This is a genomic window from Staphylococcus agnetis (assembly GCF_002901865.1).
GTDB classification, from domain to species: domain Bacteria; phylum Bacillota; class Bacilli; order Staphylococcales; family Staphylococcaceae; genus Staphylococcus; species Staphylococcus agnetis.
The window spans coordinates 1-57,671 of record NZ_PPQF01000042.1 but is presented as its reverse complement, the minus strand read 5'-3'; the positions used below and the strand labels follow the sequence as shown (position 1 = coordinate 57,671).

The window sequence follows — 57,671 nt, the reverse complement described above, 5'->3', positions numbered from 1 at the left end:
CATCGGTTTAGACCAAATTTTAGGGGTATTTATGTATCCATTCGCACTACTGTTAGGTCTACCTTTTAATGAAGCGTGGGATGTGGCACAACAAATGGCTAAAAAAATCGTGACGAATGAGTTTGTTGTTATGGGTGAAATCATGGGCGATGTGCAACATTACGATCCACATCGTCGTGCAATTATTACAACATTCTTAATTTCATTTGCAAACTTCTCTACAGTAGGGATGATTATCGGTACCCTTAAAGGAATAGTTAATGAAAAAACGTCGGATTTTGTATCAAAATATGTACCGATGATGTTATTGTCAGGTGTTTTAGTTTCATTATTAACTGCAGGATTTGTAGGTTTATTTGCTTGGTAAACAAAATTTTAGGCGATAGATATTACCATTGAGAGCTTTGATGATAAAACCTCCAACATTTACAGATGAATGTTGGAGGTTATTTAATAGCTTTAAAAATCAAATGAAAAAATAAGACAGCTCAGCTATTGCCGAACTGCCTTGACGGGAAATGAATAATTGGGTTGATACTCGAGCAAAATATCAACCTACGAGCAAAAATCTCTCTTACTATAAACAACACAAAGGAGATGGCCTCTTGTTGACTTGCAACAAATAAGGTAATTCTTATTATACATAAAGATAGACCTAAAGTAAACGAAATATTCAGAAATTTGTAAAATTATTTATAGCAATACGCTACTATCTTTGATATGACAAGGATGAGAGGCGTTTGATTTTTTTGAAAATGAATTTTGATTCAAAATTATGTATGGCAATACAATATTTCTCATGGGGTACGATTAGTGACCAAATTGTGATAATATGGCTAGTGTTAAGAGTGTAGAAAAATGAATAAGGGGGATGATGGTGTGAAAAGAACAGTGAGAGATTTAATATTAGTCATCATCGGTAGTTTTATTTTTGCGGCTGGGGTCAATGCATTTATCATAGCGGGTGACCTCGGTGAGGGTGGCGTAACAGGTTTGGCAATTATTTTATACTATGCGTTTCATATTTCACCTGCATGGACCAATTTTATCGTGAATGCGGTACTGATTGCAGTCGGATACAAGTATTTAAGTAAACGTAGTATGTATTTAACGGTGTTTGCGACAGTGCTTATATCTGTTTTTTTAAGTTTAACAGAATCATGGTCTGTTAAAACGGATGATATTCTTGTCAATGCCGTTTTCGGTGGTTTGACGGTAGGGTTAGGTATAGGCGTCATCATACTTGCAGGAGGCACGACAGCCGGAACTACGATTTTAGCGCGTATTGCCAATAAATATTTAGACGTGAGTACACCGTATGCATTACTATTTTTTGATTTTATTGTGGTGATGATTTCATTAACTGTTATTCCATTAGACCGTGTATTAATCACATTAATCAGTCTATATATTGGCACAAAAGTGATAGACTTCGTAATCGAAGGTTTAAACCCTAAAAAAGCAGTGACTATTATTTCTAAAGAACCTGATCGTGTTGCGAAGATGATAGATGAAGATATTGGACGTGGTGTAACAATCTTAAATGGGCGCGGATATTTTTCTAAACAAGAAACAGATGTATTATATGCTGTGATTAGTAAAACGCAATTATCAAGAACGAAGCGCATGATTCGAAAAATTGATCAAAATGCATTTGTCGTAGTCCATGATGTGCGCGATGTTTATGGAAATGGTTTTTTAGTTGAAGATTAATATGAATTAAGACAGGAATCGTTAATACGCACGATTCTTGTCTTTTTTTGTACGTTACATTTTATGATTTTCAAATAGAAAAGCGTTTTAAAAAATGATATAATGAACGGACATGAAAATGATTCTCAATTAGAGATGCATATTCGCATATTTTATAAATGAACGCTATAAAATGGTAAGCGTAGAAAGAAGGATAATGATGAGTAGATTAACAGGAAAAGAAGTGACAATTGGATATGGTGATCGTATCATCGTGAATAACTTAGATGTTGCAGTTCCTGATCGGAAAATCACATCTATCATCGGACCTAATGGTTGTGGGAAATCTACATTGTTAAAGGCTTTATCACGATTATTGAGTACGAAGAGTGGAGAGGTTTATTTAGACGGGAAAAATATTCAGTCACAGTCAACGAAAGAAATTGCGAAAAAGATTGCGATATTACCGCAGTCTCCTGACGTAGCTGATGGGCTTACTGCAGGTGAGTTAGTCTCCTATGGTCGTTTTCCTCATCAAAAAGGCTTTGGTCGTTTATCAGATGAAGATAAAAAAGAAATCGAATGGGCCATGCGTGTCACAGGCACTCATGATTTTAAACACCGTGCTGTCAATGACTTAAGTGGTGGTCAGCGCCAACGTGTATGGATTGCTATGGCGCTTGCGCAAAAGACAGATATTATTTTCTTGGATGAACCAACTACGTATTTAGATATTTCACACCAACTTGAAATTTTAGAATTAGTTCAAACATTAAATCAAGAACATGGGACAACGATTGTAATGGTTTTACATGATATTAACCAAGCCATTCGTTTTTCAGATTACTTAGTGACAATGAAAAATGGTGATATCGTTAAACAAGGCGAAACAGAAGATGTTTTAACAAATGAAATTCTCGAAGAAGTGTTTAATATTGACGCTGAATTAAGCACGGACCCAAGAACAGGTAAACCGATGTTAGTAACGTACAATTTACTGTGTAAACACTATGAAAAAGTAAATTAATAAAATGAAAGAGGACTTCGAATGAAAAGCACAGTGACTGCTCAATTAAAATTCAGTGTATATATGCTCGTGGCAATATGTGTGACAGTGATTGCTTTTATCGCATCGATGATGTTAGGACAAGCACACGTTAGCCTACACACGATATGGACTGCAATATTTCAATATGATGCCTCTAATCAAGCACATAATATTATAGTAGAAATTAGATTACCGCGTGACATAGGGGCCTTGATTGTTGGCATGGCACTGGCGGTATCTGGTGCTGTAATTCAAGGTGTTACAAAGAATGGACTCGCAGACCCAAGTTTAATTGGTTTAAACGCTGGGGCTGCGTTTGCTTTAGCGGCTACTTTTGTGTTTTATCCAGAAGCGCCGTTTTTTGTAGTCATCCTATTCAGTTTTATGGGTGCAATTTTAGGTGGGGTATTTGTATTATCAGTGGGTGCATCTAAACGTGGTGGTTATCAACCGATGCGGCTTATTTTAGCTGGTGCAGCGATTAGTGCATTGCTCACTGCACTAAGTCAAGGATTGGCATTAACGTATCGCTTAAATCAATCGATTAATTTTTGGAACGCTGGAGGGATATCGAGCACAACATGGCAGCATTTATCTATCAGTGTGCCACTTGTTGTGACAGTAACAATTATACTTATGCTGATGCGACGCCAACTGACTATATTGAGTTTAGGCGACGCGATTGCTAAAGGATTAGGACAAAACACGACACGTATAAGCATCATTGCATTATTATTAACGATGCTTTTAGCAGGAATTTCAGTGGCAATGGTAGGACAAATTGCTTTTGTAGGGCTGATCATACCACATTTAGTGCGATTTCTAGTAGGTACAGATTATGAGAAAATCTTGCCACTCTCAGCTTTATTTGGTGGTGCACTTGTCTTAATTGCAGATATTATTGCAAGATTACTAGGAGAAGCACCTATGAGTGCCATTATCGCATTTATTGGTGTGCCTTTTTTCTTGTACTTAATTAAGAAGGGAGGTCGTCTCGTGTGATTGCTCGAAACATCAAACAAAAGCGACGCCTTTCATTAATTTTAACGGGTATTTTATGTATCCTTTCTATAATATTGAGTTTAACGACGGGAGCGTTTCCGATGACTTTGGGAGAGTTGGTCAGCGCACTCATTGGTCAAGGTAATGGGGCGACACAGCTTATCCTATTTGAATTTCGTTTACCGCGTTTAATTGTCACGCTATGTGCTGGGATAGCACTCAGCTTAAGTGGTGCCATATTACAAAGCATAACAAGAAATGGTCTTGCTGAGCCTGGCATACTTGGTATCAATGCTGGAAGCGGTTTTGCGATTGCGTTATTTATCGCGATAGGACAAATCAAAGCTGACGACTTTGTTTATATGTTACCAATTGTCAGCTTATGTGGTGGATTGATTGTTACACTTTTTATTTTTTATTTTAGTTATGAAGGTGAAAAGGGTTTATCACCGGCAAGTATGGTTTTAGTGGGTGTTGGGTTATCCGCGGCGCTTTCAGGTGGCGCATTAACGTTAATTTCTTCGTTTGATCGCAGTCAGTCAGAATTTATTTCAACTTGGTTTGCAGGAAATATTTGGGGAGATACGTGGCCATTTGTATGGACTTTTGTGCCATGGCTTCTCATCATCATTCCTGTTGTGTTATATAAAGCTGAAATACTTAATATTTTAAATACGAGCGATGCGATTGCATTAGGCTTAGGTATCTCTCTTAAACGTCAACGTCTCATATTAGTATTTCTTGCCGTATTATTATCTTCAGTAGCAGTATCCATTGTAGGTGCGATTGGATTTATAGGTTTGATGGCACCCCATATAGCACGTACAATCATTGGTCCAAGACATCAAAGTTTTTTACCGTTAGCGATGATGATAGGCGGGATACTCCTAGTCATTTCAGACACTATAGGTCAAAACTTAGTACAACCCAATGGATTGCCAGCAGGAATTATCGTTGCGATCATTGGAGCACCTTATTTTTTATATTTAATGTATAAAGTTAAAGGTACATAAATATGTGTAGTGATGTGAGCGTACATCGTGAATTTATGTGTTTCTAAACAAAATTTAATGATGCATCAGTAAGCATTTCCTTAAAAATTATGTTAAAATAAATGTAATTATTATGAGATGCAAATTCAGGAGGACAAGCGATGCAAGATTTAATTCAAAAACACGTATTGAACGGCGAATTTTCAGCTGTTAAAAGCTTAATGTCCGCGACTGATTTCTTAGCTTTTGAAGAAGCGTATATTTCTAGTGCTCATGAGGATGAAAGTGTGATGTATTATACGTGTCTTCTCGATATGATTAAACAAGAAGAAACGTCAGAAATTCATGACCTTGCGTTTTTGCTCCTCGTATATCCTCTAAGTGATGTACCTGGTGCACTCGATGCAGCATACTATCATGCCAAGTCATCCATTACTTTGACTGAAGGAAAAGAAGTTAAAAGCTTACTTCAAATGTTATTACTTCATGCGATTCCTGAACCAGTCATTTCGGATAAAAAAGCTTTTGATATTGCCAAGCAGATATTAAAAATTGACCCTGAAAACAAAGTAGCGCGTAATGTATTAAAAGAAACAGCGAAGCGAATGGATCAAGTCGTTGTAGATATTGGTGATTTAAATCATTTCAAAGATGCAAAGTAAAATTGTTACTATATAAGAGAGGTGGGACCTATGTACCATCTCTTTTTTTATATTAATTTATAGTGTTGCAAGTGAGTTCTAATTATAAAGTAGTTTTAACATGTTTAATGTCATAAGATTGCAGTGTACAATTGACAACAAATTTTCATCGCGTCGTTTGTAAATGGTTTATTTTTGCATAAATATACAAAATCAAAATGAATACGTTTCAAATTATACTTGTTTGTGTATAATTACAATGGCATAATAAGTTTTATTTTGTGTTTAAATCCCGTCATTACAATGGTTATAGCAATTGATAAGCGGGTTATAAATTTGAAATAAAGCGTATAATGTGGTTTAATGTTTAACGTGTTTTGCAAATGAGGAGGTCAAAACAGATGCACAAATATTCTGAAGCAATTAAAATTGCTTTTGCTTATGTTGGCGTTGTCGTAGGTGCAGGTTTTTCGACAGGTCAAGAAGTAAAACAATTCTTTAGTATGTACGGGATTTATTCTTATATTGGGGTGGTTATCTCAGGTCTTATCCTTACATTCATTGGGCGTCAAGTAGCCAAAATCGGAACGGCATTTGATGCGAATAATCACGAATCCACTCTAGAATATCTATTCGGCAGAAAGTTAGGATTGATTATTGATTATATTTTAATTTTATCGCTGTATGCAGTAACCATTACAATGATTGCTGGTGCAGGATCCACGTTTTTTGAAAGTTATGGTGTGCCAGTATGGTTAGGCGCGTTAATTATGTGTATTCTTGTATTTCTGACATTGTTGATGGACTTCAATAAAATTGTCGGGGCGTTAGGCGTTGTAACACCTATTCTAATTATTTTAGTTGTCATTATAGCAGCAACATACTTATTTAAAGGATCTATCGGCTTTTCGGAAGTCAATAGTGTTGTTGAAAAACCAAGTCTCATTCAAGGTATATGGAATGGTTTTAACTATGGTGGTTTAGCTTTTGCTGTTGGCTTTAGTACATTAGTTGCGATAGGTGGCGATGCGTCTAAACGTAAAGTATCAGGTCTGGGTGGCCTTGTTGGTGGTGTAGTATATCTCGTTTTACTTGGATTAATTAACTTTGCGTTACAGTCTGAATATCCAAGTATTAAAGATTCAGCGATTCCAACACTTGTGTTAGCAGGGCAGATTTCACCAATTTTAACGTTTGTATTTTCAATCGTAATGCTTGCGGTAATGTACAATACGATTTTAGGTTTATCGTATTCATTTGCGGCACGTTTTACAAAACCATATACTAAAAAATATTACGTCATGATTAGTATCATTATGCCAGTGGCATATGCCTTAAGTTTTGTAGGTTTTGAAGGGCTTATCGCATTTGTTTACCCGATGATGGGTGTGATTGGTTTATTTATCGTCATTGCTGTAATGGTTAAATATTTTTATAGAAAATCTCAGGATAAGAAATACATTGCTTAATTCATAAGATATGATAAAATTTTTCCGAAAGGGAAGATTGTTATGAAAAAACGTAAAAAGAGTTGGCTTGTGATTGCATGTATTGTCTTTATAGTCATAGCCGGCCTTGTCGTCGGCTATTTTTTTGGAACTAAAAAGTCACAAGAAGCATCACATAAAAAGAAAGTTGCTATTCAAAATAATAATGTCACGGCACTTACGGACATCACATATATGAAAAGTTTGCCTAATAGTCAACTGGATATTTTGATGCCTAAAAATATTAGTGCAAATGAAAAATTACCTGTCATCTTTTGGGCGCATGGTGGTGGATTTATTGCGGGAGACAAACAATATAAAAACCCCTTGCTCGCTAATGTTGTTGAACGTGGCTATGTTGTAGTCAACGTCAACTATGCGTTAGCGCCTGAATATCAATATCCAACGCCATTAATTCAAATGGATAAAGCAGTAGCTTTTATCAAAGCCAATCAAAATAAATTACCTGTAGATATGAATCAAGTTGTTTTTGGTGGTGATTCTGCTGGCGCTCAAATTAACAGTCAATTTACTGCGATACAAACCAATGCCGAACTAAGAGAAGCGATGGGATTTAAACAACAAGTGACGCCAAACAATATTAAAGCCGCTATTTTTTTCGGGGGTTTTTATAATATGCATACAGTACGTGAAACTGAATTCCCCCGTATTGATTTGTTTATGCGTAGTTATACAGGGGCCAGAGATTGGGAAAGCCATTTTAAAACTATTAACCAAATGTCTACAGAACGTCAAATTACATCGAAATTTCCATCAACGTATCTATCTGTAGGCGATGCTGACCCATTCCGTTCTCAAAATGATTCATTTTCACATGCTCTAAAATCGCAACAAATCCCGGTTGATACGTTGTTTTATAATGGGTCACATCATTTAAAACATCAATATCAATTTCATCTTGAAAAACCAGAATCTCGTGAAAACATACGTCGCGTTTTGAGTTTTTTAAGTAGAAATACCACACAACAAAATTTGAAATCTGACATTGATGGAGCACCACAAACAGATATTAACCTAAATCCGTATGAAGAAATGCCTTAAACAGATGTATAGCCAAATGGATGAGATTATAAAGCAACAACGTCTATAAAATAGCCCTCAAACATGTTGTCGTCAAAATGTTTGAGGGTTATTTCTATACTTGTATTGATTTTTATTTACTGTATTGCATGGTAACATCATACTAAAAGGTAGGTATTTCAAGTGTCCAATGATAGAATAAAGACGATTTAATGAACGATGTATGCCATCATATATTCATTGAAATATTGGTCGTCAATCTTAAGGGTATGTTGCATTTCGCCTTCCACTTTAAAGCCTGCGCGTTTGTATAAACGATATGCACTCGTATTATCGGTTACAACGGTTAACTCAATACGGGTCATTTGATGATCACGACACCAATTTTTACATGCATCTAAAAGTGCTTGGCCGATACCGAATCCCTGCTCTTGATTTAAGACACCCATTGCTATTCTTGCTTTATGTTCAATTCGATGGAGTTTCTTTGAAACAATGGTAATGTAACCTACCAGCATGTCGCTTTTTTCAGCTACTAAAATAGCTAAGTGAGGAGATGTAATGACTTCTTCAAGATTAGAAATGGCATATTCTAATGAAGGTACGTACTCGCCAGGTGCATAAAGCATGTATTCTGACTCATCATAAACCTTTTGCATTAAAGTGGTAAAAGCTTCTACGTCGTTAATACTTATTTCTCTAATGTTTAAAGACATGCTTTCAACTCCATTTTTATAAATTAACGTCCCTTAAAAGGGGAATAAGATACCATCATTTATTGTATCGCACTTTACCATGTATAGGAAGTTATTAGAAAGGGGCATCATTATGCGACTCAAAATATTATTAGCAGGTGGAACGGGGACAATCGGTAAATCCTTAATTGAATCTTTAACACCCGAATTTGATATTTATACTATGTCTAAATATCCTAAAAAGCACGCACATCCTCACGTGACGTGGATAAAAGGGGATATTTATAATTACTACGATGTGAAAAAAGCAATGGAAGGCATCGATATAGCGGTATTTTTTATTGATCCAACGAAACATTCGGCGAAAATGACACGTGCACTTGCGAAAGAGCTCAATATCATTGCGGCTGATAATTTTGGAAGAGCAGCAAAAGCCTGTGATGTACAAGAAATCATGTATGTGCGAGGAAGTAAATTTGACCAGGAAACGGTGACGCAACTTCAAACACATGGTGTTCATGTTCGAGCGACGAGTAAACGTATCAATAGACCACACATATCAGTAGAATTTCAAGCCGCTAAATATGATGACATACGGATTGCGCATCATATACCTAAGCCACCACATTGGGAAATGGAAACATTTATTGACGAAATGTCCCGTTGGCTTTCTCAAACTACCGGAACACGCGTTAAGATCGTTAGAGAAGGGGATTGTTTCAAGTTTTATAAGAAGAAAAACAACAAACTTTTGTTTGAATTTGAGCTAGAACGCATTGATGAGCACTACTATCGACTCGTGGCGAAAGAGAGTTCAATTTCATATACAAAAGAAGGGAAACGCGCATGTGTTGAATTTAGATACATTCCTCAATTTAATTGGATTATTGTACATTTATTCGACTATATTCCACGAGCAATTTGGCCGATTGCATATATGATTCAAGTGCCGTTTTACCAAATGCTTATTCGTGGCTTTGATACGAAATGTCGTATCCAAACACTTCAACATAAACAAATAAATGGAGAGTTTATGAGTTACACCAAAAATGATGAAAAGTCGTAAATATCAATGAATTCGGTCGGTATTTGTCTTACTTTAAATCACTCATATTAATTTTAATTGATACAATGAGTTGTTGTGATGTAATAAACACCCATGTATAACTGATCTTACTATCACTAAGTGATTATGATTTCACACGTTATCAAAACATGTGTGAGATAAAGAGGTGCTTGTGATGGTGGCTTAAACTTTATGATTGCCTTTGAAATTTGTTACGAATTGTCAAAGGCTTTTTTTAGTGCATCAGCGCGTTGTTTACATCATGATAAAGACAAATGATTAAGAATTGCTTGCCAATATAACAAACAGTTATGAACATATGATAACTTTTTATTATCGACTCTATAATTGATTATAACTTTAAATGATTAATTGATGTTCAATTATGAAAATTTTGTAATTGGTATAGATGGTCTTCAATTAAAAGGCTTCACGTAGCAACTCAAGTGTATTTAATGTGAAAATTTTACGAAAGTTTATCCCAAATGGTAGGCATATGACGTATTTAAGGCGATAATAAATTAGAAATGTTAAGGTTTTGTAAATTTAATTGTAGATATGTAAAATTTATGCTATTTTCAAATAGGATTATGAAATTTTAGTGAAAACGTATCGTTTCAATTCTTGTTTCTATAGTAATAACAGAATTGCGTACTTTTCACTAAATAAGTTAACAAAGATTTAACATTGATTTATAATTAAATAAACAATGAGTTTACAAATGGGATAGGACGACAGTTGAACGGAGGATTTCAAATGATTAGAAAAAAGAAGGATAAGTTTATGGAGCGCTTAGAGGATATGATTTATAACCTTGATCGTGCTGCTGTAGAATTCGGTAAAATGGATTTCAATACTCATTTAGATCTACGTACATATGCAGATAACATCAAAACGTATGAATCTCATGGTGACGATTTAATGCATCAAGTGATTACAGATTTAAATCAAACGTTTATTACACCAATTGAGCGTGAAGATATTATGTCTTTATGTAATGCGATTGACGATGTATTAGATGCAATGGAGGAAACATCTGCAATGTTTGAAATGTATTCCATTGAATACACAGATGAGTTTATGGCCGAATTTGTTGAAAACATCCAAAAAGCCATAGGAGAAATGAAATTAGCAATTGGTTTAATGTCAGAGAAAAAGCTATCTCACATGCGTGTACATTCTATTAATATTAAAGAATTTGAAACAAACTGTGATGGCATATTACGCCAATCCATTAAACATATCTTTAACAGTGAAACAGATCCTGTCACTTTAATTAAAATTAAAGACATCTATGAAAGTTTAGAAAATATTGCTGACCGTTGTCAGACAGTAGCGAACAATTTTGAAACAATAATCATGAAAAATAGCTAAGGAGTATCTATCTTATGGAATTATTAGTGCTGATAACGGTGGCTATTGTTATATTTTCATTAGTGTTTGATTTTATTAACGGGTTTCATGACACAGCCAATGCTGTAGCCACTGCTGTTTCTACGCGTGCATTAACACCTAGACATGCGATTTTATTAGCGGCCATTATGAATTTTATTGGTGCCTTAACTTTTACAGGTGTAGCAACAACAATAACAAAAGACATTGTTGATCCATTTACGATTCACAATGGTTTGGTTGTTGTGTTAGCAGCGATTTTAGCAGCCATTGTATGGAACTTGGTGACATGGTATTTTGGAATTCCTAGTTCATCATCACACGCGCTTATTGGGGCGATTGCTGGATCAGCGGTTGCTTCAGCAGGTTCATTTAGTATTTTACACTTTCAAGGGTTTACGAAAATCGTTTTAGTATTATTACTTTCACCAGTCATCGCTTTTATCGTCGGGTTTACGATTTATTCAATTGTAAAAAAAGTATTTAAAAATGCGAATCTTGCACGAACGAATCAAAACTTCCGATTTTTCCAAATTTTTACAGCAGCGTTGCAATCTTTTTCTCACGGTACAAATGATGCTCAAAAGTCAATGGGGATTATTACGATGGCATTGATCGTAGCCAATCTTCAATCAGACGTAGAGCCTGCATTATGGGTTAAAATTTCATGTGCTGCAGCAATGGGGCTCGGAACCGCAGTTGGTGGTTGGCGTATTATTAAAACAGTCGGTGGAAACATTATGAAAATTCGTCCTGCCAATGGCGCAGCTGCAGACCTTTCTTCTGCATTGACAATTTTCACAGCGTCTTATCTTCACTTTCCACTCTCAACGACACACGTTGTATCCTCATCTATTTTAGGTGTAGGCTCAGCTAATAGAATTAAAGGTGTTCATTGGAATACAGCAAAACGTATGATTGTGACATGGGTAATTACATTACCAATCACTGCAATCATTGCAGCTATTTTCTATTTCATTTTGAACCTCTTTATATAATAATAGACTGGATTACCTTTAATATAAAAATCATGTAATGGTACTTCAAATCGCCTTCGAATGCTCATGTTTAAATGAACTTCGAAGGCGATTTTTTTCTATGTGTAATAGGGCATACCTCATCGCATATAAATACTATTCAATAAAGGGACGGTAAATAAGTGCTCCGCTAATCCTGAAAAATGGGGATGAAACATAGTACACCTGTTAATTAAAAATAAGCCACCAAAATTCATTTATACATGAGCTTTGGTGGCCTATTTTTATATAGTGTTCAATCGATTCGTTTTAATGAATGTAATTATAAGATGATGCAATTGAAGCTGGAATTGTACGATAATCTGGTGTACCTGGTGGTGTATTATAGTTTGTTTCAGAAATTAAAATGCTGCCATCAGGATTCACACGTTCAACATATGCGACATGACCAACTGGGCCTTCGTAGTTTTGCATAATTGACCCAACAGTCGGGTTATGATCTACCACATAACCGTCAGCCGCAGCATTCGCAGCCCAATGATCTGCATTCCACCAATATGTACTAATAGGTTGGCCTGCTTCAGCACGTTTATTAAATACATGCCAAGTACATTGACCCCAATCATAAAGGTTTTGATGGTTGAATGTTGGTGACGTATAACCGCCATTAGATGTTTGCGTAGTGCCTGTAGGTGACCCTGAAGTTGTTGTAGCATTGCCACCTGAACCGCCAGGAATTGTTAATGTTTGATTAGGGAAAATAAGGTAACCATTTAATTGGTTAGCATTCATAATATCTTGCGCTGTTACACCATATTGCGCTGCGATTAAGTCCAATGATTCACCTGCGCGCACGGTATGTGTATTACCTTGAGATACATTTGGTGTGTTGTTTCCAGTTTGGTTATTGTTAGCTGAACCAATTGTAAGCACTTGACCAGGGAATATAATATGGTTAGATAAATTATTGTCTTGTGTTAATTGATCTACAGATACCCCGTATTGTTGTGCGATAGACCAAATAGACTCGCCTGACTGTACCGTATGTTGTGTTGAAGCTTCAGCATCTTGGTGTACAAGTAGCGCTGCAGCTCCTGAAGTAAATGTAAGTGCGAATGCGAACTTTTTCAAAGTATTGCCCCCTTATATCCATAATTTTTTAATGAATGACTTTAAGTATTAGATTCCACTTCATGGTATCAAAATTTAAAGACATTTTGTGCGTTGTTACAAAGGTGTAATATTGTGATAAACATAGTGCTTTTTAAAAAAGCTTTGAATAAGTTGAAATATAAGACTTTAGACCTATACCCTATTTTTAAGTTCGTTAAATATTAAAATGGTTGTAATAATTCATTAACTGTTTTAGCATATACATATTCTGATGGATTGGATAGGAGGTAAGCATATGTCATCACCCACACGTCAATCAAATATAAAACCACATCCGTTACAATATGGTAAAGTTTGGCTATTTTTTATGTATTATTGGTTGATTTTTGGTATATCAACGTATGTTGGACAGTTCTTACCTTTAGCGTGGCGACAACCACTTTCCATTACGTTGTTAATACTCATTCTGCTTACAATGATTGTACAGCGTGCACGTTTTAGTGGTCCAATCATGTCACACATTTATACCATCGTATCAGGGTTATTATCTTATGCCACGTTTACAGTTGCACTACAAGATCTTGGCCCGAGTATATTTTTCAAAAATGTATTATTAGCCATTGTTGGATTTGTCATCTTTGGTTGTATAGGGTTCTTTTTAATTAAAGACGCGTCGAATTTAGGGAAGTACTTATTTGTAGTGTTGATTGCGTTAATTGTCGCAAGTTTAGTAGGTTGGTTCATTCACAATCCGATTTATCATACGCTCATTTCATTAGTTGGGCTGTTGCTTTTTTTACTTTATACGTTGTATGATTTTAATAGAATGAAAAGAGGCGCTTATTCTCCTCGTGAGATGGGGTTCAATTTATTCTTAAATCTGTTTAGAATCATTCGCTATGTGCTGAACCTGGCACGATACGCGCGTCGATAAAAAATTGAATAGTTAAAGTTACCACTGGAAGTGCCGTCAATTAACGGCTGAGATTAAAATAGTGATTTTAAAATTCCTTGACCTGATCCAGATAATGCTGGCGTAGGAAAGTGGCATACGTTTTTTGATTTGCATGCTACTTTTCTATGTTTAGAAAAGTAGTATTTTTTTTTTTGAGGAGGTGACGTGATGCTCATCGTAATTACGCCTTTTGAAATATTAAATGAACAACATCAACAATGTTTACTACATAGAGCTTCGTTCATTGATGGTGTCATTCTGCGCACTCCGATGTCAGATCCTGCACTCAAATTATGGATACAGATGCTACTTAATCAAGGATTCCCAAAACACAAACTCATTATTCACACACGTGTAGCTTTGGCGCAGGAATTCGATATTAAGCGCATTCATTTTCGTGAGTACGACATTCCTGCACATTTTAACACTAAAGCATGGCAAGTGAGTATGTCTGTGCATTCACCTAAAGCGATACGTTATGCGTTAGATAAAGGGGCAATATGGGGATTGTATGGGCATCTGTTTCAAACCGAATCTAAACATGGTCTAAGGCCAAGAACGAAAGCTGAGGTTCGACACGTATTAGCGCAATCATTACCTCTAGTGGCTGTAGGAGGAATAAATGCAACTACTATTGCCAACGTTTCACATCAATTTATAGGCATCGCGATGATTCGCGGGGCTTTTAATCAAAAAGTGTCTCACGTTAAGCAAGTTAGGTCTATATGGATGAAAGGAGGGGGACAGTTATGAAAGTAAAGGTCAATGGAGATACACATGATTTCAAAAAAGGTACGACAATTACACAAATGCTTCAATGTTTTGATATTGAAAGCAAACGTATGGCAATTGAAATAAATGGTCACGTTGTAAAAAGGTCGGTATGGCCACAATATACGTTATCAGAATGTGATCGAATTGAAATTTTAGAATTTGTAGGAGGCGGATAATATGTTTCAGATTGCACATTTTTCATTTGATTCAAGGTTATTTTTAGGAACAGGAAAGTTTGAAAGTGCAGATATTCAAAAACAAGCTATTGAAGCATCAGAAACAAATGTTTTAACTTTTGCAGTACGCCGTATGAATTTATATGACAAGGCATTGCCCAGTCCATTAGCGGATGTGAATTTAGAAAAGTTTATTACTTTCCCTAATACTGCGGGTGCTAAAACAGCTGAAGAAGCTGTGCGCATTGCGGAAATTGCTCATGAAGCTAGCGTGTGTGACATGATTAAAGTAGAAGTGATTGGCGATGATCATACACTACTACCAGATCCTTTTGAGACGTATCGCGCGTGTGAACAATTGCTAGAAAAAGGTTATATCGTATGTCCTTATATTTCAGATGATGTCGTCTTAGCTCGTCGATTAGAGGAATTAGGCGTCCATGCGGTCATGCCGTTAGCATCCCCGATTGGAACGGGGAGAGGATTGAGCAACCCTTTAAATTTACGTTTTATCATTGAAAATAGTAAGATTCCAGTTATTGTTGATGCTGGTATAGGCTCTGCAAAAGATTGTGCGGAAGCTATGGAGTTAGGCGCGGATGCAATACTATTAAACTCGGCAATTTCTGGTGCTAAAGATCCGGTGAAAATGGCGCGTGCAATGAAAAAAGGGATTGAAGCGGGACGTCTCAGTTATGAAGCGGGTCGCATTCCGGTTCGGTATAATGCCGTCCAATCTAGTCCATCAGAAGGACTTGGATTTCTTTAATGTCACGCTATGATAGACAAGAAAAATTCCACGCATTTGGACAACAAGGCCAACAAAAACTAGCGCAATTGCATGCATTTATTGTAGGCGTAGGTGCACTGGGGAGCGGTATCGCTGAACAACTTGTGAGAAGTGGCGTAGGAAAGTTAACGATATTAGATAAAGATATTGTGAGTATGTCGAATTTACATCGGCAAAGTGGTTACTTAGAAATAGACGCCAATCAGCTGCGCCCAAAAGTGTATGCGTTAAAAGAGCGGCTTAATGCGATGAACAGTCATGTTGAAATCAACGCGTTAAATAAAGAGTTAACGTCAAATAATGCAGAAACACTTTTCCTTCAATATCAACCTGATTTAATTTTAGATGGACTAGATCGATATGAGCCAAGATATTTGCTTAACGAGGTGTGTCATAAGTTAGATATCCCGTATATTTATAGTGCAGTCGTAGGAAGTCAAGTTAGTGTTTTTCCAATAGGTAAGGATGGGCCATGTTTGAACTGTCTCATGCCGGATGTACCCGAGACAATGGAAAGTTGTGCGCAGTATGGTGTTTTACCCCCTGCTGTTCATATTGCGAGTAGTCTCGTCGTTGCAGAAGTATTTCACTATGTGATGCACGGACAATTTTCATTTGAAATGAAAGCTTTCGATATTTATAAAAACACATTTAAATCAATAGAAATCACTGAATTAAAAGAAGCGGCTTGCGATGTCTGTCAAAAACATCATTACCAAAGACTGACATATAAGCAGCAACATACTGAGACTTTTTGTGGAGGTGTTATTCAAATCCGCTTGACACCCCAAGATTTTCAGCGACCACTTGCACAAGAAGTCTTGATACTTCACCAAAACGCCTATGTTAAACGTTTGAAATATAAACACTATACAATGACGTTTTTCCAAGATGGTCGTTTATTAATCTATGGAAGCAGTCACACCAAATATGTGGATGACGTAACGCGTCACATTTTCTTTTCATCTTAATATAACGTGAGTTGATAATATTAAAATAAAAGCGGTATAATAAAAAGTATTCATTAGCAACTGAAAGTGAGATGGAAATATGGGACGTAAATGGAACAACATTAAAGAAAAAAAGGCACAAAAAGATAAAAATACAAGCCGTATTTATGCAAAGTTTGGTAAGGAAATCTACGTTGCAGCGAAATCTGGTGAACCAGATCCTGAATCAAACCAAGCTTTAAAACTTGTGCTTGAGCGTGCAAAAACGTATTCAGTACCCAACCATATTATAGATCGTGCCATTGATAAAGCTAAAGGTGGTGGCGATGAAAACTTTGATGCGTTACGTTACGAAGGATTTGGACCAAGCGGATCTATGGTCATTGTTGATGCGTTAACAAATAATGTAAATCGTACAGCATCAGACGTGCGTGCAGCATTCGGTAAAAATGGTGGCAATATGGGTGTATCAGGATCTGTAGCCTACATGTTCGACCATACAGCAACGTTTGCCTTTGAAGGATTTGATGCAGATACTGTTTTAGAAAATTTAATGGAAGCAGATGTAGATGTGCGTGATGTGATTGAAGAAGGAGGCTTAACGATTGTTTATGCTGAGCCGGATCAATTTAGCATTGTACAACAAGCGTTAAAAGAAATGGGTGTAGAAGCATTCGAAGTGGCTGAATTCGAAATGTTGCCTCAAACAGAAGTACAACTTTCTGCAGAGGACCAAGAAACGTTTGAAAAGCTTATAGATGTTTTAGAAGATTTGGAAGACGTCCAACATGTTTTCCATAACGTCGAATTATAAAAGTAAGTGTATTAGGAGGTGGAACGCGATGTTTCACCTCTGTTTTTATAATGAAAACATAAATTTAAGATGCATACGATACCATTAAGACCCTTGACGTTTGTAAGTGTCATCATCCCTTAATTATATGAGTGAGATGAGTAGAGGTGAGGATTATTTTAAACAAACTTTAAATTTGAAAAAAGACTTTCGTTGCAATTAACATAAATACTATTTTCATATAGAACTGTCTCCATCTTGTCTTTCTTTAGTGACATCATATAAAAGTTTATATATAATGAACAAAAGGGAGTTGGTGACTGTGAAAGTAAAGTATATTGATAAACGTCACTGGCGTCGCCTCATAGATCGGGATTATATCGAAGTCAAAGTAAATAACAATAAGTTTAAAGGAATTATCGGTTTGATAACGATGAACAAGGTGAAAGAGCCTTTGGAGGTGACCGTTGTTGGTAAACGAATGATTGTGGCAAATGATCATTTTCAGTGGCTACAAATTTTGCCGGAAAAGAAACGTTATAGTATGACCGTTATGTTTAACGATAAAGGGGAGCCTTTACAATATTACTTTGACATTAATTTAAAAAATATTACGCAAAAGGGTAAAGCGCGTACAGTAGATTTATGTTTGGATGTACTTGTATTACCTGATGGAAAATACGAACTCGTAGATCAAGATGATTTGGAACGCGCATTAAAATCAAAGCAAATTACCAGAAAACAATACCACGAAGCCTACGTAATTGCACATCAATTGATGATTCAAATCGATGAAGATTTCGAGAGTATTCATGATAAAGCAATGTATTGTTATAAAAAAATCAATCATAAATACCATAAAACAGAAAGAAGTACGCAGCTATAAACGTCACAGCAACATCGTAATTAGACATGAAGTTGTGAGGATATTTCTGCACACTGGACATGTGATGTCTAGTGTTTCTTTTTATTTTTACAGGAGGGTGAATATGAAAATTGATGATTATCGATTATTGATTACTTTAGATGAAACGCGCACGTTAAGAAAAGCTGCAGAGCGCTTATATATTTCACAGCCTGCGGTGACACAACGTCTCAAATCCATTGAGCGTCACTTTGGTGTTGAAATATTTATTCGTACCAAAAAACAGCTGATTACTACAATCGAAGGCGCTATGGTTATAGAGCATGCTAAAACGATGCTAAAACGGGAACGTCTTTTTCAAGATAAAATTAAAGCGCATATCGGCTCAGTGAGTGGTACGTTATCTATTGGGTGTTCCTCATTAGTGGGTCAGACGGTATTACCCGAAGTGTTGTCACGTTATACGAACGAATTCCCGAATGTTGAAATCCAACTTCAAGTAGGGTCAAGTGAGCACATTAAAGCACACCATAACGATTACCATATTATGATTGTGAGAGGAAATCAGCTACTCAATCTTCATAATGACCATTTAATGGATGATCAACATTATTTTATTTATCCTAAAAGTAAAGCATCTGAACTTCAAAAATTACCTTTTATTGAATTCCAAGCAGATCCCGTGTACATCAATCAAATTAAAACGTGGTATCACCATCACATGTCTCAAGATTATCATGCGCGTATTAAAGTAGACCAAGTGGCGACATGTAAAGCGTTATTATTAAGCGGCGTAGGGGTAACGATTTTACCAGAAATTATGGTTAAAGACTTAGACGAAAATGAGTTTGAACTTGTGAAAGTGGATATAGAAGAAGAGTCGCTCATTCGCTCTACGTATTTAAGCTATGATGTCAGTATGTTACAACTGCCTCAAGTGAGTTCATTCATCAATATTTTAAAAGATCAAGTAGCAGCGTCATCAACAATTTAAAAAGGAGGCGCACATGTTTCGAGAATTACTTCAAATCAAAAACTATAAACTTTTTGTTGCGAATATGATGTTAATTGGAATGGGAATCGCCGTAACGGTACCCTTTTTTGTATTATTCGCAACAAATAAACTTGGGATGACCACGAACCAATTTGGCTTATTGCTCGCACTTGCAGCGATTTGTCAATTTTCAATGAATACCATAGTGGCACGTTTCTCTGACACACATGCGATCAATAGAAAAGTCATTATCATTTGTGCATTATTCATGGGAGCAATGAGTTTTGCATTGCCATTTTTTGTAGATAATATTTTATTATTCATCATTTTATATGCTATTTTTCAAGGGTTATTTGCACCAGCTATGCCACAACTTTATGCCTCGGCAAGAGAATCTATTAATCAATCCACATCTAGTAGTCGTGCAGTATTTGCAAATTCAGTGTTAAGGTCGATGTTTTCATTCGGATTTTTATTCGGTCCTTTAGTAGGAAATCTTTTAAATCAATCCTGGGGATATGATGGATTGTTTGGAGGTACGGTAGCAATTATCGTACTAACATTAATTTTACAAATCTTTTTCTTCAAAGAGACGAAAGTGAAACAACCTATTCGAGGTAGTCACACATTAGAACAAAATGCGCCTTCAATGTTAAAACACACATATTTAATTATTCCGTTTTTAGCGTTTATCTTGCTGCATATTGGCCAATGGATGTATACATTAAATATGCCTTTATTTGTGACACAATATCTTCATGAAGATGAAAAGTATGTAGGTCATTTAGCCAGTTTATGTGCAGGTCTTGAAGTGCCTTTTATGATTATTTTAGGAATGGTAGCAAGCAAAATTGAAACGAGAACATTGCTTGCAATTGCCGCAGTATGCGGTACGCTCTTTTTTGGAAGTATTGGTATTTTCAACAGCGTTACGATGATGTTAGTAGGGCAAGTCTTTTTAGCAGCTTTTTTAGCTGTGTTGTTAGGAATTGGGATCAGCTATTTCCAGGATATTTTACCGCAATTTCCAGGTTATGCGTCTACTTTATTTGCAAATGCAATGGTAGTAGGACAACTATTAGGTAATTTATTAGGCGGTGCGATGAGTCAGTGGGTTGGACTTGGCAATGTATTTTATGTTTCAGCATTGTCACTTGCACTTGGTTTTCTATTAATATTATTAACAAAAACGAATGTCCAACCACACGCACAATAGAAAGGGATGATGTAGCAATGACAATACTATTTTGGTTATTGATTGTAATATGTTTTGCAGTTGCATTATTCAGTATAATCAAGCCGATTATTCCAGGTGTCCTCTTTTTGTGGATCGGGTTTTTAATTTATCAGTTTGGCATTCACCAACACACACTATCATGGGTTTTTTGGAGTGCAATGGTGGGCCTAACTTTATTTATTTTTATTTCTGACTTATTAATGAATCGTTATTTTGTCAATCGTTTCGGAGGTAGTAAAAAAGGAGAGTGGGCTGCTTTAATAGGTGTCATCGTTGGCTCTTTTGTGTTACCTCCTTTTGGAATTTTAATTGTGCCATTTATCTTAGTATTTGTAATTGAAATGATGGAACAACGAGCGGTTGATAAGGCGCTAAAAGCGAGTTTTGGCTCCCTAGTCGCATTTTTTTCAAGTGCATTCATGCAAGGAATTGTGATGTTGATAATGATTCTATGGTTTTTCATTGATGCGTTATTCATCAATACGTAAGACGCATCAATATGATAAATAATAGCAGATTCAGGGCACATCATGATATGTGCTGTAGAACAGTTAAAGTTAAATAGCCTTCAAAGTTCATCGAAACATGAATTTTGAAGGCTATTTTTATATTGAATATGTTTAGAAAAAAAGGAAGAATTAAGTCCCTTTATAACGCCAAGATGCCGTCTCTGTTTTATTCTTTTTATCTTGACGGTCATTAATATATAATCCGATTGGTATGACTACAAAAGAAATTAATATAAATGTCCAATTGCCAATATTAATGTACGGTCCCCATTGTAAAAAGTTTTGAGGAAAGAAAAACAGTAAAAATAAAATGATGAATAACGCAATAATAACGATATAACCAAAAAACCATGAGAACCTAGAATAACTAAACGCTTGAAGTTGTACCATTTTATAGCACGCCCATATAAATAAAAACAATACAAAGACCCCTATGACAAATGTGATGGGAAATGTATATAAATAAAGACGTGTATCATTAATGAAAAAACCAATAAAACCTTTTAAGAAACAAAAAACACCAAGTAATAATATTAAATGCTTAAGAATGGTTCTAAAAATATTGACAATAGTATGATTCGGTAATGTTTTAATGGTGTGTATGGCATGTTTTTTAGGGTCATGATTAAAGAAATCCATAGCATGCGTCCCTTTATCTTCTGCTTTCAAAAGATGATCCAAAATGTGTTGTAACACTTTTTCTGATTCATATGCATTCACGCGCATATCAGCTCGAACATAAGTCATGTAACTTTCAAAAATTTGGCGATCGGTATTATTTAAACGTAATGATTTAACATTGTTGTCTCGCGTGAGTTGTTCTACAGACTTCATCATACACACCTCCTTGAAATTATGGCATAATTTAAATTGATTATAGTATGACTACGTGCAAAATACAAATGAATTAAGGTGAGGTTATTATGAGAAAGGAGACTGTAATCAAAAACATAACCCACGCTGATGTGGCGTGCATTCAAGACATCGCTCATAAACATGTGCAAATGTTGCAAGGGGACCCGACAGTTCAAAAAGGCGTGACTACGATGATGTGTGCATTATACGAAGAAATGATATTGCGTCGTCTCCAATATGAACAAGAGTGTATCCGTGTAGTATTAAGAGAAACACTGGTCGTAAGCTATATTTGGGCTCATTATGATCAATCATCGAAAACAGTGACGATTGAGTCCTTATATACCCATCCAGACTATAGACAACAAGGTATAGCAATGGAACTTAAACAATATGTTGAAAATTGGGCTAGAACACTTAAAGCCCATCATATGATAGGGACAGTTTTAGCTACCAATACAGCGATGCAGTCATTAAATGAAAAATTAGGCTATCGTGTGCAAAAAGTCATCATGCATAAGCCACTGGATAGTGACTAAAGATGCGTATACGATAGAACCATGATAAAATAGAACACAGTAATTCAGTGATGGAGAGAAGATAAATGAAAAAAGTACTCGGTGCATTGATAGCTAGTGCCATCCTTTTATCAGGCTGTGGGCAAAGTGAGAAGGATAAACTTCAAAATGAAATTAAATCCTTAGAACAAGAACAAAAAAGTTTAGAGAATGAGAATAAAAAATTAAAAGAACAAAGCAAAAAATTAGATGATCAAATTCAGCAAGTAAAAGAAGATATTAAGAAACCTGAATCATCTTCTAAAGAGAAGCATAAAACTAACGACAAAGAAAAGCACAAAGACAAACCATCTTCTCAAGCAAATGAAGACGCATCAAAGTCATCTGAACATGCGCATCATGATAAAGTAAAAGACAAAGAAAAAACAGTTCAAGATTCAAATGATAAGAAAACCTCCACGAAAGAATAAGTTATATTAAATAGTTGTACAGTGGGCGGTGCGTTTCGTCTCAGATGGTTTAGGGTAAAAAATTACATATATGATTGTAGAGAAAAGAGGGACTGAACTATGTACGAAAAAGAATTTAATCTCATTGAAGGTCGTGAAATGTCATTAGTTGAACTTGGCCGTGAAATCGAAAATATAACAGGTTACACATTAGTAGATTCTACAGGAGATATTAATCGATATATTGCGTTAAAACCAAATTTTAAACATGACTGGGAAACGTATACAGCTACATATCGATTAAATCATAAAAACGATTTTGTAGATGCGATTTTTACGACGACAAAAGGTCAAGATATGGCGCGTATTAAAGATAAAGCTGTTAAAATTCAACTCATTAGTTACATTTCAAGAGCATAGATTTTAGGTGTTAAACGCGTTCTTTAGCGAATGTAGCTATTGAGCGCTTTTTTATATTTGAAAAAGGAGGATTTCAATGTCTGTCTATATCGAAACGGAACGCCTGATTTTAAGAGATTGGGAAGATGAAGACTTATTACCATTACAACAAATGAATGCGAACCGACAAGTGAGGCGTTATTTTACAAGTTTATTGAGCTATCAACGTTCTAAACTCGATTTTGAAGCCATGCAACGCACATTGAAAAAACATGGTATTGGGTTGTTTGCAGTTGAACTAAAAGCAACGCATCAATGGATTGGATTTATAGGTTTAAATTACCTTACTAAAGAAAGCCCATATCCATTTGATGAACTTCCGTTTTATGAAATTGGTTGGCGATTGCTACCTGAAGTATGGAATAATGGTTTAGCGCAAGAAGGGGCTAAAGCTGTTTTGAAGTATGTTGAAAAAATGGATTTAGTACCCATCTATGCGATTGCAGCAAAAAATAATACAGCTTCTATCCGTGTGATGCAAAAAATTGGAATGACTTTTGTCGATTATTTTGATAAACCTGAATTAAGTCAATTCAATGAATTAAAAGAGAACGTAAGATATGTATGGACACCACAACAAAGTGCCTAAAGGAAGATGTAGATGATTTCCTTTAGGCACTTTTTGAATGTGAAGGGCGATGCTGCATTATTTTACAGTAGTTCAGGTACATTAATCATACGTTCTAGTAGATATCGGTTTAAAATTATTTAAACGTTCAATTAAAGCTTGAGGTTCGTTATGAACGTGTGCAAGGTGTTGATATTTACTGTCTATAAAACCTTCTTTTATCATATGTTGTATTAAAGAAACGAGGGGTTGGTAGAATTGATTTGTATTATAAATGCCGATTGGTTTTTGATGTAAACCGATTTGTGCCCATGTATAAATTTCAAAAAATTCTTCTAATGACCCTGCCCCACCTGGTGCAAGAATAAATGCATCAGCAAGTTCAGATATTTTCTGTTTGCGTTCATGCATAGAATCAACAAGGATGAGTTCTGTTAAATTTTGACTAGTAATTTCACGAGTATCTAAAAAGTGAGGCATGATACCAATTACTTTTCCACCGTGATCGAGGACACCTTGTTGAACGGCACCCATAATACCGATAGATCCTGCGCCATAGACAAGTTCGATGTGTTGTTCAGCTAAATATTTTCCAAGTTGGTAGGCTTCATTTACATAAATATCGTTATGGCCTTTACTGGCACCACAAAAGACTGCAATTCGTTTAATCATATTTGTGCTCCTTTTCTAATTCGTATTGAATAATGCGTTGAAGTGCAACTTCAAAATGATGACGTTGTGCTTCGGAGAATGGTTTAGGACCCTTCGAATATCTTCGAGATTTACGACGTTCCTGTTGACTATAAAATCGTTGCGTTAATAATTGATCGATATTGTCATTAGTGTAAAAGTATCCTAAATGATGCATGACATATTTTGATTTTTGAAGTGCGATACTTGCGAGTCCGTAATCTTGTGTCACGATAAGATCGTGTACTTGCATCGATTTAATGATAGCAAAATCGACCGCATCGCGACCACCATCAATATATTTAAGTTGCACATGAGAGGGGTAATCTCGATTAGAATAATGCGCGTAACTACGAAATATGTATACAAAAATGCCTGTCCCTATAGTAAGTTCAATAATTGAATCTACTACAGGACAAGCATCGCCATCAATGAGTATACGCATATTACTTTTTTAACTTACTTAAAGCATCATCAGATACTTTATTCAGTTTTTCATCCTTACGTTGTTGGTCGTTGTCTTTCACATGTTTTTCCATTTGCGCATATTGTTGTTTGAAAAGTGGTGCGTGATTCAAGTTTTCGTCAACGTTTGTATTCAAACTTGTTTTCTCATCTTGAGGCCCTTGATTCGCATCATTTTTAGTGTTATGATGCGCTGATGATTGAGGTGTTTGATCTTTAGACACTAACCCTGTTTGGGCTTCAAAAGATTGTACTTCTGCCATTGACTTAATGCGTGGCGGTAACTTATCTTCAGACGGAGCTTCAGCAGCTAGGTCTACGTTTTGAGCACTTTTTTGTATTTTCTTTTCTAATTTTTTTGCTTGTTTTTGACGTTTTTTCTCGTCTTTCTTCTTTTGTTTTAACGCTTTTTTAGATGGTGTGCCTGTTTGGTCTTGGCCTGCTGTCATCGCTTTTGTACTTGCTGTAGCACCTAAAGTATCTGTATCTACAACGTGTTCAGATGGTTTTGGTGCATTTTTTTGAGCTTTTTTGAGTTGTTTCTGACGTAACTTTTGATTCTTTTTTGCTTGTTTTTCTTCTTCTTTATGGCGTTTTTCAATATTTTTTTGAAGCTTTTTATTCATTTTACGCGTTTGTACTTTATTTTTTTGTTCTAATTTGTCGCCATCTGCCATTACTTTAGAGCGGTCCTTATTTCCTTGAAACGCTTTTTCGTTAGCAGGAGATGCAAGCTCAAAATCTTTTGCGTCATTATTGCCAGGAACATGGCCTGCTTTTTCTTCATATTTCTGCATTTTTTCTAAGTTTTTAACCATATGCTTTTGGCGTTTTTCAATCGCTTTAGTTTCTTCTTTATGGCGCTTATCAATATGCTGTTGAAGTTTTTTATTAAACTTACTAATTTCTTTTCGGTTCTCAACTTCAAGTTCTTCGCCACGTGCACGCACATTTTCTTTTCTTCGATAACGTTGTGCTTCAGCTTCTTTTTTCATAGCTTTGTTGTAATCACGACGACGCTTTTGCGTAGCTAAGTTTTCTTTAAGCTGACCTGTGTTTGATACAACTGCGTGTGATACACGTCCAGCAGTCGACTTTACATGGTGTGCTGCATGTGTCGTTTTATGAGCCACAGTTTTAGAAGTATTCACAGTCACATCCGTCACTTTTTTGACTTCAGGATGTTCTTTGAATTTTTGACGTTCATTTATTAATGGAACGATAAAAATAGGTAATACGTTAATAATCGTTTTAATCGTTTTATTCATGCACGTTGCCTCCATTTAAGAATATACTTAAGTCCTTTTACCCTATGATACTAGAATATAAACGCACAATACAATTCATAAGGCGTGAACGCACAGGGGGAGAGATGCTATACGATTACTTTAAAACAGAATATAAAAACGGCCTAAAACACAAAAAAAGAATGAGACGCCATAGTGTCTCACCCTTATAGGGAGGTGCAAATTAATAGAATTGCATCCATTTATTCCATTTGTAACTACAAATACACGCTAAGTTCATCACAATATGAATAATTTCAAATTCAAAACCACTCACATAGCCGCGTCCTAACTTTAATGTGAAAATAGAGCCTAACATCACACTAATATAAAATACATTGACATAGGGTGTTAATATACCTGCAATCAGCATCACACCGCCAACGACTTCACCAATAGACATTAATACGGCAATCGTAGGAGGTAATCCAAGCGATCCCAAAAAGTGAATAGTGCCATCTAAGTCAACAAATTTTAATGTGCCGTGAACTAAAAAAGAAGTTGCAAGCATCCAGCGTATTAATAACATACCTAATTTCATAATGAACATCCTTTCTTGTTATATGATTTATTTAAATAAATAGTGAACTCAGTAAGTTGTTAAAGAAGTGAACGAGTATTGCTGCTTCTATACGTTTCGTTTTTAAATAAACGAGCGCAAAAATAATGCCAGAATAAAAATATGGAAGATAGCCGATGAGAGAATCAGCTTCATGTAACCACGCAAAAATGATGCTGGAAACAAGCATACCGATAAATAAATGATTTCTAAAAAACACCCGCATTACTATACCACGCATCACAATCTCTTCTGCAATTGCAGGTATAACTGCAATACTTAATATTGCTGCCCAAGTAGGTACGTCTTTAAAATCATTGAAAATATTGTCATCATTGACGCTACTAGCATCTATGAAGTAGTCAAAGAGGTTATCTAAACTTATCATTAGAAGCAGCCCAGCAATGACTAAAAACCAGTCACTTAATGTTAATGCACGAAATGACAAAAATGAAAAGCCACAACGTTGCATTATTAAAAGGATGATACAAGTTAAAAGAAAAGAAATCACTGCCCATATTGCATGGGTAGGGGTTTCATTACTTACTTCAAAAGCAATACTAAGCAGTATTGCAAACAATAACCCTTTACCAAATGCGTGCATATAGGGTGCCTTTGTTACGGCCATATCATCATCGAATCGTTTCTTTAGAGGGGTCATACATTCACCTTTCAAATTTATTTATAATGATATATTAAATGGTTTAGATAAAAATAAACATTAAATGAATCTTAAATATAATAAGGGGATTAGAATTAAGTTGATTTTAATATTGGCGTAGTGGAGAGAAGAAATATAGAAGGGGTTGGTCCAGAATTCATTGCAATTGATGATTGTCCCTAACGCCTCGATTTTTTAGGCGCCTTACCTCAAAATGAATTTTCGGTATCGGCTTAATGCTTTAGAAACTCGGCTTAAGGATCAATCACAATTCATCATATTGTTTGACACTAAGACTCAATTTATTTAGATAAATAAAAGCCAACAAAGTTCATGTATCAATGAATTTTGCTGGCATATTTTTAATTAACTGGTGTATTATGTGCCACCTTTGAAAGATACGATATTATTTAATGATGCCATAATAAACAACTGCGATGACTACTACAAGCACGATTCGATAAATCGCAAATGGCAATAATTTGACACGTTTAATTAATGATAAGAATAATTTAATCGATAATAGACCGAAAATAAAGGCTGCAAGAAAACCAAGAATATAAAATGGAATATGTGTTAAATGAATATAGCTAAAGTTTTTAATTAATGATAAGCCACTAGCGGCCATCATAATAGGGACAGCCATCATAAATGTAAAATCTGAAGCGGATTTATGATCCATTTTCATTAAGACACCTGTTGAAATGGTAGAGCCCGAGCGTGAAAATCCAGGCCACATTGCAATAGCTTGAGAAAGACCAATTACAAACGCTTGAAAATAATTTATTTCATCGACATTTTTAGGGTTGCGTACACCGCGGCTATATTTATCTGCAATAATCATATAAATTGCACCTAAAAATAGACCAATTAATACAGTAGGCACACTAAAGAGATGTTTTTCGATAAAATCATCAAATAATACACCTAAAATACCTGCTGGAATCATACCTACTAAAATATGAGTAATTTTTAAACGTCGAGGTTTAGAGCGACGTCCTTCTTGAACTTCAGGTGCATATTTTCCAATATGAAGCATTTCAAAATATTTATGCCTAAATACCCACGCTGCAGCAAAAACAGAACCTAATTGAATCACAACTTTAAAAGTAAAAGCCGATTCTGATCCTAAAAATTGCGTAGATTTTAACCACATATCATCAACTAAAATCATATGGCCTGTTGAAGAAACGGGTGCGAACTCCGTTAATCCTTCTACAATACCAAGCACTAATGCCTTAAGCAATTCAAAAAATAGCATAACATTAACCCTCTTTATGTTTAATTTTTACTTTATAACTTAGCATATCATAGCACATCTTAATAAGCATGTCTTAATAAATAAATGCTATCAGTCCAAAGTATGAGCATCTCACATGTAAATAAACTGTCACAACTTTTTATGAAAACAAGCGTCATCAAATGCACGAAAAAATACAACCCTATATACTAGTAATACATTCATTGTAAACTGAAAAAGTATTCACGCAAATGTAAAGGACGGATAATATGAAATGGCTTCACAGTTGGTTAAAAAAATATAGGCGGTTTGCGGTGCTCTTAAGCGTGACAAATATCATGTTAGCGCTCATTATCATTACCCAAAATATTACGATTGCAATGATACTTAATGAATTATTATTAAATCAAAGCCATCATTGGCAAACGTTACTTATCATTTTAGCATTTGCACTCTTATTAAGAGCCACTTTCATGATGCTCAATGATTGGCTTGGTACACGTTTAAGTCATCATGTTAGAGGAACAGTACGACGTCAATTACTGCAATTACAATCGCAACAACCGGTTGGAACACGACTCGCTATTGCTACTGAAACGTTAAAAGAGATGCTACCGTTTTTCAAAACGTATTTACCACAACTTTTTAAATCTACATTGATTCCAATATCTATCATTATTACAATGTTCTTAATTAACCTTCCAACGGCCATCATTATGATGGTGACAGCACCTTTTATCCCGTTATTTTATATTATTTTTGGGTTGAAAACACGAGATGCTGCTAAAGATCAGATGACGTTTTTAAATCAATTCAGTCAACGATTTGTCAATTTAACACGTGGTTTAGTGACTTTAAAGTTATTTCAACATACGGATCGCGCCGTTAAAAAAATTGAACATGAAAGTACTCAATTTCGTGATAAAACCATGATTATTTTGAAAAGTGCATTTTTATCTGGTTTGATGCTAGACTTTATAAGTATGCTTGGCATTGGACTTGTAGCGCTAGAAGTTGGGTTAAGTTTAATTGTATTTCACCGTATTTCGTTTTTAACCGCTGTGATTGCTTTAATACTAGCGCCTGAGTTTTATAACGCGATTAAAGATTTAGGACAAGCGTTTCATGTTGGTAAAGAAAGTGAAGGGGCGAGTGAAATTATTCGAAATACACTTCAAGCACCGTCGGAAACACATGAAACGCCGCAAAAAATCGCAAATCAAGATGCATTAATTCAATTAAATCAAGCATCATTTCGCTATCCAAATGCAACGCATCATGCAATAAAAGCGATAGATGCTAAAATCTATGAAGGTGATCATATTGCGCTTGTAGGTCCGAGTGGCGCGGGGAAATCAACGCTCGTACGATTACTCTTAGGTGATGTGAAGGCTTCAGAAGGAAACATTACATTTTCTAAAAAGATTAATATTGGTTATTTATCTCAAAATCCTTATATTTTTAATGCATCAATTGCAGACAATATCACGCTATTTAATGACATTGATGACAATAGCATTAAAGGTGTACTTGAAGAAGTAGCGTTAGGCCATAAGATTAAACAATTTCAAGAAGGTATCCATACGCGTATCGGTGAAGGCGGAGAAATGTTATCAGGTGGAGAAATGCGCCGTATTGAACTTGCCAGAGTACTATTGTTAAAACCTGATGTCATTATTTTGGATGAACCAACAACTGGATTGGATCGTAGCACTGAACGTAAAATACAAGAAGTCGTCCAACGCCATTTTGCGCATATTACGCAAATCACGATTGCGCATCATCAAGCATCGTTGATACATGCCCATCGACGTTGGTATATCGAGCAAGGGTGTTTGATTAAAGATGATGAAACGATTTTGACAGAAATTTAATTCAATACGTTGTAGTGGGTGATAAAACTAATTAAAAAGTACAAAGACAACAAAATGGAGGTGAGATATATATGGAAAGTGACAAAACGAATGTATTAAGTCAATCAGAGAATATAAAATGGAACCGTGATATTGTAGTAGCTATTGTTTTAGGTGTTGTGGGAAGTAGTGTAGCCTTAGCAATGTTTTTCTTTAGTGGCTATATGATCACACAAAGTGCACTAGGTGCGCCACTTTATGCGCTTATGGGTCTCATTGTCACTGTAAAACTATTTGGCTTTACACGGGCGATAACGCGTTATTATGAACGTTTGCTCTCACATCGCGCGACCTTCACAATGTTACGTGATGTAAGAGTGCACTTTTATCAAGCGTTGATTCCTATCGTTCCTAATGTTTTTAGACAATTTAAAACAAGTGACTTATTAGGCAGAATGGTTTCACAAATTGAGGCGTTACAAAATATTTATTTACGCGTGTATTATCCACCGATTGTATTAACATTGACGAGTGGATTAACCATTGGTGTTTTGCTTTATTTTTCAATTTGGCATGCACTGACGCTTTTAATTGTGATTGGACTCTCGCTATGGTGTATTCCATGGATGAGTGCTAAGCGTGCAACAATGATTAAAAAAGATATGGACCAAAAATATCAAATGTTAATGCATCAATATTATGATTATATTTTAGGGTGTGAGGAATTAAAACGGTTTGGTCAGCGTCACTCTTATGAAACACGTCTTTTAAATGCAGAAGCAGCACTCAGTGACGTGGAGTATCGAGAACAAATGTTTCATATTATTTACCAATACATCTTAAATGTGATAAGTATGATAGCTATATTTATGACTATTTTATTAACTGCGATCCAGGTGAAATCTGGAGCATTTGATCCTATCTATGCTACAAGTATTGTACTGATGTTACTCACTTTATTTGAGCAACATGTCATGATGAGTCAGGTGGCCTATTATAAAAGTGAGACAGATGAGGCAATCCATCAATTAAATGATGTGATGTCGGTGGCGCAATTAGATGAAGGGACACACCACGTTAAAGTACATCAATTAGACAAGCAAACACCATTATTTCATCTCGAAGGTGTATATTACCAATTTCCAACGCAACAACGCGCCACTTTAAAAGATATTCATCTTAATATTCATAGGGGAGACCATATTGCAATTATAGGAGCTTCTGGTTCTGGTAAATCGACATTGTTACACATTTTATTGGGACTATATCCAATTACTGAAGGAGAGATGGCTATAGGAGGTCAAGTTGATTTTCATCGCACGCATTGGCTAACTCAAGTGAACCCACTTATGCAAGATGCACAATTTTTTGATGGCACACTTCAAGACAATTTATTAACTACGTATGGTGAGGAAGCGTGTCTCGATGCTTTACGCCGTGTGGGTCTTGATAATATTCCTTTAACAAGAGCAGTTACATTAAACAAAAATGCGTTATCAGGCGGTGAGTTTCAAAGATTAGCAATTGCCCGTTTATGGTTAAAAAATGCGCCTGTGTGGATTTTAGACGAGCCTACTAAGGGCATTGATGCGCAACAAACGTCACATATCATGCGTCAAATGCATCAAACTGCAGAAACACTCATTGTTGCAACTCATAATTTAGAAATATTAAAGGACTTTGATGTCGTTTATAAAATGGAAGAGGGTATGTTAACGCGCGTTGACCCTCAGTTACTTTGAAAGTACACAAAAAATCGTGATATGGAAGAAGGGCTTGGATTTTAATCCAAGCCCTTGGTTACATGTGCCATGCTTTAACTATAAGGAAGAAGAATCGCCTATCTTCTTCACATATATGCTAAATAATCCAAATTTTAATCCATTTAGTTAGAATAGGGTGTAATAGCTTTAGGGCCTACACCTTTACTGAAGTTAATCTGTACACTCAATTATTTTGATTCACTAAAAGCAGTAATGATTTTATCAAGTAAACGGTTCAATTCTTTGATTTCATCGGGATCAAGCGAAGACGCTTCTGCAACTGTTTTTGAAGCGTTTTCTAATTCAGGTTTCATACTTTCACTTTTTTCAGTTAAATGTACGTATACTTCACGTTGATCGATTTCAGAACGTTCTCTTTTAATTAAATCGATTTGCTCCATACGTTTCAATAACGGTGAGACAGTACCTGTATCTAATGCAAGGTCTGTTACAACTTTTTTAACATTAACAGGTGACTGGTTCCAAAGAATTTCTAAAACTAGAAATTGTGGATACGTTAAGTTGTACTTTTTGAAAATTTTGTTTGAATAATAACGATTCACTTGACGTTGTGCATTATACAAACTAAAACATACTTGCTCTTTTAAATTAAGATGATCAGACATAATTTTTTTCCTCCAGACATTCTATCCGTATTTCTCTCTCACGGATGGGAATCCGTCCATAATTGAGTGGATTTAAGTCGCTCTACTTAAATCTATGCTATGCTAAAAATAAAGCATGCAGTAATTTTAGAAGATTCTACACACTTTATCAAGCTAAAAGACAGATTTACACATACATTGTTGAAAATTTGTTGTTTATTTAAGAGAAAGGTTAGATTTTATGTTAAATAATAAAACAAAAGTTACAATTGTAAACGGTTTTTTAGGGAGCGGAAAAACCACATTCTTAAGTAATTATATGCCCCAAATATTAAAAAATGATGAGAAAGTTGCGCTAATTGTAAACGAATTCGGTAACTTTGACATGGATAGCGAACTTTTAAACCATATCGATACGAAAGTGTCTTTAATGCATGGTTGCGTATGTTGTGACTTACAAACAGAGCTCGTGAGTACCATACACCATTTAATCATACATAATCAAGTAGAACACATTGTAATTGAAGCGACAGGCATCGCAAATCCTATTGATATGTTGATGGCGTGTGAAGACCCTATAATTTCACAACGCGTTCAATCCCCTCAAGTCATCACAATTGTTTCAGCATCTGATATTTGTCGTAAAGCATCCTTTAGCCAAGCCAAACAACAATTAATAGAAGACCAAATGCGTGCCAGTCATCATATCATCATCAATAAAATCGATTTGCTAGACAATGCGGAACAGCAAACAGAGGCTGTTAAAGCTGTTCGAAAGTATGCACCACATAGTCAAATCATTTCAACGTCATATGGACAGTTGTCCCCAGTGCTTTCCTACGATAACACTACCCAGAAAATGCCCGCTCAAACGACAGGTCACCCAACTTTTCAAAGTATGACGTATACCTTTCAAGGTCCTATTGCCCAAGATGCATTTATCGAATTTATATTGAAGTTACCTGAAACGATACATAGAGCGAAAGGATTTATTCGATTTAGAGCAGAACCGCAAGAAACAATAGTATTTCAATTTGCACAACCTGTACCTTCTTTAGAAAAAATAGGTGAAAGTGATGTACCACTTTCAATCGTTTTGATCGGAGAACATTTAGATAAAGCGCAATTAAGAAATCAGTTAGATATGTTACAATTTAGCTAATAGTAGAAGCGGGGTGGCTTATAATGGAAAAAGTATCAATTAACCAACACGTGTCTTACTCAAAAATAATTCAAGGGTTTTATCGTGCTGATTGTTGGCACATGTCCAAGCAAGAATTAAATACATTTATTCATCAATTAGTAGCGCGTGGAGTTACAACGATGGACCATGCAGATATTTATGGAAAATACACAGTTGAACAAATGTTTGGAGAGGCTTTAAAGTTATCACCTCATTTAAGAGAGAAGATTGAAATTGTAACGAAGTGTGGAATTGTACAGCCTAATGATATTTTTCCAGATCAAACAGCACACCGATATGATTTAAGTAAAAAGCATATTACACGTTCTGTTGATCGTGCTTTGAAAAATTTGGGTGTAGATTCGATCGATACATTATTGATTCATCGCCCATCACCATTAATGAAACCATGTGAAATTACAGAAGCACTTCAAGATTTAGTTGAAGAAGGTAAAGTGAAGTCTTTTGGTGTATCAAACTTTAGACGTTCCCAATACGAATTGCTGAATGATTGTTTAAAAGATGACCGCTTTCATATCGCAGTGAATCAAGTAGAAATTTCACCGTATCATTTAGATGCATTCCACGATGGTACGATTGATGATATGTATAAAGATGATGTGAAATTAATGGCGTGGGGACCTTTTGCAGGAGGAAAGTTATTTGATCCAACTGATAAAAAATCACAACGTGTCCTTCCAGTATTAGAACGGCTTGCAAAAGAGTACAATACCCATGTCGCATCTATTATTGTCGCTTGGTTTCATAAACACCCAGCGTCTATCTTACCTATATTAGGCACGCATCGGATAGAACGTGTTGACCAAGCTATTCATGGATTAGACATTTCATTGAAAGAACAAGATTGGTTTGATATTTATACCGCAGCTCAGGGCTATGATATACCCTAAGTCATTTAAAGGAGATTGAAATATGGCTCATGATTCTAAACGCCAACAATTTGTGTTTATGCGCAATATGATTGCGTTACCTTATGTTCTATTTGCCATTTTAATGATGATGGTGGTACTTTTTTCGCCACAATTAATTTGGTTTGTAGCAATAACGGGTGTGTTTATGGTCTATCACGTTATTGCCACATTTATTGCATTTTTATTGAAGTACGGCAAAATTTGTTTAATATTACTCTTTATGACGCTTTGTGTTGTAGGGGGATTTGCTGCAATTCTTCACGTGTTTTTAACATTACATGCATAATCATGATAACAGTTCAGGCAGCCAATTTACGTAGGTGATTGCTGTCTGAAATATTTTTTACAATTAACGAAAACGCTTTCATAAAATCAGTTCATTCCACGAGTACAATGGTATAATAAGGATGAAAAGAGTATAAGGGGGAGCATGTTGATGAAACGTAAAAAAGTCACAATAGTAGGGTCTGGACATACTGGCGCAACATTAGCATTTATTATTGCTACACATGATATTGCGGATGTTGTTTTAGTAGATCGCAAGAAGAACGAAGCACAAATCAAAGGGAAAACATTGGATATTTTACAAAGTGGTTCGATACTAGGGTTTGATACGCATGTAACATCCACAGTTGATTATGCTGAAACTGCTGATTCAGATGTCGTAGTCATAACTGCTGGTGTGCCACGATTGCCAGGTATGTCGAGAGATGAGTTGATTCAAACCAATGAACAAGTGATGATTGAAGTCACAGAACAAATTGTTAAATATTCGCCACACTGTAAAATTATTGTATTGACGAACCCTGTTGACGCGATGACATATACAGTATATCAACATTCTGGATTTTCAAGTGAACGTGTGATGGGCCAGTCAGGTGTGCTTGATTCAGCACGCTTTAATACCTTTGTAGCTGAGGCACTCAATGTAGCTGTAAATGACGTACATGGTATTGTTTTAGGTGGTCATGGTGATACTATGGTGCCACTCATTCGACACTGTCATGTAAATGGGGTGCCAATTACAGAACTTTTACCTCAAGAGAAAATTGATGACATTGTAAAACGTACGCAAGGTGGAGGCGCTGAAATTGTAAAATTATTGGGTGATGGCTCTGCGTACTATGCTCCTTCAGCAGCGGTTTATGAAATGATTGAAGCAATCATTTTGGATAAGCAACGCGTGCTACCAACTATCGCATATTGTGATGGGACATACGGTTTAGAAGATTTATACATTGGTGTCCCTACCGTTGTAGGTGGGAAAGGGATTGAAAAAATAATCGAGCTGGATCTTACTAGTGAGGAGAAACAACAATTTAAACATTCTGCAGAAGCGGTCAGTGCGTTAAAGTCAACTTTAAAAAGTGTACAAAAATAAAACTGACATAGCGTGGCGGTTGTAAAAATGTACAATGGTGCATATTGAGTTACACATAAAGCGGATGCTTAGTAAATGACTAAAAGCCTTCAAAGTTCATCTTAACATGAATTTTGAAGGCTTATATATTTAATATTTATGCCAAGCTTTGTACGATAACGCCGACAAAGGATACGGCATTTACAAGCATATGTAAAAATATGGAAACCGCAATGTTACAATTTGTGCGTATATACATTATAACGAAAAGTGTTGCCATGACTAGGTAAGGTATCACTTCAAGTGGTGATTGGGCGTTAGTTACATGTAACATAGCAAAAGTCACCACAGAAATACCCCCCATCACCCAAACGCCAAACTTTTTACCGAGTTCACCAATAATAACATGCCTAAAAAGTAGTTCTTCAGTAATGGGAACTAAAATCACTAAAACGATAAAAACTAAAGGCAACCAGGCTTTATCTTGAAATAATTCGACGATGCCTTTTTGGTTGACTGTAGTATCAAATTGCCAAGATTTAGGCAATAATTTGAAAGTGATGCTCATAACGATACTTACAACTACATATAAAATATAAGCGAATAAGACGAGTTTCATCTGTGATTGAAGTTCTCGTAATCGTTGGAAAATTTTTGTTTTGAGATGCTTCCGATGTGACCATATTAAGAATGATATCACAGATAAACTCGTGCATACACTCGTTAATAAAAACACCTTCGGATGTTCGATGTTATAGTTAAACAAAACCGGATGAATAGAATAAATTATAAAACTGAAAACCGTAGCACTTATATAATAAATAACGAAGCCTAACAAATCTCTCCATGCAGGGCGAAGCGTTTTATGTTGATTCATACCAACCCTCCTTAAAAAATGAATACTTCTATTTAACCACAAAAAGTACTATATACAATAATACAAATTCAAAAAATGTAATAATATACATATACTTTAAACGTAATTTTATATTTAAGGGGACTTTCCACTCTGGGTAGTGCCGTTCATAATAAAAAAGTTGAATTAAAAATAATCCGATGCCAAAAGGCATAAAGAACAACATGATTGCCCAATATAAAGGCCATTTAAGTTGGTAAAGCAATATTGACATAAGGCATTGTAAGATGATGAGCAATAGTAACACAGTCATGATTTTGTTCTCACTCCTTTCAAGCATAAGAGTAAGAGGCATTGCATCAGTGCAATTAATCCAATAAATGTTATCGCATGAGCATCTATCGATTTTAAAGTTGAAATAACCACAGAAAATGGATTGTTAATGAGATGCACACTATGGAATCTTAAAAAACGGCCCACATAAATGCCCAATCCATTCAATAACGTCATTCCTAATAAAATGATGTAGCGGGTCCATAACGGAAATGGTAAATGAAAGAGTTCTAAAGCAATAAGTGTAAAACAATATACCGCAAATAAAACACCTGTCACCAATAATCCAAAATGAATCCATTCAATCAAAACTAAACCGGATAAAAAGCTAAACGAAAATTGATTTAAATGTATAAGGTCTGTCACCATGTAGAATGTATTAGGTAACATCAGTATAAAAATGCCCAGATATATGACAAATAATGGCCATTCGAATAACCGTTTAGGTACGAATAATTTTAGTAGATATGCGAGTTCTAAAGGGATATAGGCGAGTGTCAGATTTAATAATAAAAATTTGAAATGGTTCGGAACAACGAGTGTTGTGACGAATAAAAATACATATAAGAGCCGAGCGATATAACGCGCTTGCATCTCATCCCTCCTCGAAATTGATGAATATGATAAACTGAAACTAATCTTTATGCGATAATGGTTTTAAAAAGTACGTGCCCATAGACTTGATATCCGTCAAATACACTACGGAATATCTATTGAAATTTCAACTCATAACGCTTTCCAATTTATGTTGACTATTATATAATATGCTAACCATTTTTAATTGTAGGGGGTGTATTGAACCATGACAAAACAGTTTATCATTTTATATATGAATATATTTCTCATCTTTTTAGGCATTGGTCTTGTCATACCGGTATTGCCGATTTATTTAAAAGATTTAGGATTAACAGGTGCAGATTTAGGGGTTTTAGTAGCAGTTTTTGCACTTGCGCAGATGGTAATTTCTCCCTTTGGTGGCACACTTGCAGATAAGTTAGGTAAAAAACTTATCATATGCATTGGATTAATTTTGTTTAGTTTATCAGAGTTCTTATTTGCGATTGGTCATACATTTCCTATTTTAATGATTTCTCGTGTGTTAGGTGGATTTAGTGCAGGTATGATTATGCCTGGCGTTACGGGGCTTATTGCCGATATTTCACCTGCGCAAGATAAAGCACGTAATTTTGGCTATATGTCTGCAATTATTTCTGCTGGCTTTATATTAGGTCCAGGTATTGGTGGATTTTTAGCAGAAATCTCTCACCGTGTACCCTTTGTTTTTGCAGGTATACTTGGTATTTTCGCATTTGTGGGTACCGTATTCTTTGTCAAAACATCTCAAGACACATCTACACAAGGCTTTACTACACTTGAGACACACAAATTAAGTCAGGTTAATTTAAAAATGTTTGTAACGCCTGCACTTTTAACCTTAATTTTAGCGCTTGGATTATCAGCATTTGAAACTTTATTCCCTTTATATACGGCAGACAAAATGGATTTTCAACCTTCAGATATCTCTATTGCAATAGTAGGCGGAGGCGTATTTGGAGCAATCTTTCAAATATTTTTCTTTGATAAATTAATCCGTCATTTTAATGAATTAACGTTTATTACGTATGCATTAATCTACTCTGCCATTGTATTAAGTTTTCTTATTTTTGCTTATTCATACTGGCAAGTCATGGTGATCTGTTTTATTGTGTTTATCGGTTTTGACTTAATCCGACCTGCGTTAACAAATTATTTTTCAAATATTGCAGGAGACCGACAAGGGTTTGCTGGGGGCATCAATTCTACATTTACAAGTATGGGCAACTTTGTGGGGCCTTTAATTGCAGGTGGGTTTTATGATTTGAATATTGAATATCCGTTAATCATGTCTATCGCATTTATGTGTTTAGGTTGTATCATTATATTTATTGAACAACGATTGAGGTCTCATTATAAAGCGTCTTGATTTGAGACTTGCATAGATATCCAATAAAGTAGTTATGTTTATAAAAAGTAGGAGCGACAAAGATGCATATTAAAATATTAGGATTTAACTTATTTCAAAAAGGGGGGACATCACGCAGTAATCTGAACTTACTACGTGCCCTTAAAGCAGCGAATCATACGGTCACATACATTAATTATGTACCATTTCGTAAGCGCCATGTCGAACACTTAAAAAAAACAGCTGTTCGCGAAATAGAGGGCGTAAATTTTGAAAGTTTTCATAATGTGAAATCTTTAACTGCGTGTGATGTGCTTATTTTAACAAGAGAAGATTTTTTTAAATATGCGCGTGAGGTGAAACGTCAAGCACCGACAATTCAAATTTTAGGTGAAATACATGCGCCTTTAGCATATATTAATCCATCTTTTGATTTGGCATTAGAAGCAATAGATGCAGTGCGTGTCAGTACGCCGGACATCGCAAAAGCGTTTGCATCACGATTTGAATATCCTTACGTTTTTCCGATGTATGTTAATACAGATCATATTGTCTTTCAACCTCAACCAAGTCCTAACACGAAAGCGCTCATGATGAAAGCGCGTTTTGAGGATGCCATAAAAGACATTTCTTACGCTCTAAAGTTAATGCATTTCATTGTTTACACAAAAGGTCACCATGATGTTGAACTTCATATACAAGGGTATGGTCCTTCTTTAGAATTATATGAACAACTTATTACGTATTATCAATTAGAACGCCAAGTTTTTTTGAATGGAGACATACCAAAGGATGCGATATATATTTCAACTTCTCCTTATGAAACGTTAGGTTATTCTATACTAGAAGCAATTGGTGATGGCAACCAAGCATGCATCTATCCTGGAGATGACGCGGTACTAACATCGATTTATCAACCGTTTCACGCTGTCCATTTTTTAAATAAACAGTTAGAACATGATTACCAAGTTATTATGGCCACCATTCAAGAAACCTATACGGACACCATACGTAATGAAGACTTTCACTATTTTAATCAACAATTTCAATATGAGGACTATAGCGACACATTGTTAAGGCAATTGGCTGAAAAGGCGGATCAGCATGTGATAACGCCACATTTAATAGAAAAAACGCGTGTTGAACTGCCATTCTATTACAGTCGATATGTCGTAAAACATACCGTAAAAAAAGCGTTGAACCGTTTGCCTAATAGCTTTAAACGCGTACTGAATAAAAAGTCACGACTCTATCAATATATGCGTCGAGGGATATTTGCTGTAGAAAAACAAGTGAAACAACGACGTCAACAGCGCATACATCCTTCGCATTCTCATGTGTTTATTGAATCTTTTCATGGCAAAAATTTTTCGGGCGATCCTAAAGCAATCGCACTTGAAATTCAGCGTCAATATCCTGACAAAGTTATATATGTTAGTGCTGCGAATGAATATGTTGATATTGAAATACGCCAATTTGATATGCAACCTGTTCGTTTTGGGTCACGTGAATACATTCAAGCGTTTGAACGTGCGCAATTTGCCGTGATTAATGGTAACTTGTGGGATCGTTTACTCAAACATCCAAAACAAACTGTGATTCAAACGTGGCATGGGATGCCTTTAAAACGGATGGTGAATGATTTGATGGATCCAGTAGAACGCCAACAACAAAGTGAAGCGTTCTTGCCTAGAATGTTAAAATGGGATGTTTTACTGTCGTGTTCAGAACGTTATGAAGCATTGATTTCAAGTGCGTTTAATTTATCTCAACATCCATCATTAAATATTTGGCGCGAGGGTGCACCACGTAACAGTATGCTTATTAGGCATCAAGAGGATGAGCATAAGCGTCACGACATTCAAGAAAAATATGTGGGGATAGCGACTCCGGAGAAACGATATATCTTATTTTGTCCAACATGGCGTAAATCGCAACGTCAAAATGTGTCAGAACTTGATTTGAAGACGCTTGTGCATTTATTACCTGACAACTATGAAGTCATTGTGAAACTACATCCAAATGAAGGTCATTTGTATACTACTTATCGTAATATGGATTCGCGTATTCATTGCTTTATGAATGAATGGGTAGACATACAAGAATTATACTTAATATGCGACGCGCTCATTACAGATTATTCATCAGCGTTATTTGATTACGCACATTTAAATCGTCCAATAATCGTATTAGATGAAGATACACAGGATTATCATCAAACTGTGGGCTTTTATTTTGAATTGGATGAAATGGTTTCCGTGAAACAATGTACTGCAAATGCAGAAGTCATTGCAGATTACATCTTAAAGCATAAAAGCGTAGACCATTCGGCTATTATTCGTAAATTCATGGTATTGGATCATGAAGCATCTGATAAAAATATCGTAAATCACATGTTTAGTGATAAGTAGGAGAGGACTTATAGTGAAAAAAACGAATGCAATGCGACTCTTAGATAAGCACAAGGTAACGTATGATGTACGCGCATTTGAAGTGAGTGAGGCACATATGGATGGGGAAATGGTGTCATCAAAAATCGGTGTGCCCCCTCACCAAGTTTTTAAAACACTAGTCTTAGAAAATGAGAAGCGCGACCATTTTGTTTGTGTCATCCCTGTGAGTGCGCAACTCGATTTAAAATATGCAGCGCAACAATTTCGTCAAAAGAAATTACAATTAATGCCTCTTGATGATTTAAAACGTGTAACGGGTTATATTCGTGGAGGGTGCTCGCCTTTAGGAATGAAGCGATTGTTTCCGACAATTATCGATCTTACAGCATTTTCACAAGATGTCATATATGTTAGTGGGGGTCAACGTGGCGTCCAAATAGGCGTTGCGCCAAAGACGCTCGCAACCATTGTAAATGCACAATGTGCACACATTTCAATCGCAAATAATTGAGTAATAATTTGACACATGTAGTGGTTTCGCAATGAAATCGCCCAACATGTGTCATTTTTATATCATTTTATGATTGTTTATGATTGTTTGTGAAAGAAAATGATTGATTTTTGGAAACGCATTCATTATACTGTAAGAGAAATGAGGTGGAGGCATGTTAACTGAAAAACGTCATGAGATGATTATTGCTGCACTTACACAACATCACTTTTTATCATTACAACATTTAATGGAGTACACAGGGTGTAGCGCGTCTACCATTCGTCGGGATTTAACGAAGCTACAAGATGAAGGTGTTTTAATTCGTGTTCATGGTGGGGCTAAACTGAGTCAAGTACAACATGAACTTGCATTAGATACAAAGCGAACGCAACATATTGATGAAAAAATACACATTGCTAAACAAGCAGCATCAATGATTAAAGATGGCGATAGTATTTATATTGATGCAGGTTCTACAACGTTAGAGATGATTGCGTATATTGATGCGCAAGATGTGACTGTAGTCACTAATGGTCTACCTCATGTCGATGCACTGATTAAAAAAGGTTTGCGTCCAATAGTTGTCGGAGGAACAATTAAAACGACAACAATGGCAGTTGTAGGTGTAAGAGCCGCCGACAGCTTAAAGCATTATTCATTTAATAAAGTTTTTTTAGGTATCAATGGCATTGATTGTGATGCAGGGTTCACTACACCTGATGAACAAGAAGCATTAATGAAAGAAAATGCGATGAAACAAGGGTTACAGACATATATTCTCGCTGATGCATCTAAATTTCATCAAAGTTACTTTGCACGAATTTATACGCAAGACGAACCAATTATTATCACGTCCCAAAAGGCGATGGATACGATTGATCTCAATCGTTTTAAAGCCAAATATGAATTTTTAGGAGGAGCAGAATGATATATACAGTGACTTTGAACCCATCAATTGATTATATTGTCTTTCTAGACGACTACCACACTGGTAAATTAAATCGTTCAACCGCAACGGCTAAATTTGCAGGTGGCAAAGGGATTAATGTATCAAGAGTTTTAAATACACTCAACGTTCCTTCCGTTGCGTTAGGGTTTATTGGTGGATTTCCAGGCCGATTTGTTCAAACACAATTAGAAACGTCAGGTATTCCAACGCAGTTTACTGAGGTAGATGAAGATACACGCATTAATATCAAGCTGAAAAGTGACGATGAGACAGAAATTAATGCGCCTGGTCCACATATAACACAACACCATTTTCAAGATTTACTTAATCGTATCGCTCAAACAACAGAAAACGATATCGTTGTTTTAGCCGGCAGTGTGCCAAGTAGCTTGCCGCAATCAACGTATGCGGAGATTGCTAAAGTTGTAGAACAAACAGGAGCAAGACTTGTTGTAGATGCTGAAAAAGGATTGATGGAAGGAATATTACCGTATCATCCTTTACTTATTAAACCAAATCAACATGAACTTGAAGAGATGTTTCATACACAAATCACTACTGATCAAGAAGTGATTCACTATGCTACAAAACTTCTTCATAAAGGTGCACAAACCGTGCTCGTTTCACTTGGAGGAGACGGTGCGATTTATGTTGATCAACACTGTGCATATAAAATATTAGCGCCGAAAGGGACCGTGGTGAATACGGTAGGTGCTGGGGATAGTACGGTTGCAGGTATGCTTGCAGGTTTATCATTATCACTTTCAATCGAAGCGCAATTAGAACTGGCTATCGCAGCAGGCTCAGCGACCGCATTCAACGATGATTTGGCAGAACGTGAAGCAATACAATCATTACAATCAAGCGTGTCAGTGACACCATTAAATAAGGAGGGGTAACATGAGAATTACAGAGTTACTCACGAAAGAAACCATTGCGATGGACTTAACAGCAACAGATAAAAAGAGTGCGATTAAGGAACTTGCATCGCAACTCGACAAGGCTGGAAAATTAAATGATGTCTCAGCATTTATTGAAGGGATTGAAAATCGCGAACGTCAAAGTTCAACTGGAATTGGAGAAGGTATTGCGATACCTCACGCTAAAGTTGCAGCTGTAGCACAACCGGCCATTGCATTTGGTAAATCGAAAGCGGGTATCGATTATGACAGTTTAGATATGCAGCCCGCACATTTATTCTTTATGATTGCAGCACCAGAAACAGGCGCACAAACACATTTGGATGCATTGGCAAAATTGTCAGGTATTTTAATGGATGAGGCAGTTCGTGCCCGTTTGTTAGACGCAACTACGCCTGAAGAAGTGTTGGCGATTATTAATGAAGCAGATGATGAAGCAACAGATGAAAATAGTGATATTCAAGAAACAGTGGCACCCTCAAACAATGACGAACCTTATGTTTTAGCGGTGACAGCTTGTCCAACAGGTATCGCGCACACATTTATGGCACGCGATGCATTGAAGAAACAGGCAGATCAAATGGGCGTTAAAATGAAAGTTGAAACGAACGGTGCAGGTGGTATTAAAAATAAATTAACTGATGAAGATATTGCGCGTGCAACTGGAATCATTGTTGCTGCCGATGTTCACGTGGAAATGAATCGTTTTGATGGTAAAAATGTCGTTCAAGTTCCAGTAGCAGATGGCATTAAGCGTCCTGAAGCGTTGATTCAAAGCGCCATGGATTCAAATAGAAAACCTTTCGTAGCAGAAGGGCGTCATGACAACTCTGAGTCAAAAGAAGAAAAATTAGGAATAGGTAAAACGATTTATAAACATTTAATGAATGGTGTTTCAAATATGTTACCGCTTGTCATCGCGGGTGGTATATTAATGGCTATTGTATTTATGATCGGACCAAACGCGTTTGATCCAAAAAGCTCGGACTATCATCCATTTGCGGCAACGTTATGGGAAATAGGGAATAAAAGTGCCTTTGCCCTTATTGTACCTATTTTAGCTGGATACATTGCACGAAGTATCGCAGATAAACCAGGTTTTGCTGCTGGTTTAGTGGGTGGTATGTTAGCTGTGACAGGTGGTTCTGGATTTATCGGTGGGATTATTGCCGGTTTCTTAGCAGGTTATTTAACGCAAGGGATTAAAGCATTAACGAAAAATTTCCCACCGATGTTAGAAGGTTTAAAACCGACATTAATTTATCCGATTTTCTCCGTTCTTATTACAGGCTTATTAATGATTTATGTATTTAATACGCCTGCAGCATGGTTAAATGAAGCACTTCAAAATGGACTTAACGGACTCTCAGGTTCTAACATTGTTATTTTAGGTATTGTAATTGGCGCGATGATGGCTATCGATATGGGTGGTCCATTCAATAAAGCAGCATATGTCTTTAGTACGGCTGCGTTAACAGCAGGAAACGCTGCACCGATTACTGCAGCCATGGTTGGCGGTATGGTACCACCTATCGCAATTGCCTTTGCCATGATTATCTTTAAAAGAAAATTCACGAGAGCACAACGTGGCTCTATTATTCCGAACTTTGTGATGGGCGCATCATTTATTACTGAAGGTGCGATTCCATTTGCTGCAGCAGATCCGTTACGTGTGATCCCATCCATGATGTTTGGCTCAGGTATTGCCGGTGGATTAGCATTATTATTTGGTTCACGTATTCAAGCACCACATGGTGGTTTAGTTGTTATTTTCGGCACAGATATCAGTCATGCGCTATTTACAATCATAGCAATCTTAATCGGTGCGCTCGTAAGTGCTGTGCTTTATGGTATGTTAAAAAAGAATACTGAGACAGTTCAAGCTACGAAATAAATATCACATTTGCATGATAGTATCACAATTTAGTAGTTAAGACACGAAGTTTGACATTACATTCAACCTCCAAGGCTCATGGATATGACACTTGGGGGTTTTTTATCTTTAGATCACATATTTTTATAGTTACGTGTTCATTTTTTACCTGAAAAACAATATTTTAAAATCGATAAAACCCAACACAATCTTCACTTGAATTAGGTTGTCAGGGTGAGTATTTATAGTATAATTTCACTAAGAATTATGCTATGATAAAATTAATATTTTTGCGTCTGGAGGGAGCTCAATGGGAAGGATTTAACATCAAGAACGGCACTAGCACAACGAATTAAATTTTTGATGTCATCGCCTTACATGAGCGATGCAAAATAACGGAGGTGAATCCCTTTCTATAAGGGAACTAATTGGATAGTACGACCATATTATATTTAACAATATTTGTAGCATTAATTGCATTAACCACAGTATTCGTGGGTTCGGAGTTTGCGTTAGTAAAAGTGCGTGCTTCACGTGTGGAACAACTCATTGCTGAAGGTAACGGCAATGCAAGAGTTGTGAAAAAAATGATTTCAAATCTAGACTATTATTTATCTGCATGTCAATTGGGTATTACAGTGACGTCGCTTGGATTAGGATGGTTAGGTGAACCTTTATTTGAACGTATTTTACATCCTGTCATCGAATTATTACATTTACCGAATGCATTAGTCGCAACCATCTCGATTGTGACAGCATTTATCATCGTAACCTATATCCATGTGGTCGTCGGAGAACTTGCACCTAAAACACTCGCAATTCAGTATACAGAAAATATTGCGTTATTGTATGCGCGTCCACTTTACATTTTTGGTTTAATCATGAAACCATTAATTTGGCTAATGAATGGTTCTGCACGCTTGATTATTCGTTTATTCGGTGCAGACCCTAATGCAGGTAACGAAGCGATGTCTGAAGAAGAACTAAAAATCATTATGAATAATAGTTATCATGGTGGCGAAATCAACCAAACAGAACTTGCATATATGCAAAATATATTTTCATTTGATGAACGTCATGCTAAAGATATTATGGTACCGAGAACACAAATGATCACATTAAATGAACCGTTTAATGTTGATGAATTACTCGAAACGATAAAAGAACATCAATTTACACGTTATCCAATTACTGAAGATGGAGATAAAGACCATATTAAAGGGTTTATCAATGTAAAGGAATTTTTAACAGAATATGCTTCGGGCACACCGATTAAAATAGGGAACTATATTCATGAGTTGCCGATGATTTCAGAGACGACAAGAATTAGCGATGCATTGATACGAATGCAACGTGAACATGTTCATATCAGTTTAATCATTGATGAGTATGGCGGTACAGCTGGGATATTAACTATGGAAGATATCCTTGAAGAAATTGTAGGCGAAATTAGAGATGAATTTGATGATGATGAAGTCAATGATATTGTCAAATTGGATGACAACACATATCAAATTAATGGACGTGTATTATTACGTGATCTTGAAGAAGAATATGGAATAGCGTTTGAAGATTCAGATGATATTGATACTATCGGTGGTTGGTTACAATCTCAAAATACAGAGCTTGAACAAGACGACTATATTGATACGCAATATGATCGATGGATTGTTTCCGAAATTGAAAACCATCAAATTATCAGTGTATTATTACGTTATGAATGTCATGAAGAGCGTCATCGCATTGGTGATGAAGACGACGAGACACTAGAAAACGCTCAAGATAAATAATAAAAAAACGGACATGTTTGCTTATCTATATGATGTATAAGTAAGTGTCCGTTTTCTTTTCTTAATGCTCTAAGCGAATGTAATATAAAAATGGTTGAATCATATCAAATGTTCACTTTTCGCTAGATGTCAGAGTACTTATATTGGTATAGTTAAAGGAAGAGTGACAACATTTTTTAGTTAAATATGTTAAAATATCAGCGCATTGTGATACGCAAACAGCGTTGATTGTTTTGTACGCTTATAAAAAAATAAAGTGGAGATAAGTAGGTGCACTATAATGAAATTGAGAGTCATCGTACCTTGTTATAACGAGACGGAAATAATAAAAGAAACCATTACTAAATTAACGTCAATTTTAGATGAAGCCTCTAAGTTAAAGTCATTTGATTATGATGTCTTGTTTGTTGATGATGGAAGTAAAGACAATACAATTGAAATTCTACAAAATGCTGCAGCGTCTAATGCTAAAGTAAAATATCTTTCTTTTAGTCGTAACTTCGGTAAAGAATCTGCCATGATTGCTGGATTTGAACATAGTACAGACTGTGATGCCGTGGTCATGATTGATGCCGATTTACAACATCCGCCTGAACTCATTCCTCAAATGGTCGATATGTATCGTGAAGGATACGACCAAGTGATCGCCAAACGTAATCGTGAAGGTGAAAATGCTCCTCGTAAATTCATGACACGTATTTACTACAAAATGATTAATTATTTTGTTGAAGAAATCCACTTAGAAGATGGTGTGGGTGATTTTAGATTACTCAGTCAGCGTGCGGTCCAATCACTTGTGAGTTTAAGTGAATATAATCGTTTTTCAAAAGGATTATTTGCATGGATTGGTTATAATACAAAAGTCATCACGTATAAAAATGTAGAACGTGAAGCTGGAGAATCAAAATGGTCTTTTGGTAGTCTACTGAATTACGCGATTGATGGTTTAATTTCATTTAATAATAAGCCTTTGCGTACGATGATTTATTTAGGTTTCATTATCTTTATGATGAGTATGCTTTATGTGGCGTATTTATTGTTTGATACCATTACACATGGTGTATCCGTACCAGGATATTTTACTATCATTGCAGCAGTATTATTTATCGGAGGCATTCAACTGATATCGATAGGGGTTATTGGTGAATATATCGGTCGCATCTATTACGAAGTGAAACGAAGACCCAAATATATCGTTCAAACTTCAAACCTACAACCTCCAAAAATGACACATGATCACGAATAATAGCAATGAAAAAAACTTTAAGTATCGGATATTATTCTATACTCAATAGGGATTGGGACGTAACAATCCTGTAAATCAACTTAGCCAATAAAATTCATTCTTTTTACGCTCCCTATAAAGTAGACACTTAAAAAGTGAAAACTTTATAGGGGCTTTTTATATGAGGAGAAGCATCGTCAATGAAAACTTTACTTTAATTGTTTCCTTTGCTGAAACTTTTGAGGTGATTCGACTAGAAAAGCGAGCGTTAGGAAGAGTCGAAATTGAAATGATTAATCACTCCACTCATAGTTGTATGAGATTTTAAGTATAAAGCGATGCATCGCTATCGTTTGCAATATGGAACATTACCAATGATATATGAATAAAAAAAGACAAACTTGCTTTTAGTAAGCAAAGTTTGTCATTAATCATCTTAAAAAATTTAAATTCTAGCGTTTTTTACCACGTAAAGCGCCTAAAATTAAAGAAATAAGTACGATAAGAATAATTGAACCAATTAAAGCTGGTAAAATGTATACGCCACCTAAAGATGGACCCCAATGACCAAGTAACGCTGTACCTAACGCTGAACCAACAAGACCAGCGATAATGTTACCAATAATACCACCAGGAATATCTTTACCTAGGATTGCACCGGCTGCCCAGCCGATAAGTCCACCTACGATTAACATTAAAATAAAGCCCATTTAAAAAACCTCCTTTATGCCTAAGCTATTGTCTTGATACATATACCACGTTTAAACAAAATCTAATCATCAATTTTTAAATTTTGTATAATTTTTCTAAAGTGATAAGGACAAAAAAGCAAAAATGGATGGTTAAAATGACATACCATTGCGGTGTCAATAAGGATAGGACGGTAAGTCCGAGTATCATAAAAAAAGTACCAATCCATAGAGGATTTTTAACTTTAATTCTTTTATAAAAGTTTTGAAAGTAAGGTGAATGAAAAGAACTCGAAAAAAACAAAATGCCCCCGAATATAAAAATGGTCGGTGCTGCAAATGGCACGGACATATAGTACGATTCATCACCAGTTTGGTAGGTAATTAATAATGTCATGCTTACCATAATTGTAAAAATCGCCAACAGAAATTTTTGTTTATACACTTTAAACGGTGTCTCTTGACGATCAACATAAAAATGAATGATGGTCCAAGCAATATACATGAACATTGCAGCTAAGGAGATAAAGGTAACTTTCCCTAATAGTATTTGATTTAAAAAACTATTGATTGCAATCGCTAACAATGCGCTACTAAATCTAAATGACTGAAATTGGTTTTTATATAAATCGAACATTAAAATAATGCCGACGACTACAATATTCAATATAACAAAAAGGACCATTGTATTCTCCTATCTTTTAGTTCATCTTTTCATTATAACAATAAGATGTTGAGATAGCATGTGAAATGGTCCTTTTTTATTTATTTAATTTCTTATAATTTATACGCCTTTTTTATTGCTCCATAGTAACGTATGTAGTTGAGGTAATACGAATACATTGTTCATTGACGGGTCTGTCATGACACGATCAATTAAAGTTTTATATCGAGCAAGTAATTTATCCGTATGATGGTCTACGTCAGTTTCTAAATAAGGATTACCAACTTGTAAATAAAATGGCAGGTGAGGATAACGGTGATGTATTGTCTGAGCGAAATGGTAATCGTCATCATTAAAAATAACAACTTTTAAGTTCATCGTTTCAGGTATACATTGGTCAATGACTGAATCTAAAATATCTAAATTTTGTTTCATACCTGAACTTGGTGGTTTTGGTGATACTGTTAAATCATTAATTTGACGCATCCAAGGTTGATATTTACTTCCTTGCGTTTCCAGTGCCGTTTGAATGTCTTGAGATTGAAATAAATCGACGAGTGCTTGAATGCCTTTAATTAAGGCGGGATTACCACCAGATATTGTCACATGATTAAATTGATTACCGCCAATGGCTTTAAGTTCATGTAAAATCGCTTCGGGTGTCATCATCCGAATTTCATCTTTTGCACTACCGTCCCATGTGAATTTAGAATCACACCAACTACATCTGAAATCACATCCAGCCGTTCGTACAAACATCGTTTTTCGTCCAATGACGCGGCCTTCACCTTGAATCGTAGGGCCAAATATTTCTAATACAGGTATTTTAACCATGTGGTGTCTCCTTCTTCTTTGGTCGGTAAACGACATAACTCGAAGGCGTTTCTCTTAAAAATACTTGTACACATTGCGGTTGATGTGGAAGGGTTGCTAAATGTGATGAGACAATACCGTAAATCGTTTCGGCAACAATTTCAGTAGAAGGCGACTTCCCTTTAAAAAGTGGTAAATCATTTAATAAATGATGATCGAATTGATCGTGTACCAATTGTTTTAACGTGCTGAAATTAACGAGAAATCCTAAATCATCGAGTACATCACCAGCAATAGTTAAATTCACAAAATACGTATGACCATGGACACGCTCGCATTTTCCAGCACGTTTATCACAAATGGCATGTGCTGCTGAAAAGTTAAAATCTTTATTCAGTTCATAAATATAATTGTGAGAGACTTGGGGATACATTTGATGTAGCATTATGATTGCACTCCTTTCTCGTTTAAATAGGCTTCTAAGCCTTTTTGTCTTAATAGACATGCAGGACATTCACCACATCCATCAGCAATCACACCGTTATAGCATGTTAAAGTTTGTGTTCGAATATAATCCAATGCGCCAAGTTCATCGCTTAAAGCCCAAGTTTCTTTTTTATTTAACCACATGAGTGGGGTGTGTATGACAAAGTCTTTATCCATAGCGAGATTCATCGTCACATTCATAGATTTTATAAATGCATCTCTACAATCTGGATAGCCAGAAAAGTCAGTTTCACATACACCAGTGATGATATGCTTTGCATTAATTTGATAGGCAAGTGCACCTGCAAAAGATAAGAAAAGTAGGTTACGTGCTGGAACAAAAGTGTTAGGCACACCATCCGTTGTATCTATCGTCATATCGTGAGAAGTTAATGCATTAGGTGAAAGTTGACTTAAAAGTGACATATCTAGAACGTGATGTTTCAATCCTTGTTCAGCCGCAATCTTTTTTGCGACTTCAATTTCTTGGGCATGGCGTTGTCCGTATTCAAAAGTGACAAGTTCAACTTCTTTAAAATGTGCTGTCGCATAAAAGAGGCAAGTGGTACTATCTTGACCTCCACTAAAAACGACAAGTGCTTTTTCATTTTGAAGCACGTCAGACATAAAAAACCGCTCCTTTTTAGAGAAGCTCCTATAAATGTTATCAACACAATTGAGTTTAGCATCGAAGTGGTTTTCTATCTTATTATACGCAGCGAATTTTAAACGTATATTAAAGGGGGAGACGTTGTATCATGTTTAAACTCATTGTAGTATATGAGAAGGGTGTGGACTTCAATCCAAGTTGCCTTCTCTCTTCGTCCATAAAAAAAGCCTGTCTTCTTATTTGAAAAGACAGACAGGACTAGACCAAATCATGTGATGATATCATTTCACATCACGAAAAGGTGTCTAGTTTTTTATAGAGGGTTAATTGCTAGGAACCTCTGTCTTTTAGTTACGTTCCATACTTTAATACATTTATTAAGAGAAAGCAAGATGAAAATTTGATAACCCCTTTGTCAATCACTCTCACATCTGTGATAATAGATTTATTATAGAAAAATGAGGCGAATTAACATGATAGTAATGATAGATAATAAAGATTCGTTTACATATAATGTTGTTGATTTAATATATCAAGCGACATCATGCCATGTTGAAGTTATTGATATTCATGATGTAAACATCGATACACTTCAACGCATGCAACCTGAAGCCATTGTGATTTCCCCTGGACCTGGCACTCCGAAAGATTATCCAATATTGTTTGATGTTTTAAAGCATTTTGAACAACAATGTCCCATACTCGGGGTATGCCTAGGATTTCAACTGATTGCAGCATTTTACGGGTGTCACATCATTAAAGCTCCTTGGCCTATCCATGGACATACAACAACGATGTATCACAATCAAAGTGATTTATATGAAGGGCTGCCTTCTCCGTTTAAGGTGATGCGTTACCACTCTTTAATGGTAGATATCGCAACATTGCATAATCCTTTAACGATAACAGCGAAAAATGACGACGGCATTGTGTTAGGTATTAAACATGATCATTTACCTATTTATGGGGTGCAATATCATCCCGAATCTATTTTGTCAGAATATGGCTGCACTCAAATGAACAACTTCTTTAGTAAGGTAGGTTTAAAACATGGTTGCCACATTTAATTTTCAATATTACGCTAACCCATATGAGACGGAACAATTACAGTACATATTTGACAACTGTTTTTATCATTCTATCGCTAGGGACCTCTCAGAAGTTGGAAATGTCATTAGCGAAGCTGAAACATATCAAAAAGCGGGATATTATGTTGTGATTTATTTACCCTACGAAGCCGCAAGTTACTATAACAACAATTTTAAAGTGAAAAAGCCAGAAGATGGGATTTATGCCGCTTGTTATGTCTATACCAACCCAGTACATGGTAAGTCTGACGTGACGAGAGATGTTCCAAACGCAATGAATTTCACCTTTACAGAAACAAAAACGCATATTCAAAATCAAATTAAACGTATTCATCAAGAAATCATAGAAGGTGAAACGTATCAAGTGAATTATACGACGCGATTAGAAGCATCTCAATCCATGACGATTCAATCATTATATGCGAAACTGACATCTAAAATGAATGGGCACTATACGGCTATGATAGATACTGAAGCGTTAAAAATTGCTTCTATTTCACCAGAATTATTTTTCCAAGTTGGACCTTTTCAAGACGCAACACGAACAATTGTTAGTAAACCTATGAAAGGAACAATGCCACGAGGAGCGACGCAACATGATGATTTACATAATGAAACCACATTACAGACCTCGCCAAAAGACCGTGCTGAGAATGTTATGATTGTAGATTTATTACGAAATGATATTACACGTATTGCGACGCCGGGTACAATTCGTGTGCCAAGGTTGTTTGATGTGGAACGCTACCCTACCGTTTTTCAAATGACATCAATGGTGACGGGAGATGTAGACGAGACAGTTACGTTAAATGATATGCTACGTGCGTTGTTTCCATGTGGCTCAATTACAGGTGCCCCTAAAGTGAATACGATGCGTATCATAGATGAATTAGAAGATGCACCTAGACATATTTACTGTGGGGCACTAGGCCTTTGCTTGCCTGATGGACGTGCTGTTTTTAACGTTCCAATACGTACGGTACAGTATGTTAATCAGAAAGCCATCTATGGGGTGGGTGCAGGAATAACAATTGATTCCGATGTTGATATGGAATATGCAGAGTTTAAGGATAAAACTAAAATATTAGAGGGATAAGCGATGGAGCTATTTGAAACGATGCGTTTAGAACAAGGTCATATTTTGCGAGAAGCGTACCACCGAAATCGTATTAAGCAAGCATGTACTGATTTGAACTTTGAATTTAATGAAGCGGCATGGTCCAAATGTATATACCGCTTTCAAGAAAAGTTTCAAGTCGGCACATATCGCGTTAAAATAATCGTCGATGATAAGGGGAGGATTCATGAAGCGTATGCCCCTTTACCCGACACCACTGTGATGTCAGCGCGCTTAAAAAAAGTGGCGCATTCGACACCAATGTGGCAAAGAATATATAAAACGACAGAACGCGACTATTTAAAACATACACATGAGACACAATTAATTTTACTTTATAATGACAATGAAAAAATTTTAGAATTTGATATTGGTAATGTCGTCGTTGAATATGAAGGGCTTTATTACACGCCACCTTATGAAAATGATTTTCTTCGTGGATGTATGCGCCAATCATTACTTGATGAAGGTCAAATAACAACAAAATTATTGGATATCCATTCATTAAAGCAATTTCTACATCAAGGTGGTAAACTATGGATGATAAACAGTTTGAGAGGTTGGGTACCTGTACAACTGAGTGACATTTAGAAGGTGAGCTGTGTGATACTTTTATATCTATTATGTATTATCAGTTTGTTGTGGTTAGGGCAATGGATGAATCATCAATTATTAAATCGACAATTAGAATGGCTTGCGTATCTGTGGCTTATATTAGTGCTCTGTATGCAAGGTGTTTTAATATACCATTTTGTAAAAGCGATTTTGAAATGGCTCATGTTTATTTTAAAGTTATTCTATAAATAATTACTGGAGTGAATATCATGAAGGTTTATAGCCAAGGCGATCAAGCGATTGTCGTTTCATTAAAAGGTGCACTGACACCCGAAGCGACAGAGCGTTTATTAGTGTTACGCCAATATTTATTGGAACAAAACTATCCATTTATTACGGAAATCGTTCCAACTGAAACAGACATGCTTATCTCATATGACGCAAGACAAATGATGAAACATTTAAATGTAACTTCGCCATTTTTACATATGAAATCTTTAATAGAAAAGATTGACTTAAGTCATAAAACTTGGGATGAAAAGCGTCATTGTATTAGAGTGCCCATCTATTATGGAGGAGAGTATGGTCCGGATTTTGACTCGATTTTAGAAGAGCTTGGTATTACACGTGAAACGTATATTCAACAGCATACTGCGCCCGAATATTTCGTATCTATGATGGGCTTTTCGCCAGGTTTTCCATATTTATCAGGATTACCAGAAGCACTTGCTGTTAATCATACAGCTAAAGAAAAACAATATATACCGGCTGGTTCTGTCATATTAGAGAATAAAAAATGTGGTATTACTACGACGGATACTTATGAAGATTGGCTCGTGATAGGCTATACACCTTTAAAACTCTTTGATGTTCATCGCGAGGATATGGTACTCATGTCAATTGGTGATCACGTTAAATTTTATGATGCCGAAGAAAGAGGTGGGGCACGATGACAATCATCATAGAAGAAGGCGGCTTATTTTCAAGCTTTCAAGATTTTGGACGTGTGGGATATGAACATTTAGGTGTCATTCGAAGTGGTGCGTTAGATGTGCTCGCACATGAAATCGCGAACCGACTAGTGGGGAATGATAAAAATGAAGCGACACTTGAAATGACGAATCAAATGGCACGTATTCGTTTTACAGAACCTACATTAATCGCGCTATCAGGCGCACAAGCTATTGCGCAAACACAAGATATGCGCGTCAAAATTAATACGTTATATTTAATGAATAAAGGCGATGTGTTGTCTTTTGATCATATCAAACGTGGTGCGCGTGTCTATATGGCTGTCGCAGGTGGCTATGAAGTAGATCAATGGCTAGGCTCCACTTCAACGGACATCATTTCTCAAATGGGTGGCTTCCATGGCCATACGTTAAAAGACGGTGACGAAATTCAAATGAAGCGTGATTATAATGAGCGTCATCATAAATTATTTGAAAACCTTGAAGTAACAAGACATACGGATTGGGGAGTTGATGGGTATGCACTCTCATTTAATTACCTTTCAGATGTCGTGCATGTTATTCCTAATAAAGGGACTGAGGACTTTGATGACAAGATTTTAACGCAATTTACCCGCGGTGAATATCGTGTGACAAGTAAAGCGAATCGTATGGGCATTGTTTTAGAAGGTGCACCCATTAAAGCGTATTATAAGGGGTTTCCACCACATCGTTCTGTAAAACGTGGCACGATTCAAGTAAAAAAAGATGGGTCACCTATCGTATTGTTAAATGATCATTACACTTTAGGAAGTTACCCTCAAATAGGTACTATTGCAACGTACCATCTCACGAAAATCGCCCAAAAAAGACAGGGCTCTAAAATTAAGTTCCAATTCATAGATGTTCTTCAAGCTGAACAAAACCTCGTTAAATATCACAAATGGATTAAACAGTTGTTCCATGGTATTGAATATCGTATGCAAAGTGAAATGTTAAAATAAATACTATAGTGTGAATAAGAGGAAAGGTAAAGGAAGGTCGCGCATACCATTTCTTTACCTTTTTATTTATAATTTAACAAATGAATCCCAAAGTGACGTCTATCTTTACAGTAATTAGAATGAAACGATGATGTTATAGGTTGCTATGGTTGCGTTTTAATTTTCTACAACTGTAGGCCGAGTACAAATCATACTATAGCCGTTATAATGAATGTTATTGAATAAATAGACACCATTGTTAAGGGGTTATGAACTACGTATAAATACAAGATGATTTTAATTTTGA

The 57,671-nt window shown here is 35.9% G+C and carries 62 protein-coding genes and 1 riboswitch (1 of these 63 running past the window's edge); of the genes, 45 read left to right on the top strand and 17 right to left on the bottom strand.

The annotated features are described in order from the left end of the window. The 8 genes from CD172_RS07160 to CD172_RS07125 form a co-directional block, all read left to right on the top strand. A protein-coding gene (locus CD172_RS07160; RefSeq protein ID WP_060552394.1) for a NupC/NupG family nucleoside CNT transporter crosses the window boundary here: on the top strand, positions 1–367 show its 3' end. The gene continues 860 nt to the left of window position 1, outside the view; 367 of the gene's 1,227 nt are visible here — the last part of the coding sequence; the start codon falls outside the window, past its left edge; it ends in the stop codon at positions 365–367. Positions 368–879: 512 nt separating this feature from the next. Further along, positions 880–1,713, top strand: coding sequence for a YitT family protein (locus tag CD172_RS07155; protein WP_037566498.1), 834 nt, complete (start codon positions 880–882; stop codon positions 1,711–1,713). A 199-nt stretch (positions 1,714–1,912) separates the two neighbouring features. Continuing rightward, positions 1,913–2,719, top strand: coding sequence for an ABC transporter ATP-binding protein (locus tag CD172_RS07150; RefSeq protein ID WP_037566407.1), 807 nt, complete (start codon positions 1,913–1,915; stop codon positions 2,717–2,719). A 21-nt stretch (positions 2,720–2,740) separates the two neighbouring features. Further along, the gene (locus CD172_RS07145) at positions 2,741–3,742 is read left to right on the top strand and encodes a FecCD family ABC transporter permease (RefSeq protein WP_103345924.1); all 1,002 of its coding nucleotides are present in this window, start codon (positions 2,741–2,743) and stop codon (positions 3,740–3,742) included. Next, entirely contained in the window at positions 3,739–4,755 is a 1,017-nt protein-coding gene (locus CD172_RS07140) for a FecCD family ABC transporter permease (RefSeq protein ID WP_103345923.1), read from the top strand. Before CD172_RS07145 ends, CD172_RS07140 begins: the two co-directional genes overlap by 4 nt. 140 nt (positions 4,756–4,895) lie before the next feature. Next, complete coding sequence (locus tag CD172_RS07135) at positions 4,896–5,396, top strand: hypothetical protein (protein WP_037566411.1); 501 nt, start codon at positions 4,896–4,898, stop codon at positions 5,394–5,396. Between the two features lie 380 nt (positions 5,397–5,776). Next, positions 5,777–6,844 (top strand): YkvI family membrane protein, encoded by a 1,068-nt coding sequence (locus CD172_RS07130; protein ID WP_037566412.1) that lies wholly within the window; start codon positions 5,777–5,779, stop codon positions 6,842–6,844. Between the two features lie 42 nt (positions 6,845–6,886). Then, complete coding sequence (locus tag CD172_RS07125; protein WP_103345922.1) at positions 6,887–7,924, top strand: alpha/beta hydrolase; 1,038 nt, start codon at positions 6,887–6,889, stop codon at positions 7,922–7,924. Between the two features lie 188 nt (positions 7,925–8,112). Here CD172_RS07125 and CD172_RS07120 read toward each other — a convergent pair whose 3' ends face one another. Continuing rightward, positions 8,113–8,619, bottom strand: a complete 507-nt coding sequence (locus CD172_RS07120; RefSeq protein ID WP_037566415.1) for a GNAT family N-acetyltransferase — start codon at positions 8,617–8,619, stop codon at positions 8,113–8,115. A gap of 112 nt (positions 8,620–8,731) precedes the next feature. Between CD172_RS07120 and CD172_RS07115 the strand changes: the two genes are divergently transcribed. From CD172_RS07115 to CD172_RS07105, 3 genes are all read left to right on the top strand, one after another. Next, entirely contained in the window at positions 8,732–9,664 is a 933-nt protein-coding gene (locus CD172_RS07115; protein WP_103345921.1) for an NAD(P)H-binding protein, read from the top strand. A gap of 756 nt (positions 9,665–10,420) precedes the next feature. After that, positions 10,421–11,038: a DUF47 domain-containing protein gene (locus CD172_RS07110; protein ID WP_039646860.1), complete on the top strand. Its 618-nt coding sequence runs from the start codon at positions 10,421–10,423 to the stop codon at positions 11,036–11,038. A 14-nt stretch (positions 11,039–11,052) separates the two neighbouring features. Further along, positions 11,053–12,054 carry an inorganic phosphate transporter gene (locus CD172_RS07105; RefSeq protein WP_060552399.1) on the top strand — a complete coding sequence of 334 codons (1,002 nt, stop codon included), beginning with the start codon at positions 11,053–11,055 and terminating at the stop codon, positions 12,052–12,054. 288 nt (positions 12,055–12,342) lie between these two features. Here the strand turns inward: CD172_RS07105 and CD172_RS07100 are convergent, their stop codons facing one another. After that, complete coding sequence (locus tag CD172_RS07100) at positions 12,343–13,164, bottom strand: CHAP domain-containing protein (protein WP_060552400.1); 822 nt, start codon at positions 13,162–13,164, stop codon at positions 12,343–12,345. Between the two features lie 277 nt (positions 13,165–13,441). Here CD172_RS07100 and CD172_RS07095 point away from each other — a divergent pair, with 277 nt between their 5' ends. From CD172_RS07095 to CD172_RS07050, 10 genes are all read left to right on the top strand, one after another. Further along, positions 13,442–14,080: a Bax inhibitor-1/YccA family protein gene (locus tag CD172_RS07095; RefSeq protein ID WP_103345920.1), complete on the top strand. Its 639-nt coding sequence runs from the start codon at positions 13,442–13,444 to the stop codon at positions 14,078–14,080. A 16-nt stretch (positions 14,081–14,096) separates the two neighbouring features. Beyond that, a riboswitch (TPP riboswitch) is annotated at positions 14,097–14,206 on the top strand. Between the two features lie 63 nt (positions 14,207–14,269). Further along, positions 14,270–14,854, top strand: coding sequence for a thiamine phosphate synthase (locus CD172_RS07090; protein WP_103345919.1), 585 nt, complete (start codon positions 14,270–14,272; stop codon positions 14,852–14,854). Beyond that, positions 14,851–15,051, top strand: coding sequence for a sulfur carrier protein ThiS (thiS, locus tag CD172_RS07085; protein WP_103345918.1), 201 nt, complete (start codon positions 14,851–14,853; stop codon positions 15,049–15,051). The genes CD172_RS07090 and thiS overlap by 4 nt, the downstream gene beginning before the upstream one ends. Position 15,052: 1 nt before the next feature. After that, entirely contained in the window at positions 15,053–15,820 is a 768-nt protein-coding gene (locus CD172_RS07080) for a thiazole synthase (RefSeq protein ID WP_103345917.1), read from the top strand. After that, entirely contained in the window at positions 15,820–16,812 is a 993-nt protein-coding gene (locus CD172_RS07075; protein ID WP_103345916.1) for a ThiF family adenylyltransferase, read from the top strand. Before CD172_RS07080 ends, CD172_RS07075 begins: the two co-directional genes overlap by 1 nt. Positions 16,813–16,891: 79 nt before the next feature. Continuing rightward, positions 16,892–17,605, top strand: a complete 714-nt coding sequence (locus tag CD172_RS07070; RefSeq protein ID WP_103345915.1) for a YebC/PmpR family DNA-binding transcriptional regulator — start codon at positions 16,892–16,894, stop codon at positions 17,603–17,605. 301 nt (positions 17,606–17,906) lie between these two features. Beyond that, positions 17,907–18,470, top strand: coding sequence for a ribonuclease FAU-1 family protein (locus tag CD172_RS07065; protein WP_060552405.1), 564 nt, complete (start codon positions 17,907–17,909; stop codon positions 18,468–18,470). A gap of 103 nt (positions 18,471–18,573) precedes the next feature. Then, on the top strand, positions 18,574–19,443 hold the full coding sequence (locus tag CD172_RS07060; protein ID WP_060552406.1) for a LysR family transcriptional regulator: 870 nt from the start codon (positions 18,574–18,576) through the stop codon (positions 19,441–19,443). Between the two features lie 13 nt (positions 19,444–19,456). Next, on the top strand, positions 19,457–20,659 hold the full coding sequence (locus CD172_RS07055; protein WP_103345914.1) for a sugar efflux transporter: 1,203 nt from the start codon (positions 19,457–19,459) through the stop codon (positions 20,657–20,659). Positions 20,660–20,676: 17 nt separating this feature from the next. Further along, complete coding sequence (locus tag CD172_RS07050; protein ID WP_103345913.1) at positions 20,677–21,168, top strand: DUF456 domain-containing protein; 492 nt, start codon at positions 20,677–20,679, stop codon at positions 21,166–21,168. A gap of 150 nt (positions 21,169–21,318) precedes the next feature. On the opposite strand, the gene CD172_RS07045 is transcribed toward CD172_RS07050, so the two are convergent. After that, entirely contained in the window at positions 21,319–22,023 is a 705-nt protein-coding gene (locus CD172_RS07045) for a DUF1129 family protein (protein ID WP_037566437.1), read from the bottom strand. A gap of 89 nt (positions 22,024–22,112) precedes the next feature. Here CD172_RS07045 and CD172_RS07040 point away from each other — a divergent pair, with 89 nt between their 5' ends. From CD172_RS07040 to CD172_RS07025, 4 genes are all read left to right on the top strand, one after another. Beyond that, complete coding sequence (locus tag CD172_RS07040; RefSeq protein WP_103345912.1) at positions 22,113–22,583, top strand: GNAT family N-acetyltransferase; 471 nt, start codon at positions 22,113–22,115, stop codon at positions 22,581–22,583. A 65-nt stretch (positions 22,584–22,648) separates the two neighbouring features. Then, positions 22,649–23,032 carry an SA0632 family lipoprotein gene (locus CD172_RS07035; RefSeq protein WP_174167448.1) on the top strand — a complete coding sequence of 128 codons (384 nt, stop codon included), beginning with the start codon at positions 22,649–22,651 and terminating at the stop codon, positions 23,030–23,032. Positions 23,033–23,131: 99 nt separating this feature from the next. Continuing rightward, complete coding sequence (locus CD172_RS07030) at positions 23,132–23,431, top strand: hypothetical protein (RefSeq protein ID WP_037566439.1); 300 nt, start codon at positions 23,132–23,134, stop codon at positions 23,429–23,431. Between the two features lie 76 nt (positions 23,432–23,507). Next, positions 23,508–24,059 (top strand): GNAT family N-acetyltransferase, encoded by a 552-nt coding sequence (locus CD172_RS07025; protein ID WP_103345911.1) that lies wholly within the window; start codon positions 23,508–23,510, stop codon positions 24,057–24,059. An 81-nt stretch (positions 24,060–24,140) separates the two neighbouring features. On the opposite strand, the gene CD172_RS07020 is transcribed toward CD172_RS07025, so the two are convergent. From CD172_RS07020 to CD172_RS06995, 6 genes are all read right to left on the bottom strand, one after another. After that, entirely contained in the window at positions 24,141–24,707 is a 567-nt protein-coding gene (locus tag CD172_RS07020) for an LOG family protein (protein WP_165805649.1), read from the bottom strand. Beyond that, positions 24,703–25,173, bottom strand: coding sequence for a YaiI/YqxD family protein (locus CD172_RS07015; RefSeq protein WP_103345909.1), 471 nt, complete (start codon positions 25,171–25,173; stop codon positions 24,703–24,705). The genes CD172_RS07020 and CD172_RS07015 overlap by 5 nt, the downstream gene beginning before the upstream one ends. A 1-nt stretch (position 25,174) precedes the next feature. After that, entirely contained in the window at positions 25,175–26,461 is a 1,287-nt protein-coding gene (locus CD172_RS12975; RefSeq protein WP_225906134.1) for a hypothetical protein, read from the bottom strand. A gap of 202 nt (positions 26,462–26,663) precedes the next feature. Next, the gene (locus CD172_RS07005; protein ID WP_037566443.1) at positions 26,664–27,020 is read right to left on the bottom strand and encodes a DoxX family protein; all 357 of its coding nucleotides are present in this window, start codon (positions 27,018–27,020) and stop codon (positions 26,664–26,666) included. A gap of 31 nt (positions 27,021–27,051) precedes the next feature. Continuing rightward, positions 27,052–27,699 carry a CPBP family intramembrane glutamic endopeptidase gene (locus tag CD172_RS07000; RefSeq protein ID WP_103345908.1) on the bottom strand — a complete coding sequence of 216 codons (648 nt, stop codon included), beginning with the start codon at positions 27,697–27,699 and terminating at the stop codon, positions 27,052–27,054. Positions 27,700–28,105: 406 nt separating this feature from the next. Beyond that, positions 28,106–28,960: an undecaprenyl-diphosphate phosphatase gene (locus CD172_RS06995; protein WP_037566446.1), complete on the bottom strand. Its 855-nt coding sequence runs from the start codon at positions 28,958–28,960 to the stop codon at positions 28,106–28,108. A gap of 248 nt (positions 28,961–29,208) precedes the next feature. Here CD172_RS06995 and CD172_RS06990 point away from each other — a divergent pair, with 248 nt between their 5' ends. Together CD172_RS06990 and CD172_RS06985 are read left to right on the top strand one after the other, a co-directional pair. Further along, on the top strand, positions 29,209–30,813 hold the full coding sequence (locus tag CD172_RS06990) for an ABC transporter ATP-binding protein/permease (protein ID WP_103345907.1): 1,605 nt from the start codon (positions 29,209–29,211) through the stop codon (positions 30,811–30,813). Between the two features lie 71 nt (positions 30,814–30,884). Continuing rightward, positions 30,885–32,534: an amino acid ABC transporter ATP-binding/permease protein gene (locus CD172_RS06985; RefSeq protein WP_103345906.1), complete on the top strand. Its 1,650-nt coding sequence runs from the start codon at positions 30,885–30,887 to the stop codon at positions 32,532–32,534. A 209-nt stretch (positions 32,535–32,743) separates the two neighbouring features. Here CD172_RS06985 and mgrA read toward each other — a convergent pair whose 3' ends face one another. After that, positions 32,744–33,181, bottom strand: coding sequence for a global transcriptional regulator MgrA (gene mgrA, locus CD172_RS06980; protein WP_037566449.1), 438 nt, complete (start codon positions 33,179–33,181; stop codon positions 32,744–32,746). 220 nt (positions 33,182–33,401) lie between these two features. Between mgrA and CD172_RS06975 the strand changes: the two genes are divergently transcribed. The 4 genes from CD172_RS06975 (at position 33,402) to mdh (ending at position 36,656) form a co-directional block, all read left to right on the top strand. After that, positions 33,402–34,322 (top strand): CobW family GTP-binding protein, encoded by a 921-nt coding sequence (locus tag CD172_RS06975; RefSeq protein ID WP_103345905.1) that lies wholly within the window; start codon positions 33,402–33,404, stop codon positions 34,320–34,322. 23 nt (positions 34,323–34,345) lie between these two features. Further along, positions 34,346–35,254: an aldo/keto reductase gene (locus CD172_RS06970; RefSeq protein WP_103345904.1), complete on the top strand. Its 909-nt coding sequence runs from the start codon at positions 34,346–34,348 to the stop codon at positions 35,252–35,254. Positions 35,255–35,276: 22 nt separating this feature from the next. Next, complete coding sequence (locus CD172_RS06965) at positions 35,277–35,561, top strand: hypothetical protein (protein ID WP_060552417.1); 285 nt, start codon at positions 35,277–35,279, stop codon at positions 35,559–35,561. 150 nt (positions 35,562–35,711) lie between these two features. Continuing rightward, complete coding sequence (gene mdh / locus CD172_RS06960) at positions 35,712–36,656, top strand: malate dehydrogenase (protein WP_060552535.1); 945 nt, start codon at positions 35,712–35,714, stop codon at positions 36,654–36,656. A gap of 136 nt (positions 36,657–36,792) precedes the next feature. On the opposite strand, the gene CD172_RS06955 is transcribed toward mdh, so the two are convergent. Together CD172_RS06955 and CD172_RS06945 are read right to left on the bottom strand one after the other, a co-directional pair. Continuing rightward, complete coding sequence (locus tag CD172_RS06955; RefSeq protein ID WP_103345903.1) at positions 36,793–37,512, bottom strand: CPBP family intramembrane glutamic endopeptidase; 720 nt, start codon at positions 37,510–37,512, stop codon at positions 36,793–36,795. A gap of 288 nt (positions 37,513–37,800) precedes the next feature. After that, positions 37,801–38,418, bottom strand: a complete 618-nt coding sequence (locus CD172_RS06945; protein ID WP_103345901.1) for a DUF1361 domain-containing protein — start codon at positions 38,416–38,418, stop codon at positions 37,801–37,803. 208 nt (positions 38,419–38,626) lie between these two features. Between CD172_RS06945 and norA the strand changes: the two genes are divergently transcribed. The 8 genes from norA to CD172_RS06905 all read left to right on the top strand — a co-directional run bounded on the left by norA (position 38,627) and on the right by CD172_RS06905 (position 49,430). Next, a complete protein-coding gene (norA, locus tag CD172_RS06940) occupies positions 38,627–39,787 on the top strand; it encodes a multidrug efflux MFS transporter NorA (protein ID WP_103345900.1) in 1,161 nt (386 codons plus the stop codon). Between the two features lie 62 nt (positions 39,788–39,849). Continuing rightward, positions 39,850–42,177 carry a CDP-glycerol glycerophosphotransferase family protein gene (locus CD172_RS06935; RefSeq protein WP_103345899.1) on the top strand — a complete coding sequence of 776 codons (2,328 nt, stop codon included), beginning with the start codon at positions 39,850–39,852 and terminating at the stop codon, positions 42,175–42,177. Positions 42,178–42,208: 31 nt separating this feature from the next. Further along, positions 42,209–42,670 (top strand): Cys-tRNA(Pro) deacylase, encoded by a 462-nt coding sequence (gene ybaK / locus CD172_RS06930; RefSeq protein ID WP_103345929.1) that lies wholly within the window; start codon positions 42,209–42,211, stop codon positions 42,668–42,670. A gap of 154 nt (positions 42,671–42,824) precedes the next feature. Next, positions 42,825–43,580, top strand: a complete 756-nt coding sequence (locus CD172_RS06925) for a DeoR/GlpR family DNA-binding transcription regulator (RefSeq protein WP_037566461.1) — start codon at positions 42,825–42,827, stop codon at positions 43,578–43,580. Next, complete coding sequence (gene pfkB, locus CD172_RS06920; protein ID WP_060552423.1) at positions 43,577–44,500, top strand: 1-phosphofructokinase; 924 nt, start codon at positions 43,577–43,579, stop codon at positions 44,498–44,500. Before CD172_RS06925 ends, pfkB begins: the two co-directional genes overlap by 4 nt. 1 nt (position 44,501) lies before the next feature. Continuing rightward, positions 44,502–46,415 (top strand): PTS fructose transporter subunit IIABC, encoded by a 1,914-nt coding sequence (locus CD172_RS06915; RefSeq protein WP_103345898.1) that lies wholly within the window; start codon positions 44,502–44,504, stop codon positions 46,413–46,415. Between the two features lie 407 nt (positions 46,416–46,822). Beyond that, positions 46,823–48,184: a hemolysin family protein gene (locus CD172_RS06910; protein WP_085622138.1), complete on the top strand. Its 1,362-nt coding sequence runs from the start codon at positions 46,823–46,825 to the stop codon at positions 48,182–48,184. A gap of 280 nt (positions 48,185–48,464) precedes the next feature. Continuing rightward, a complete protein-coding gene (locus tag CD172_RS06905) occupies positions 48,465–49,430 on the top strand; it encodes a glycosyltransferase family 2 protein (RefSeq protein WP_103345897.1) in 966 nt (321 codons plus the stop codon). A gap of 431 nt (positions 49,431–49,861) precedes the next feature. On the opposite strand, the gene CD172_RS06900 is transcribed toward CD172_RS06905, so the two are convergent. From CD172_RS06900 to queC, 5 genes are all read right to left on the bottom strand, one after another. After that, the gene (locus tag CD172_RS06900; protein WP_037566470.1) at positions 49,862–50,119 is read right to left on the bottom strand and encodes a GlsB/YeaQ/YmgE family stress response membrane protein; all 258 of its coding nucleotides are present in this window, start codon (positions 50,117–50,119) and stop codon (positions 49,862–49,864) included. 76 nt (positions 50,120–50,195) lie between these two features. Beyond that, positions 50,196–50,783, bottom strand: coding sequence for a hypothetical protein (locus tag CD172_RS06895; protein WP_103345896.1), 588 nt, complete (start codon positions 50,781–50,783; stop codon positions 50,196–50,198). A 99-nt stretch (positions 50,784–50,882) separates the two neighbouring features. Next, positions 50,883–51,596: a 7-carboxy-7-deazaguanine synthase QueE gene (gene queE / locus CD172_RS06890; RefSeq protein ID WP_103345895.1), complete on the bottom strand. Its 714-nt coding sequence runs from the start codon at positions 51,594–51,596 to the stop codon at positions 50,883–50,885. Continuing rightward, positions 51,589–52,020 carry a 6-carboxytetrahydropterin synthase QueD gene (gene queD / locus CD172_RS06885; RefSeq protein WP_037566473.1) on the bottom strand — a complete coding sequence of 144 codons (432 nt, stop codon included), beginning with the start codon at positions 52,018–52,020 and terminating at the stop codon, positions 51,589–51,591. Before queD ends, queE begins: the two co-directional genes overlap by 8 nt. Further along, positions 52,020–52,688, bottom strand: a complete 669-nt coding sequence (gene queC / locus CD172_RS06880; protein WP_103345894.1) for a 7-cyano-7-deazaguanine synthase QueC — start codon at positions 52,686–52,688, stop codon at positions 52,020–52,022. Before queC ends, queD begins: the two co-directional genes overlap by 1 nt. 456 nt (positions 52,689–53,144) lie before the next feature. Between queC and CD172_RS06875 the strand changes: the two genes are divergently transcribed. Genes CD172_RS06875 through CD172_RS06855 form a run of 6 tightly spaced genes read left to right on the top strand, consistent with a single transcriptional unit; the run spans position 53,145 to position 57,385 of the window. Beyond that, complete coding sequence (locus tag CD172_RS06875; RefSeq protein WP_103345893.1) at positions 53,145–53,738, top strand: anthranilate synthase component II; 594 nt, start codon at positions 53,145–53,147, stop codon at positions 53,736–53,738. Next, positions 53,722–54,855, top strand: coding sequence for an aminodeoxychorismate synthase component I (gene pabB, locus CD172_RS06870; RefSeq protein ID WP_103345892.1), 1,134 nt, complete (start codon positions 53,722–53,724; stop codon positions 54,853–54,855). Before CD172_RS06875 ends, pabB begins: the two co-directional genes overlap by 17 nt. A 3-nt stretch (positions 54,856–54,858) precedes the next feature. Beyond that, complete coding sequence (locus CD172_RS06865; protein ID WP_103345891.1) at positions 54,859–55,467, top strand: aminotransferase class IV; 609 nt, start codon at positions 54,859–54,861, stop codon at positions 55,465–55,467. A 12-nt stretch (positions 55,468–55,479) separates the two neighbouring features. Next, positions 55,480–55,683 carry a hypothetical protein gene (locus tag CD172_RS12610; protein ID WP_085622134.1) on the top strand — a complete coding sequence of 68 codons (204 nt, stop codon included), beginning with the start codon at positions 55,480–55,482 and terminating at the stop codon, positions 55,681–55,683. A gap of 17 nt (positions 55,684–55,700) precedes the next feature. After that, positions 55,701–56,384, top strand: coding sequence for a 5-oxoprolinase subunit B family protein (locus CD172_RS06860; RefSeq protein ID WP_037566480.1), 684 nt, complete (start codon positions 55,701–55,703; stop codon positions 56,382–56,384). Further along, positions 56,381–57,385 (top strand): 5-oxoprolinase subunit C family protein, encoded by a 1,005-nt coding sequence (locus CD172_RS06855; RefSeq protein ID WP_103345890.1) that lies wholly within the window; start codon positions 56,381–56,383, stop codon positions 57,383–57,385. The genes CD172_RS06860 and CD172_RS06855 overlap by 4 nt, the downstream gene beginning before the upstream one ends. The last annotated feature ends 286 nt before the right edge of the window (positions 57,386–57,671 follow it).

Excerpts from the sequence above, each read along its gene's own strand:
- CD172_RS07150 (WP_037566407.1), top strand. The coding sequence starts at position 1,913 with ATGAGTAGATTAACAGGAAAAGAAGTGACAATTGGATATGGTGATCGT.
- CD172_RS07145 (WP_103345924.1), top strand. The coding sequence starts at position 2,741 with ATGAAAAGCACAGTGACTGCTCAATTAAAATTCAGTGTATATATGCTC.
- CD172_RS07135 (WP_037566411.1), top strand. The coding sequence starts at position 4,896 with ATGCAAGATTTAATTCAAAAACACGTATTGAACGGCGAATTTTCAGCT.
- CD172_RS07130 (WP_037566412.1), top strand. The coding sequence starts at position 5,777 with ATGCACAAATATTCTGAAGCAATTAAAATTGCTTTTGCTTATGTTGGC.
- CD172_RS07125 (WP_103345922.1), top strand. The coding sequence starts at position 6,887 with ATGAAAAAACGTAAAAAGAGTTGGCTTGTGATTGCATGTATTGTCTTT.
- CD172_RS07120 (WP_037566415.1), bottom strand. The coding sequence starts at position 8,619 with ATGTCTTTAAACATTAGAGAAATAAGTATTAACGACGTAGAAGCTTTT.
- CD172_RS07115 (WP_103345921.1), top strand. The coding sequence starts at position 8,732 with ATGCGACTCAAAATATTATTAGCAGGTGGAACGGGGACAATCGGTAAA.
- CD172_RS07110 (WP_039646860.1), top strand. The coding sequence starts at position 10,421 with ATGATTAGAAAAAAGAAGGATAAGTTTATGGAGCGCTTAGAGGATATG.
- CD172_RS07105 (WP_060552399.1), top strand. The coding sequence starts at position 11,053 with ATGGAATTATTAGTGCTGATAACGGTGGCTATTGTTATATTTTCATTA.
- CD172_RS07095 (WP_103345920.1), top strand. The coding sequence starts at position 13,442 with ATGTCATCACCCACACGTCAATCAAATATAAAACCACATCCGTTACAA.
- CD172_RS07090 (WP_103345919.1), top strand. The coding sequence starts at position 14,270 with ATGCTCATCGTAATTACGCCTTTTGAAATATTAAATGAACAACATCAA.
- thiS (WP_103345918.1), top strand. The coding sequence starts at position 14,851 with ATGAAAGTAAAGGTCAATGGAGATACACATGATTTCAAAAAAGGTACG.
- CD172_RS07080 (WP_103345917.1), top strand. The coding sequence starts at position 15,053 with ATGTTTCAGATTGCACATTTTTCATTTGATTCAAGGTTATTTTTAGGA.
- CD172_RS07075 (WP_103345916.1), top strand. The coding sequence starts at position 15,820 with ATGTCACGCTATGATAGACAAGAAAAATTCCACGCATTTGGACAACAA.
- CD172_RS07070 (WP_103345915.1), top strand. The coding sequence starts at position 16,892 with ATGGGACGTAAATGGAACAACATTAAAGAAAAAAAGGCACAAAAAGAT.
- CD172_RS07060 (WP_060552406.1), top strand. The coding sequence starts at position 18,574 with ATGAAAATTGATGATTATCGATTATTGATTACTTTAGATGAAACGCGC.
- CD172_RS07055 (WP_103345914.1), top strand. The coding sequence starts at position 19,457 with ATGTTTCGAGAATTACTTCAAATCAAAAACTATAAACTTTTTGTTGCG.
- CD172_RS07050 (WP_103345913.1), top strand. The coding sequence starts at position 20,677 with ATGACAATACTATTTTGGTTATTGATTGTAATATGTTTTGCAGTTGCA.
- CD172_RS07045 (WP_037566437.1), bottom strand. The coding sequence starts at position 22,023 with ATGAAGTCTGTAGAACAACTCACGCGAGACAACAATGTTAAATCATTA.
- CD172_RS07040 (WP_103345912.1), top strand. The coding sequence starts at position 22,113 with ATGAGAAAGGAGACTGTAATCAAAAACATAACCCACGCTGATGTGGCG.
- CD172_RS07035 (WP_174167448.1), top strand. The coding sequence starts at position 22,649 with ATGAAAAAAGTACTCGGTGCATTGATAGCTAGTGCCATCCTTTTATCA.
- CD172_RS07030 (WP_037566439.1), top strand. The coding sequence starts at position 23,132 with ATGTACGAAAAAGAATTTAATCTCATTGAAGGTCGTGAAATGTCATTA.
- CD172_RS07025 (WP_103345911.1), top strand. The coding sequence starts at position 23,508 with ATGTCTGTCTATATCGAAACGGAACGCCTGATTTTAAGAGATTGGGAA.
- CD172_RS07015 (WP_103345909.1), bottom strand. The coding sequence starts at position 25,173 with ATGCGTATACTCATTGATGGCGATGCTTGTCCTGTAGTAGATTCAATT.
- CD172_RS12975 (WP_225906134.1), bottom strand. The coding sequence starts at position 26,461 with ATGAATAAAACGATTAAAACGATTATTAACGTATTACCTATTTTTATC.
- CD172_RS07005 (WP_037566443.1), bottom strand. The coding sequence starts at position 27,020 with ATGAAATTAGGTATGTTATTAATACGCTGGATGCTTGCAACTTCTTTT.
- CD172_RS07000 (WP_103345908.1), bottom strand. The coding sequence starts at position 27,699 with ATGACCCCTCTAAAGAAACGATTCGATGATGATATGGCCGTAACAAAG.
- CD172_RS06995 (WP_037566446.1), bottom strand. The coding sequence starts at position 28,960 with ATGCTATTTTTTGAATTGCTTAAGGCATTAGTGCTTGGTATTGTAGAA.
- CD172_RS06990 (WP_103345907.1), top strand. The coding sequence starts at position 29,209 with ATGAAATGGCTTCACAGTTGGTTAAAAAAATATAGGCGGTTTGCGGTG.
- CD172_RS06985 (WP_103345906.1), top strand. The coding sequence starts at position 30,885 with ATGGAAAGTGACAAAACGAATGTATTAAGTCAATCAGAGAATATAAAA.
- mgrA (WP_037566449.1), bottom strand. The coding sequence starts at position 33,181 with ATGTCTGATCATCTTAATTTAAAAGAGCAAGTATGTTTTAGTTTGTAT.
- CD172_RS06975 (WP_103345905.1), top strand. The coding sequence starts at position 33,402 with ATGTTAAATAATAAAACAAAAGTTACAATTGTAAACGGTTTTTTAGGG.
- CD172_RS06970 (WP_103345904.1), top strand. The coding sequence starts at position 34,346 with ATGGAAAAAGTATCAATTAACCAACACGTGTCTTACTCAAAAATAATT.
- CD172_RS06965 (WP_060552417.1), top strand. The coding sequence starts at position 35,277 with ATGGCTCATGATTCTAAACGCCAACAATTTGTGTTTATGCGCAATATG.
- mdh (WP_060552535.1), top strand. The coding sequence starts at position 35,712 with ATGAAACGTAAAAAAGTCACAATAGTAGGGTCTGGACATACTGGCGCA.
- CD172_RS06955 (WP_103345903.1), bottom strand. The coding sequence starts at position 37,512 with ATGAATCAACATAAAACGCTTCGCCCTGCATGGAGAGATTTGTTAGGC.
- CD172_RS06945 (WP_103345901.1), bottom strand. The coding sequence starts at position 38,418 with ATGCAAGCGCGTTATATCGCTCGGCTCTTATATGTATTTTTATTCGTC.
- norA (WP_103345900.1), top strand. The coding sequence starts at position 38,627 with ATGACAAAACAGTTTATCATTTTATATATGAATATATTTCTCATCTTT.
- CD172_RS06935 (WP_103345899.1), top strand. The coding sequence starts at position 39,850 with ATGCATATTAAAATATTAGGATTTAACTTATTTCAAAAAGGGGGGACA.
- ybaK (WP_103345929.1), top strand. The coding sequence starts at position 42,209 with ATGCGACTCTTAGATAAGCACAAGGTAACGTATGATGTACGCGCATTT.
- CD172_RS06925 (WP_037566461.1), top strand. The coding sequence starts at position 42,825 with ATGTTAACTGAAAAACGTCATGAGATGATTATTGCTGCACTTACACAA.
- pfkB (WP_060552423.1), top strand. The coding sequence starts at position 43,577 with ATGATATATACAGTGACTTTGAACCCATCAATTGATTATATTGTCTTT.
- CD172_RS06915 (WP_103345898.1), top strand. The coding sequence starts at position 44,502 with ATGAGAATTACAGAGTTACTCACGAAAGAAACCATTGCGATGGACTTA.
- CD172_RS06905 (WP_103345897.1), top strand. The coding sequence starts at position 48,465 with ATGAAATTGAGAGTCATCGTACCTTGTTATAACGAGACGGAAATAATA.
- CD172_RS06900 (WP_037566470.1), bottom strand. The coding sequence starts at position 50,119 with ATGGGCTTTATTTTAATGTTAATCGTAGGTGGACTTATCGGCTGGGCA.
- CD172_RS06895 (WP_103345896.1), bottom strand. The coding sequence starts at position 50,783 with ATGGTCCTTTTTGTTATATTGAATATTGTAGTCGTCGGCATTATTTTA.
- queE (WP_103345895.1), bottom strand. The coding sequence starts at position 51,596 with ATGGTTAAAATACCTGTATTAGAAATATTTGGCCCTACGATTCAAGGT.
- queD (WP_037566473.1), bottom strand. The coding sequence starts at position 52,020 with ATGCTACATCAAATGTATCCCCAAGTCTCTCACAATTATATTTATGAA.
- queC (WP_103345894.1), bottom strand. The coding sequence starts at position 52,688 with ATGTCTGACGTGCTTCAAAATGAAAAAGCACTTGTCGTTTTTAGTGGA.
- CD172_RS06875 (WP_103345893.1), top strand. The coding sequence starts at position 53,145 with ATGATAGTAATGATAGATAATAAAGATTCGTTTACATATAATGTTGTT.
- pabB (WP_103345892.1), top strand. The coding sequence starts at position 53,722 with ATGGTTGCCACATTTAATTTTCAATATTACGCTAACCCATATGAGACG.
- CD172_RS06865 (WP_103345891.1), top strand. The coding sequence starts at position 54,859 with ATGGAGCTATTTGAAACGATGCGTTTAGAACAAGGTCATATTTTGCGA.
- CD172_RS06860 (WP_037566480.1), top strand. The coding sequence starts at position 55,701 with ATGAAGGTTTATAGCCAAGGCGATCAAGCGATTGTCGTTTCATTAAAA.
- CD172_RS06855 (WP_103345890.1), top strand. The coding sequence starts at position 56,381 with ATGACAATCATCATAGAAGAAGGCGGCTTATTTTCAAGCTTTCAAGAT.